This is a genomic window from Velazquezella soli, from assembly GCF_977018685.1.
In genome coordinates this window covers 3030090-3086650 of record NZ_CDRNXF010000004.1, presented here as the reverse complement: position 1 = coordinate 3086650, position 56561 = coordinate 3030090, and the positions used below count along the sequence as shown (strand labels likewise).

Here is a 56561-nt window from a genome sequence, read left to right as displayed (position 1 = left end):
CGCTCAAGGGTGGGCTGAACTTGGCGAAGAACTCACCAGCCGAACGGCCGGTCCAGTAGGTGTTGATCGGGCTGCTGGCAACGCTGACAGTGGTGCATGCAGAAAGCGCTACCGCGAGAACGGCGGTCAAGGGGAACAGGCGGCGGCTCATAATCTTCAACAAATCCTCTTGCATGTGGTGATCGCCCCAGACAATGCCTGCCAGGCAGGGCTTTTGAGATGGGCAAAGCTTTGATCTCGCACTAACAGATTTCCGCTGCCTGTCGCGACATCATCTTTCCAAACAGCTCTCAATTTTCATCCGAGCCGCTTTTTTGCAACGCCTTGTTCTCGAGGTATTTGAAGCGATGATCAGGCCTGCACGAGACCTCATATTTTTTCAAAGCACACGCTTGTGCAACGGAAAATGCCGGTTTATAGAGGCGCCACTGGTCACGGAGTGTAGCGCAGCCTGGTAGCGCACGTCGTTCGGGACGACGGGGTCGGAGGTTCAAATCCTCTCACTCCGACCAGTTTGACCCTTGTCCCGCAAGGCTCCTTCCCGAAAAAGCTCACTTCACAAGCGCGCGTTTCATCCACGCCCATCCAGCATCCCCGCCACAATCTCCGCCGACCTCTCCGCTCCATCCAGCGAAAACGGCAGTTCCTGAACGCCAGTGATCCCGCTCGCCCTTCGGATGGCCTCTGCCAGCGCTTCACCGGTCAGCGATGCCTCGTCCACCACTTGCGCAAGTCCGAGCGCTTTGAGCTTTTCGGCGCGCACAGTCTGCTCAGTCTCGCCGCCGGTCGCGAACGGGATGAGGACTGGCCGGCAGGTGGTGCGGAACAGGTCGCAGACGGTGTTGTAGCCGGCCTGCGAGACAGAGATTTGGGCATTTGCCAGAAGCGACGGGAAGTCGGGGCGGAAACGGATGACCGTCACGCGGGAGCCGGCCTCTGCCGAGATCCGGTCGAAATCCTCCGCGGGAAGATTGGGCCCGGTGATGACGCACCAGCTGCGGCCGTCGTTGAGAATGCGCTCGGCTTCCAGGGCCGCGCCGATCAGCCCCGCACCGACGGCGCCGCCGCCGGCGGAGACCAGCACGTCGAACCGGTCGGGCGAGGGGGTGGGCGTATTGGGTGCGACGAGGCCGGTATAATGGATCTTGCCCGCAAATTCCGACGCCCTGCGAAAAGTCTCCTCAAGCTTCACGAAGCCCGCATCGCCATGCACCAGCACGCCGTCGAAATGATCCCGCATCAGGGCAATCGTCTCGTCGTCGCGGCCGGATTTGCGGTTCTCCTGCAGAATGTCGCGCACGGAGGCAAGAAGCAGCGGATTTGGCTCGGCAGACCTGATCGCGTCCAGCAGCGGCAGAAGTTCGAACCGCATCTGCCGGCGACCGAAGGGAAAGGCCTCGGTGATAACCACATCAGGCTTCAGGTCGTGAAAGAGATCGAGCAGCAGGCCGGTGCGATGGGCCTGGAAAGCCTCGTCCACTGGCTCGCCGGTCGTGGCATCGCTAAGCGATGAAAATCCGCTATTGGAGGCGACCACCGGCGGCAGCTGCACATGCGCCATGCCTGCAGGCGGAAAGCCTTTCACCGGCGTGCCACCCGTCACCAGCGTCACGTCGAACCCGGCGCTCTGCAGTGCCGTGGCAACGCGGCTTGCCCGAACGATATGGCCGATACCCAGCAGGTGCTGCACATAGAACAGGACGCGCCGGCCCTTGCCGATCGAGGTACCGTTGTTCATCGGTGGGTCTCCAGGCTTGCAAAGCTCTTGGTGAACAGCCGCTTGAGGTCGGCAATGCTGGTATGGTGGTCGAAGTCGTGGCGCACCTTCGCCTCGGCGGCCTGACCCAGGCGCTGGCGAAGGTCAGGTTCGCGGATCGCTTTTTCGAGCGCTGCCGCCAGCGCCACCGGATCTTCCGGCGCAACCAGCAGTCCGTTTTCCCCATCGACGAAAAGTTCGGTAATGCCTGAAATATTGGTCGCCACCACGGCAAGGTTCTGGCTTGCGGCTTCCACCATCACGTTGGGCAGGCCGTCGCGATCGCCGTCGGCGGTAATCCGGCAGGCGAGCGAGAAAAGGTCGCTGTCGCGGTAATGCTCCAGCACCTCGCGCTGGTCGAGCGCGCCCTTCCAGGTGATGCGGGATGCGATCCCTAAGTCTTCGGAAAGTGCCTTCAGGGGGGGAAGCTCGTCGCCGCCGCCGATATGGGTAAAGCGCCAGGCAAGCTCCTGCGGCAGCAGCGCGAGTGCGCGCAGAAGCGTGTCATATCCCTTCTTCTTCACCGCCCGGCCGACGCTGACGATCCTCACCGGATCATCCGGGTCGCGCCCGTCGCGGGCAGGGCGGGTACCTGCAAAATGCGGGAACCGGTCAAGATCCAGCCCGTGATAGCTCAGATGCACGTTGTGGCGGGAGGAAAGGCTCTGCAGCCGCTCATGGCCCGCCTTGGTGCAGGTGACCGTCCAATCAGCCTCGTCGAGCTTGTCGGAGAGATCCCAGGGCTCGGACGTCCAGATATCCTTGGCATGCGCCGAAACGGTAAACGGGGTGCCGCTCATCCGGCTTGCATAGCGGGCAACGGCTGCCGGCGTGTGGATGAAATGCACATGCAGCCAGCCCGCATCGTCAGGCCATTCCGCTACCAGAACCGCAGCCTGTCCGAAACGCCGGAAGCGGTTGCGCGAGAAATCGCGCGGCAGGTCGCGCAGGAACGCCTTGAGCGCGGAGCCGAAGCCCGGCAGCGTCGCGACCTTCATGAGCGCCTTTGCCACCCGCACCGGCTCCTCGTGCAGGTATTCCGGCAGGTAGCTCACCGGCGCCCTGATCTCGTCATGCACCGGATGCCGCTTCTTGTCGGTCGGGCGGCGCATGGCCACCAGCTTCAGGGTAAAGCCTGCCCGTTCCAGCCCCAGCAGTTCCTGGGCGATAAACGTTTCCGAGAGCCGCGGATAACCTTTCAGCAGCACGACGATGGTCTTGTTGGTCATGTCAAAGCAGTTCCAGCAGAAATGCGCAGCGGGTTTGCACCCGGGCCGTTTGGCAGCGGCACTGCGTCCGGTCAGGAGAGGGCGTGTTAGCCTTGCGCAATCGCAAGGTGGCGTCCCTTGTTCTTCATCCACCCTTCGACGATCTCGCCGATATGCGGCAGGCCTTCCATCTGCAAGCCGGGTGCCGTCACCGAGGGCGGGTCGCGCTTCCACAGCGCCTTGATCGCGGCTGCAAATTTCGTGGCATCGGCACTGTCGTCGGCAGACAGCATGTCGACGAGACCGAGCTCCGCGCCGCGTGTCGCACGGATCAGCTGTTCCTCGCGCGGCTGCGTGCGCGGCACGATCAGCGCCGGCTTGTCGAATGACAGGATCTCGCAATAGGTGTTGTAGCCGCCCATGGCGATTACCGCCTTGGCGCCGGCGATCCGGTCTTCCATGCGGTTGTCGAACTCGATCACCTCAAGGCGCGGATCGTCCTTGCAGGCTTCGGTAAACACGGCGCGCTGCTCGGCCGGCATGTAGGGCCCAAGCACGATCACCGTCTTGTAGGTCAGCGCCGGATCGGCCTGATAGGCTGCAATCACGTCGCGCACCAGATCTGCGCCATCGCCGCCGCCACCGGTCGTCACCAGCAGGTAATCCTCGTCCGCATCAGTTTCCGGCACGGCACCGGAGGTCACCTTGCGCTGCAGGAAGCCGACGAAATGCATCTTCTGGCGCACCGACGCCGGCGCATCCAGCCCTTCGAGCGGATCATGAAACTCCGGCGGGCCATAGACCCACACGTCGTCATAGAGCTGGCCGATCTTGCGCAGCGTATCGTGGCGCTCCCATTCGGCCTTGAGCAGATGCGGCGCGTCCATCACGTCGCGAAGGCCGAGCACCAGACGTGTGCCCTTGGTCTTCAGATAGACCAGCGTGTCCTCCACTTCGCCGCGAAGGCCAAGCGGCTCCTTGTCGACGATGAAGATGTCGGGCTCGAAGCTTTCGGCGGTATGGCGAATGCTGGAATGGCGCATCTTCAGCGTCTCGGCCAGATCGATATGCTGGTCCATCGACGTGTAATCGCCGTTGTGCAGCTTGATCACGCTGGGGATCTTCACGAAATCCACGCGGGCGCGATAATCGAAGGCACCGGCAATCGTCGCGCCGGAAATGATCAGCACCTGCACGCCGCGATAATTCTCCACCAGCGAATGAGCGATGGTGCGGCAACGGCGCAGGTGGCCAAGCCCGAACGTGTCATGGCTGTACATGAGAATGCGGGCATTATTCAGATGTCGCGGCATGCCCGAAACTCCTACCGGCAACGATGTGTCTGACAAAGCGGCGTGCCGCAGCAGTCACTATTTATATGGATCTGCCGCATCTCTAAGACCATCACCGAGGAAATTGAAGGCAAGTATGACGAATATCACTGGCACGACCGGCAGCAGCAGCCAAGGATAAAGTGCGATAGCGCTGACGCTTCGCGCTTCTGTGAGAAGAACGCCCCAGCTTGTGATCGGCGGGCGAAGACCGAGGCCGAGGAAGCTCAGCGTGGTCTCGCCAAGGATCATGCCCGGGATCGTCAGCGTCGCGCTGGCGATCAGGTGCGACATGAAACCGGGGATGAGGTGGCGGCCGATGATGCGCGTGCTGCCGGCGCCCATCAGCTGTGCGGCAAGCACGTAATCCTCTTCGCGCAGCGACAGGAGTTTTGAGCGCACCGCGCGCGCAAGTCCTGTCCAGTCGAGCAGACCGAGGATGAAGGTGATGCCGAGATAGATGACGAGTGGGCTCCAGTCGGCCGGCATGACGGCTGCCAGCGCCAGCCATAGCGGAATGCTCGGGATCGATTGCAGCACCTCTATGATGCGCTGGGTCACCGTATCGAACCAGCCGCCCCAATAGCCCGCGATGCCACCGATGACGATGCCGAGGATAAAGCTTGTGGCGACGCCGAGCAGGCCGATCGTCAGCGAGATCCGCGCGCCGTAGAGAATGCGCGACAGCATGTCGCGGCCGAGCCGGTCGGTGCCGAGCAGGTGGAACTGGCCGCCTTCTGCGGGGCAGACCAGATGCGTGCTCATCTCCACCACGCCCCAGAACCGGTAGGGATCGCCCTGGCAGAGAAAGCGCAGCTTTTGCACATCGGCCGTGTCGTCGGAATAGTTCCGCCGCAGCGTCGTCATGTCCAGGTCCATCTTCTGGCCATAGACGAAAGGACCGACGAAGTTACCCTCGTGGAACAGATGCACCGATTGCGGCGGTGCGTAGATGAAGTCGATATTGCGGGTATGCACCTTGTAGGGCGCCAGGAACTCGACGACCACGATCATCAGATAGGCGATGAGCAGAAGGATGCCGGAAATCAGCGCCAGCCGGTGCCGCTTGAAGCGCCACCACATCAGCTGAAGCTGCGATGCCTCGTGAACCTTCAGCGCGCCGCCATCGGCATCGCGCTCGATCTCGTAAGGGTCGAACGCGCCCTCGCGGACATAATGCGGCAGCTTGCCCGCATCGCTGCTGTCGATCACCGTCATTTGGTTCTCCCGCCGCGAAGCCTGATGCGCGGGTCGAACATCGCAAGCGCAATGTCTGAAATCAGCACGCCGATAACAGTAAGGAAGCTTAGGAACATCAGGAACGAGCCGGCAAGATACATGTCCTGGCTCTGAAGGGCGCGGATCAGCATCGGGCCGGTGGTCTCGAGCGAAAGCACCACCGCGGTGATTTCAGCCCCTGAAATGATCGAGGGGAGAATCGAGCCGATATCGGAGATGAAGAAGTTGAGCGACATCCGCAGCGGATACTTGGTCAGAACCTTGAACGGATGCAGACCCTTGGCACGCGCCGTCATCACATACTGCTTGTGCAGTTCATCCAGAAGGTTGGCCCGCAGCCGCCGTACCATGCCGGCCGTCCCGGCGGTGCCGATGATCAGCACGGGGATCCAGATATGCTCGAGGATCGACTTGAACTTCGCCCAGCTCATCGATTCCGACATGTACTGCGCGTCCATCAGATGGCCGATCGACGTGCCGAAATAGATGTTGGCGAGATACATGAGAACGAGGGCCAGCACGAAATTCGGAACGGCAAGACCGATCAGGCCAAGAAGCGTCAGCCCGTAATCACCCCAGCTATACTGGTGGGTGGCCGAATAGACGCCGATCGGGAAGGCGAGAACCCAGGTGATGATGATGGTCAGGGTAGACACCAGGATCGTCAGCCACACCCGGTCGCCGACCACCTCCGTCACAGGCATGCGGTATTCGAACGAATAGCCGAAATCGCCGGTCATCATCCCGGCGACCCAGTTGAGGTAGCGGATCGGCTCCGGCTGATCGAAACCGTAACGGGCACGCAGGTCTTCGATTTCCTGAAGATCGGCCTTTTCGCCCATCGCCTTCAGCTGTTCGACATAGCTTTCGAAATAGTCGCCCGGCGGCAGCTCGATGATCGTGAAGATCAGCATCGAGATCAGGACCAGCGTCGGGATCATCACGAGGATGCGCCAGATAATGTAGCGGAACATCAGGCAGTTTCCTCGTCATACCAGAATGCATCCGGCAGATAGACGCCGAGATAGGATGTGGGGTCGAAACCGTAGAGCGCCTTCGACGGCACGTTTTGCAGCTTGGACGATTGCACGACGGGCTGCAGCGTGGCGTTGACAATGCCGATCGTAAAGACCTGGTCGGTAAACAGCGCCAGCATCTTGTGCCAGACATCCGTCCGCTGATCGAAGCCTTCCGCCTTGCGCCATTCACTGTAAAGGTCCAGCAGCGCCTTTGCCTCGGGAAGATCAGGCGCCTTGCCGTCGCTGCCGCCGGAAAGCGCATGCAGTCCCCAGATCGACCATTGCAACTGGTCATCGCTGGTCGGTGCCAGTTCCTTCGGCGCCATGTCGGCAGTTGGTACGCCGTTGTCGAGGCCGCCGCCGACCGACATGATCGCATCGCCGCCCTTCACCCGCCGGCGCAGAAGCTCACGCTGGGCCACATGCGGGTAGATCTTGATGCCGACCTGCAGCAGCTGATCGCCGATCAGTTCCAAGGCATCGGTCTCGAACGTGCTTTCGCCGGTGATCTCGATGATGATCTTTGCCAGCCTGCCATCGGGCAGGCGGCGCAGGCCCTCACTATCATCCATGGCAAGACCGATCTCGTCGAGCAGCCGGTTCGCCTGATCAGGATCAAAAGCCGCCCAGGCCTTCTGGTATTCCGGCTTGAACAGCGGGCTGTCTGGCAGGATCGAATTGGCGCTCTCGGTCGCTAGACCATAGAACACCGCCTTGTTGATCTCGCCGCGATTGATCGCAAGAGACATCGCACGCCGGAAGCGCACGTCGCGGAAGAGGTTGCGCCAGCCTTCATCCTTGCAGTTGAGGTTGGGAAACAGCGCCATGCGCGATCCTTGCGTCCGCTTCCACAGATCCACCTTCAACGGGTAGCGCTGCTCGGCATTCTTCAGGAACGTGTAATCGGCAAAATCGAGGTTGGTCACCTGCAGGTCGCTCTCGCCGGTGCCGGTCTTGGCGGCGATCAGGTCCGCGGAGGAGACGTCCAGCATCACCTTGTCGATATAGGGAAGCTGCAAGCCGTTTTCGTCGACGCGGTAGTAATAGGGGTTGCGCTCGAACACGAAGCGCTCGGCCGGCGGCGCCGTGCGGTTGCGCCAGGCATCCAGCGTCGGCAGGTTCGGGTTTTCCGGCCGCACCACGCGCGACATCTTCTGGTGCAGCGCCGCCCAGTCGTCCACGCGTTCGCGGGCGATATGCTGTGCCAGCAGCTCCTTCGTCTGGTAGCGCATATGGAACTGCTTCATGTAGGCAGCGGGGAACATCAGCCGGATCGGCGAAGGCGAGGCCTGGTCGGCGAGGAAATCGGGGTTCGGATCGTCCCAGCTGTAGCGCACGGTGCGCGCATCGATCACCTCGAACCGCGGCGGCTTGCCGTTGATCATCAGCCCGGCCGGCGGTCCGCCCTTGGCGAGCTTCTTCTCGTGAAAGACATCATCCCAGACATAGCGGAAATCATCGGCCGTGAACGGGCTTCCGTCCGACCATTTATGGCCTTCGCGTAAGCGGAAGGTGAAGATACGATCGTTCTCGACCTCGTAAGCTTCCAGAATATCGGCTTCCAGCTTCAGGTCGGAATTATATCCCACCAGCCGGGCGTAACAGTTGATCGGCATGAAGCGGATGTCGCGCTGGCCGCCGATCAGCATCCGCATCGAACCGCCGTAACGTCCGGGTTTGAGCCCGCGCTCTGCAAGGTTGAGGACGCGCGGCGTCTTCGGAAGACGCTCCTCGATGGGCGGCAGCGGCGTCTCGGTCGGGATCTGCGCCAGATAGTCGGACTGGCTAAAGGCCGCAAACACCCGCGCCGGGATTGCGGTTGCACCCGCGACCGAGCCCAACAGGGCCAGCATATGCCGTCTGGAAATCGTCATCCTGCCACAAGCTCCCGCGCATCGACATTGGTGCGGGCAAGAACCAGATGCCCGCCGCCGAGATCCACATGGGTCAGCTGGTCGCTATCCTTCTCGTCGAGGAACTGCTTGCCCCAGATCTTCATGGCCGATGCCGTCGGCGTGCCGATCGTCTCGAAATCCAGCTTGTGGTCGAGGCTCGGCAGAGGCACGGCGGCCAGCAGTTTCTTCGTATAGGGATGAACAGGCGCCCGCATGATCGTCTCGCACGGGCCGATTTCCACGATCCGCCCCGCATACATGACCGCCACCCGGTCTGCCATGTAGTTCACGACAGCCAGATTGTGCGAGATGAACAGATAGGTCAGCCCCAGTTCGGCCTTCAGATCCTTCATCAGGTTCAGCACCTGGGCCTGGATCGACACGTCGAGCGCCGAGACCGGCTCGTCGCAGATCACCAGATCCGGCCCGAGAGCCAATGCCCGGGCAATACCGATACGCTGGCGCTGGCCACCGGAAAACGAGTGCGGATAGCGCATCAGCGCGCTTTCGGGCATGCCCACCGCATGGATCAGCCGGCGCACCGCTTCCTGCCGCTTGGCGAGCGGGCCGCGGTCATGGATGTCGAGCGGTTCGCGAATGATGCTGCGGACCGGCATGCGCGGCGAAAGTGATGAGACCGGATCCTGGAACACCATCTGCAGACGGGTGCGCAGATCGTCCAGCACTTCGCCTTCGCAGTTGAGCACGTCGACCGGACCGTTTTCGCCGTTATAGACGACACTGCCATGATCGACCGACAGTCCGCGCATCAGGATCTTGCTGAGCGTGGTCTTGCCGCAGCCGCTTTCGCCCACGAGCCCGAGCGTCTCGCCGCGGCGGATCTCGAAGCTGACATCGTTGACCGCCACCGTCCGATCGGGCTTTGCCCCGAAACCGAAGCCTGCACCCTTCTTGGTGACGAAGCTCTTGGTGACGTGGTTGACCGACAACAGTACCTCGGGAAGGACCTGCTCGCTCTTGCGCCGTCCCATGAGGCCAACCGTATCAACCTTGATTTCGCGCAGCGGCTTCAGGCGCTCCTCGCGTGGCCTGTCGAAATCCGGCACCGCTGCCATCAGCCCTTTCGTATAGGGATGCTGCGGATTGCGGAAAATGTCCGAGGCCGAGCCAGCCTCCATGACCTCGCCGCGATAGACCACCACCACTTCATCGGCCATCGATGCAACGACACCGAGATCGTGGGTGATCAGGAGCATCGCCATGCCGAGCTTGGCCTGCAGCTCCTGCAGCAGCTTGAGGATCTGCGCCTGGATCGTCACATCGAGCGCCGTCGTCGGCTCGTCGGCGATCAGAAGCGCCGGGCGACAGACCAGAGCCATCGCGATCATCGCACGCTGGCGCATGCCGCCGGAAAGCTCGAACGGATACATGTCGAACACGCGGGCAGGATTGTCGAAACCGACGAGAGACAGCGTCTCCTCACTCGCCTCGCGCCGCTCGGCAGGCGACATCGCCGTATGGATTTTCAGGCTTTCCTCGATCTGGTTGCCGACCGTGTGGATCGGCGAGAACGAGGTCATCGGTTCCTGAAAGATCATGCCGATGCGGCTGCCGCGGATCGCGCGGATCTGCCGCCCGTCGCGGGGCAGCGCAATCAGATCGACGGACTGGCCGGTCGCTGGATCGTCGAACACCGCGCGCCCGGAAATCTTGGCGACGTCGGTCTCGATCCCCATGATCGCGCGGCCGAGAGCCGACTTGCCGGAACCGCTTTCGCCCACCAGTGCCGTGACCTGGCCCGGGCGTATCCGCATGCTGAGATTCCGGACCGCCTGGATCGCGCCGCCCCAGACCGGGAACGACACGTTCAATCCTTCGATGCGGAGAACTTCCTTCGGTGGGTTCATCAATGAAGTCCGGCTCCCGGAGAATGGAGCAGAGAGGTAAGATTGATCGATTGCAAAACACGGTAGCGCACGCTCGTGCACCTGTCCATTGCAGCAACCCCGCTGCCGATCGTCCCTATCATGCGCCCCCCTGCATGTCGGTTGACATCTGCGCCAATAAGCCTGACCTCTTGGCGGAGATCGAGAAATTCGAGTGTTAAACGCATATCCCCTAGGAGCGTTGCGTGACAGCGAGGTGAAATTACACGTGCCAGCCGAAAAGTCTGACCAGAAAACCTATAAGCGCAAAATCACCGATGCCCGCGCCCTGATCGAGGCCGGAAGACTGGAGGAGGCGCAGGCCGCTCTAACAGCACTTTCCGCCGACGAAACGGTGATGACGACGGATGTTCTGGGCGAGCGCACGGCTCTCGGAATGCCGCGCAAGCTTCACTCCGCATGGCTGAAGCTTGCCAAGGCGGAGGGCGACGCAATCGGCCGCGTCGGTCTGCAGCACGGCCTCGTCCCCGATCCCGCCGTGATGGCGCCGTTCATCACCTTCGATGCAGATGAGAAACGGCTGATGGCAGAGCTTGGGCGAGAGCCGGTGCCGCGCATCATTCACCAGATCTGGATCGGCTCGCTGCCGCTGCCACCAGCCGTCGCGCGCTGGGAAAGCCATGCAAAGGCGACCGGCTTCGAATACCGGCTGTGGCGCGAGGCGGATCTCGAACAGCTTGGTATTGCAAGCCATCCGGCCTATCTCGCGATGCTCGCAGACGGCGATTACCCCGGTGCCGTCGATGTCGCCCGCTATGACATTCTGCTGGAGCATGGCGGCATCTATCTCGACTGCGACTGGTATCCGACCCGCGAGGATATCGGTTTTGGCGATCTTCTGCCGTTGATCGGCCTCGGCGCCATTGCCGAGGACGTGGCGCGCGATGTCGGAGCGGGGAGCCTTCTTCTTGCCAATTCCTTCATCGCCACACCGCCCGGCCATCCCGCCTTTGCAAAGATGCTCGAGGTGTTTCCGGACGTGATGGCGGCGCTGCCGCAGGCGCCCGCCTGGTGGTCCACAGGTCCGCTGATCATGACCATGTTGTTTCGGCAGACCAATGTGTTCCTCGCCCCCTTCGGCCTCGTCGCCGCCTCGCTAAAGCGCGGCGCACCGATTGCAGAAGTCGAGAAAGCCTGCGCGGACGCGGTTGCGTCCGGAGAGGGCCTGCTGGTCGCCTGGAAGAGCTGGTAGGCTCGAAGCGCTCGATCAAAGCCCAAGCAACTCGCGCGCCGAGCGCCAGCGGCAGGCGGGATGATCCGCGGTCACGCCAAACAGCAGGTCGAGAAAGTGCCAGGCATTGTCGTCATGCACGAGATGATGGCCGAGCACGCCGATCACGGGTGCCCGTTCCGGTGTCTCGATCAGCGCGATCGTTTCCGCGATGAGATCGGAAGCAGGGCGTCCGCCGCGCGTGCCGTGCCAGTCCATGATATCCACATGGCTGTTCAGCATCGCAACCGGCGCCGTCTTTTCGGCCCCGAAGGTGGAAAGCGCCTTGAAACCGAGTTCCGGCAGCACCTCGACCAGCTCCAGTGAGATCCGGTTCCACGGCGGCACCAGCATCGGCACGAAGCGGGGAGCGTGCAGCGCCGCCAGCTTGTCGAACCCGTCCTTCAGCTCGGACACGATATCGGGCAGGGGGCGATGGCTTCCCAGTTCCTGCTTCTTTTCTCCCGCACCCGCATAGCTGCGATGCGACCAGCCATGCACCGCGACGTCGAGATGCGGCTGGGTGTCGAGATAGGCCGCGAGATCTTCGCCCGTCTTCTCGGGGATGACAGCAAGCGTCGCCGGCACCGAAAACGCATCGGTCAGGGTCGCAAGCTTCGCCAGCTGTTCCGTCGGCTCAACAGCGTCATCGTCACGCAGCCAGAAATCGATCCGTCGTCCGTCGTCTGCAAGCTTGTCGAGCGCCAGCCTCAGATCGTTCTCAGTCATCGCCCGTCCTTTGCGCCTAACTCGGTTATGATCTCGTCAAGCCTGTCGGCCGCAGCCGTGATCGATCGTTGCGACACGACGAAATCGCGCGCTCGTTGGCCGAGCCGCAGCCGTTCCGGTTCGTCGTCCAGCAATCGCTCGATGGCCGCCGCATAGGCCGCTGCATCTCCCGGCGGCGTCAGAATGCCGCCGATCCCGTCCGTCACCACTTCAGGCACGCCGGCACCGTTTTCCGCCACGACAGGCACGCCGGATGCCTGCGCCTCCAGATAGGAAAGCCCATACGCTTCCGAAACCCCCGGCCATGTCAGCATCGCTGCGGTCGTTAGCAGCGCTGCAACCTCGTCGGCGCTTTTCAAGCCCATCCACTCCACCCGCCCGGCAAGCGCGCCGCCAAAGAGAGCCTCCACCTCAGCCCGCATCGGCCCGTCGCCGATCGCCGTGAGGTGCCAGTCGTCACGATGGGCAATCTGCTTCAACGCCTCGGCAAGCGCTGCATAACAGGCAAACTTGTTGCCCGGCCGCATCATGCCGACAGCCACCAGCCGCCCCGGTTCGGGCGATGGCGCGCGGGCCAGATAGGGCGTCGGATCGATGAACGGAAACAGCCGCGAAAGCTTCGCATCCGGCACCACCTCTGCAAGCCCGCGTCCGTCGCGACCGGTGAAACAGATATTGGTCGCAGCCAGCGCGACCGCATCCACCACCATCTCCTGCGCCGCCACCCACTGCCCCAAATTGCGCCGATGCGAATAGGAGGCTTCCGCCGTCACATAGGGAATGCCAAAACGGCGGCAGAGGGTAGGGCCGATCAGGTCCGGTGCCTTGTAATAGAGATGGTAGGTAAACCACAGGTCCGGAAGTCTCTCGCCTGCGGCCAGTCGTCTTTCCCACTCAGTCGAAATCCGCTCGACCTCGCGCGCCGCCTGCGCATCGCGTTCTCCGGTCGGCGAGGTCTGCTCCGGCAGAAACGCGCGGAACTCCGAAATCAGATCGACCCGGTGCCCCCTGACACCAAGGATCTCGATCAGCTGGCGTGCCATCAGCCGGTCGCCTGAGGGGACGGTATGGTTCGGCGATTTCAGTGGCGCGTAGAAGGCGATGTCCATGCTGTGGGATAGCATCCGTCACGCCAGCGTGAAAAGCCCGATCTCTTGACAGAGCCAGTCGTTGGGCTCACCTGATGGCTTCCCAGTTTGAATGCCTCCGGAGTGCCATCCTTGAACCAGCAATCGCCACAGGCGACGGATCTTTTGTCCGCCATCGAAGACAAGCGCGCAATGATCGGCGTCATCGGCCTCGGCTATGTCGGCCTGCCGCTCGCCATGACGGTTGCCCGCGCCGGCTTCAAGGTCACCGGTTTCGACATCGATCCCGCCAAGATGACCGCGATCGAGGCGGGAAAAAGCTATATCGAGGCCGTGCCCGACGACGTACTTTCCGCCGAGCGCGATGCCGGCCGGTTTGCAGCGACGACCGATTTCGCACGCCTTGCCGAATGCGACGTGATCGCCATCTGCGTGCCGACGCCGCTCACCCGTCACCGCGAACCTGACCTGTCCTATGTCGCAAAAACCTGCGAGCAGATCGCCGGCACCCTGCGCAAGGGCCAGCTCGTCGTTCTCGAATCCACCACCTATCCCGGCACGACCGAAGAGGTGATGAAGCCGATCCTCGAAAAGACCGGGCTGGTTGCGGGCGAGGATTTCTTCCTCGGCTATTCGCCGGAACGCGAAGACCCCGGCAACCGCGATTTCCAGACCTCGACCATCCCCAAGGTCGTTGCCGGCGATGGCGAGGCGGCGTCTGCCATGGTGTCAGCCTTTTACGGCGCCGTCGTCGAAACCATCGTTCCGGTCTCCGGCACCCGCACCGCGGAAGCGGTCAAGCTCACGGAAAACGTCTTTCGCGCCGTCAATATCGCGCTCGTGAACGAGTTGAAGATCGTCTACGAGCGGATGGGCATCGACGTCTGGGAAGTCATCGCCGCCGCCAAGACCAAGCCGTTCGGCTACATGCCCTTCTATCCGGGCCCGGGCCTTGGCGGTCACTGCATCCCGATCGACCCGTTCTACCTCACCTGGAAATCGCGCGAATACGACCAGCCGACGCGCTTCATCGAACTTGCCGGCGAGATCAACACGGCAATGCCGCGCTATGTCGTCGACCGGCTGGCCGAAGCGCTCGACCGCATGCTCGGCAAGGCGCTCAGCCGTTCGCGGGTTCTCATCCTCGGCCTGGCCTACAAGAAGAACGTGCCGGATATCCGCGAAAGCCCGTCGCTTAGGCTGATGGAACTGCTTCTGGAACGCGGTGCCGACGTGGCCTATCACGATCCTTACGTTTCCGAAGTGCCGCGCACCCGCGAATACGGTCACCTGATGGGTCGCAAGTCGGTCCCGCTCGATCAGCTCGCGGATTTCGATGCCGTCGTTATCGCCACGGACCACGACAGTTTCGACTACCAGGCGATTGCCGATGGTGCGCCGCTGGTCGTTGATACCCGCAATGCGATGGCCAATCGCGGCATCACGTCGCAAACCATCGTCAAGGCGTAACCGTGCCCTATCTCAACGCTTGATCGCCGGAAAAGGGAAAGCAATGAGCAGACTGGACAGCTTCATCAACCGGATGACCGCGCAGCGCGACATCCTCAATCACATCAAGAACGATCTCGGCCTGCCGGCTTCGGGCGATGTCTACGAGGTCGGCATCGGCAACGGCCGCACCTATAGCCATCTGCGCGAGCTGTTCGCCGACCGCCGCATCCTCGCCTTCGACCGCTCCAACGGCGCCCACCGCACTGAAGCACCGTCCGAAGACGACGTCGTGCTGGGAGAGATCAAGGATACCGGCCAGGCTTATGTCGGCAAGAACGCTGCCCTCGTGCATGCGGATATCGGCACCGGCTATCCGGATGCGGATGCGAGAACCTTGCAGTGGTTGCCGCAAATGGCGGCTGGCATGCTCGCGTCAGGCGCCTATGCCGTCAGCGGCCTGCCGCTCGACCACCCCGATCTTGAAGAACTGCCGCGCCTGCCCAGTGTGGAAGAGGGCCGCTATTTCTATTATCGCAAGCGATAAACAGGCCGTGAAACGGGCGTGAGGACCAGCGCCACGCCCGTGTTCCGCCACAAATTCAGGTCAGAAAAAATCTATCGTCAGCATCGCTGACCGAGTGTCCAACGCGCGCAAATTGCATCGTTTGCGCGCTCAAAGACCAGCGGATGAGCCGAGGGAAAGGCTGTGGATAACCTGTGGATAACGGCCGATGACGGGCAATCAGGCGTGCTGACGGTCCCGGCGCATGTCGTCCATGCGGGCACCACGGATCGTTTCGGCGAGCGTCCGGCTGATTTCCATGCTCATGCGCGGATTGTCGGAGATCACCTTGAAGAAGGCATCCTTGGTAATGCGCAGAACATCGACCTCAGTCACGGCACGTGCTGTCACGGCCTGCGAGCAATTGGAGAGAAGGCACATCTCGCCGATAATGGAATTGCACCCGGCCTCACCGATCTTGGTCTCGGAATTCGCCGAACCGCTGATCATGTCGACCTTTCCGCACAGGATCACGTAGGCAGCATCGCTGCTGTCGCCCTGTGAGAAAATATCCTGCCCCGGTTCGTAGAGAACGCGGTCGGAGGTAAAGGCAAGCAGCTTAAGTTTGCACGGATCGACCCGGCAAAAATAAGGAACTTTCTTCAGCAACTGCACTTCATCGTTGAGCAACATGGTTTCCACCATTTGGTCATCTTGTTGGCGGCTGCGATATTATGCCACCAACGATTTAAAAATACCACTCTTTGTATCCAGAGCCTCAAAAGAGTCGTCTTCGGCCACGGATCCCTTGTCGAATACGATAACACGATGAAACAATCGTGACAGGGCAGTATTCGACAAAACCCACGCCACAGAAGGATTATTGTCCTGCTGAGCGAGGAAGTGAAGCACATTCTTAACAATTTCTTCCTGAGCCCTCCGATCGAGGCCCGGAAGGGGCTTGTTGAAGATGTAATAATTGGAGCGCCGCACCAGCGCTCGGGCAAGGCTCAGCTTGTGGCGCTGGACCAGTGTCAGTCGCCGGCCGCTGGCGCCCATGTCGTAGTCCAGCCCGATGCCGATAAAGCTTTCATAGAGACCCATTTCGCGCAGCAGCTTGCCTGCCACGTTGCGGATCTTGGTCGGCGCGTCGGCGTTGCGTTGCGACAGCTTGCCGAACAGGATGTTTTCGCGAAGCGTCGCCGAGCCCATGTATTTGTGCGGATCGTAGCGCTCGATCCGGCTGCGCAGCGATGCCGGCAGGTTCGCATAGAAGATGTCGCGCGTGGCAACGATCTGGTTCATGATCTCGGCGGTCAGGACGCCGAAGCGGTAGCGTGGCTCGATATAGTAGAGGCTGAGCTTGACCACCGCGCGCCGGTCGTCCTCGCTGGGCTTGAAGTCCCGGCGGCTGCGCTTGCGCTTCAAAAGCTGCTCGTAGAACGCGATATCGTCGGTGGTGATATGCTCGAGCTGCTGGAACAGCGGATGTTCCGGTGGTAGGCCCTGGAAGATTTCCGACAGGTTTTCGGCGATCGAAAGTCCCATGTCGTAGAACAGGTCGAACAGATTGGCCGTCTTCAACACTTCGAAGACGTACTCTCCCTCGGCCAGTTCCATATCCAGTTCCGCCGACTGGCGCGTCGCCGCAAACAGCAGGTTTTCGCGCACCGTCGCTTCGGTGTTGTAGGCGCTGAAATCAAAATAGGAGACGAGATTGCCAAGCCCCTGACTGGCGAGTTCCTCGCGCAGGGCAAACCGCATCTCGACGACACGACCGGTCAGTTCCTCGTGTTCGGCTGGGTCGAGATAGGAATGCAAGGCCAGTTCCATCACGTCGGCTGTCAGCTGCACCGCATCGAGGGCCCTCAAGACCGACTGCTTGACATCGTCTTCGCCGCCTTCCGATACGGAGGTGGATCGACGGTCGATCCAGTCGACGGACGGATCGTGCGTCGTGTTTCCGGCGCGTTCGGCTTCGCTCATCTTCCAGCGCCGCCGAAGCTTCTTGTGTTTGGGTTCGTCTGCGGACTTCTCCTGCACGGCCGGCGCGTGCTTGAGCCCGTAGAGAAGATTGTCCTTGAGCGTCCCGTGGAAAAAGTAGCTGTCGGCCGACGCATAGGAGACCTGACGCCCGGTCACCGCTTCCGGCAGTTCCAGAAGGTCGACCTCGCCCAGCATCACGCGGCCCGAGGCCGGCCAGGTAATGCGGCCGAACGCTTCCGCCGTCGCTTCGGCGCCGATGCCGGCATTGTCGATCATCGCCACCAGCTCGCCGGGCTCGATCTTCAGCGTCACGTTTTCGGCGATATGGGCGCCGCTGCCATCGACGATGGTGAGGTTCAGAGCGGCAAGCGGAGACGGCGTATGGTCCGGCACATCGTGGGCGAGCGCATGCAGCGTCGGCGCGATCAGCACGCCCGGCTCGAACTGTTCGCGCACCTGTTCGTATTTTACCTGCACGTCCTGGCGCGCCTGGTCCCAGTCGATCAGTTCCTTGAGCGGGCCGGGCAGGTCCTTGTAGGCGTTGATGACGGCCACCAGCTGGCCGACGTCGAGCGTGCCGCGCAAGGCAAAATAACCGCCGATCGAATAGAAGAGAAACGGCGTCAGCTGCGACAGGAAATTGTTGACGAACTTGACGATGAATTTCCACCGGTAGAGGTCGTAGCGGATCTGGAAGATCTGCCCCAGCCGGTCGGAAATATCGGCACGCTCGTAATTGCTGGTGTCGTAGCTGTGGATCGTATCCATGCCCTCGACGATCTCGCCCACCTTGCCCGCCAGATGCCGGGCGGTGATCTGCCGCTGACGGCCGAGATCGATCAGACGGCGGCGCATCTTCGGAATGATGCCGACCTGGATCGCCACCATGAAGGCCGCGATCAGCCCAAGCCACAGGTTCTGCAAAAGAATGAAGGTGAGGGCGGCGATCGCCTGTCCACCCAGCATGGCCGGCTGCACGAAAGCGTCACCGGTAAAGCCGCCGAAAGGCTCGACCTCGTCCTTGACCATGCTGGAGACTTCCGCACCGCGGATCTGCCGCATCGTGCTTGGCGGAAACCGCAGAAGACGGTCCACCAGCTCGTAGCGGATACGGCGCAGCAGCCGTTCGCCCAGGCGTCCCTTGTAGGTGTTGATGTAGAACTTGAACAACCCGTTGACGATGACGAGCAGCAGGAAAACGCCCGAAAGCGCCATCAGCGTCGCCAGCCGGTTGAGCTCGAAGCCTTCGAAACCGAAGGACCACTGCGTCAAAGGAATGGTGAACTGGAACGCGAGAAAGGGCCGGGTTGCGGCCGCCATCTCGAACCCTTCGCCCTGGATCGGCCCGTTGATGATCTGCTTGGGAAGGTCGAACGCAAGGAAGTACGGAATCATCGAAATCAGAACGATCGCGAGAACCCATAACTGCTGCGGTCGCGTATGATTCCAGATATAACGAAGTAGATGTTTTTCCATCGGCAACGGATCTCAGTTCCCGAGGCTGGATTGCACAGCGCGCCTCCCGGAAGGGTGAAGGGAGGCATGATATAGGTGGATCCGCCGCTTGTGCAAACGTCTCGTGCACGATGCTGCTTGATTAGGCGATTGGTTCGCCGCCAAGTGTGGCAAACCTGCCGGGATGGCTAAGGGCCGGGTTCTGCACCCCGGCCCATCAGTGTTTGAAAATTCCTGTTTTAAATCAACGGTCTTTGTCGCCCGATGTCAGGATTTCGGCAGCTTCCGCGCCGCTCACCCTGCGGATCTCCACGTCGTCGCGGCGGGTGGCAAACGCGTCGGTTGCCATCAGCAGTTCGGCAAGATCGGCCGGCAGGGAGAGAATCACGCGGTCGCCCTGCACTGGCTCGCCGCGGCGGATGCCGCCAAGTTCGCCGCGCTTGGCTGTGATCATGCCGCCGGCGACCGTGTTCAGCGTATCCGGGTCGATCAGGATGAAGGCACCGGTCGAGCGGTTCTGCTCGTAGGTGTCGAACACCGCCTGCTCTTCGAACGACAGGCGCACCTTGCCAATCGCGTTCATGTCGAGGCCGGACGCATGCGGAGCCCAGCTGCCCGACTGCAGGTCGAGCTGCGAGATCGGCTCCACCGCCACGCGCTGGCGGCGCGAACCGCTTTTCAGCCAGTAGCGCTTGCCGGGCTCGATGCCGCCAGGCTGCAACGCCACCATCTGCGCCTCGAAGCTGACGCCGGTCATCGGCTGGCCGTCGAGCGAAGCGATCACGTCGCCGCGCGCGACATCCACCTGTCGGTCGAGCACCAGCGTGATCGCGTCGCCGGCGACAGCTGCGTTGCGCACGAGGTCGAAGGTGACGATCTGCTTGACGTTGGCGATCGTGCCAGACGGCAGGATGACGACGCTGTCGCCCGGCTTGATCGAGCCGCCCGCAACCGTGCCCTGATAGCCGCGAAAGCTTTCGCCGGGACGCGAGACGCGCTGGACGGGCAGACGGAAGCCACCGGTCTGCGTGGAGCGGGTCGTCGCCAGTTCCAGCGCCTCGACCAGCGTCGGGCCTTCATACCACGGCATCGTGGACGTTGCGGGATAGACGACGTTTTCGCCCTTCAGCGCCGACATCGGGATCGCGGTGATCTGGCGAACGCCGAGCGACAGCGCGAATTCGCGGAATTCATGGCTGATGCGGTCGAAGATCTCGCGGTCGTAATTCACGAGGTCGAACTTGTTGACCGCCAGAACGAACTGCCGGATGCCCATCAAGGATGCGATCGTCGCATGCCGGCGGGTCTGTTCCAGAAGCCCGACGCGGGCATCGGCAAGCAGGATGGCGAGATCGGCCGTCGAGGCGCCGGTTGCCATGTTGCGGGTATACTGCTCGTGGCCGGGCGTGTCGGCCACGATGAACGAACGCTTCTCGGTCGAGAAATAGCGATAGGCGACGTCGATCGTGATGCCCTGTTCGCGCTCGGCCTGGAGACCGTCGAGAAGCAGCGCGAAATCCGGCAGGCCGAGATCGTTCTGGCCGCCGCTATCGCGGGCAAGCGTCACCGCCTGGTCTTCCTTGACGGCCTTGGTGTCCCAGAGCAGCCGGCCGATCAGGGTCGACTTGCCGTCATCGACGGAACCGCAGGTGATCAGCCGCAGCGGCCGCACGTCACGGGTGATCTTGGCAGCGGATTCGGCGAAGGGCAGAATGGTGGCCGAAGCGGCGGTGGATGTTGCTGTCACGCTCATCTCAGAAATATCCTTCACGCTTCTTCTTTTCCATCGAACCCGACTGATCGCGGTCGATGGCGCGGCCCTGGCGTTCGGAAACGGTGGCAATTTCCAGTTCGGCGATGACCTCTTCGAGGTTCGACGCCGTCGAGCGGATCGCGCCGGTCAGCGGGAAGCAGCCGAGCGTGCGAAACCGGATCGAGCCATGCTTTATCTCTTCGCCGGGAAGCAGTTCCAGCCGCTCGTCTTCGGCAAGAATCATCATTCCTTCGCGCTCCACGTAAGGGCGCTCGGCAGCGTAGTAGAGCGGCACCAGCGGAATGCTTTCCGCCTGGATGTAGCGCCAGATATCCACTTCGGTCCAGTTCGACAGCGGGAAGGCGCGCACGCTTTCGCCCTTGCGGATCATGCCGTTATAGACGTTCCACAGTTCCGGCCGCTGGTTGCGCGGATCCCACTTATGGTCAGGCGTGCGGAACGAATAGATCCGCTCCTTGGCCCGGCTTGCTTCCTCGTCGCGCCGTGCGCCGCCGAAGGCCGCGTCGTAACCGCCGGCATCCAGCGCCTGCCTCAGCGCTTCGGTCTTCATCACGTCGGTGTAGAAGGACGAACCATGGGTGAACGGGGTGATGTTTTCTTGCCTGCCGCGGACATTGCTGTGCACCACGAGGTCGAGATCGTAGTCCTCTGCGACCTTGTCGCGGAACGCGATCATTTCCTTGAACTTCCACGTCGTATCCACATGCAGAAGCGGGAAGGGCACGCGACCCGGGAAGAAGGCCTTGCGGGCGAGATGCAGCAGGACGGAGGAATCCTTGCCGATCGAATAGAGCATGACCGGGTTTTCGAATTCGGCCGCCACCTCCCGGAAGATGTGGATCGCTTCGTTTTCGAGTGCCTTCAGATGAGGATCGAGCGGCGGGCGGGAAACGGGCGGGTTCTTGATTTCCGTTTCCTGTACTGACAGGGGCATTTCAGTCTCCGGTATTCTTAAAGACACAACATAGATGGCAAGGGCGGCAGGCGCTGCGATCCGGACGGATCATCGGATGGCGCTTGCCCCTTGGATGACCGAGGAGCGGGCCGCGGGGTCTTCGGAGGCCTGCGCGTCAGACGCGTGACTTTCCGAAACATGCAGACCGCATTCGCGCTTTTCGTCGTTTTCCCACCACCAGCGGCCGGCCCGTTCGGGCTCGCCCGGCTTGATGGCGCGGGTACAGGGCTCGCAACCGATCGACGGATAGCCGCGGGCGTGCATGGGATTGATCGGAATATGCTCGGCCGCGACATGCGCGTTGATGCGGTCGATGTCCCAGTCCGCCAGCGGATTGATCTTGATCAGGTTGCGCTCGGCGTCGAATTCGGCAAACGGCGTCGTCGCCCTGTTGCCGGACTGTCCGCGGCGAAGCCCGGTGATCCAGATCTGGGCGCCGGACAGCGCTTGCGCGAGCGGCACCAGCTTCCTCACACGACAGCAGGCGTGGCGGGCTTCGACGCTGTCATAGAAACCATTGATGCCGTAGGTCTCGACAAATGCATCGACATCGTCCTTATCAGGGTAGAACCTGATGATCTCGAGGTCGTAGCGCGCTTCGGTCTCGGCGATCAGGTCGACGGTTTCGCGAAACAGCCGGCCGGTCTCCAGCGTCGATACCTCGATCGGCAGACGATGCGTGCCGATCGCAGCTGTTATCACCTGATCCTCGATCCCGAGCGACGTGGTGAACACGGCGCGGCCGAGCCCTGCCACAAGCGACAGACGGCCGGCAAGGTCGAGGCCTGCAAGGCGAGTATCGAGATTTGCTGCAAGTGCCTGATGGTCAAGCCTTGCCACGTCCTGAAAGGTCATCGGTCATCTTCCGTAAGCAATGGCAAGATTATTGTCGGACCCGTTGCGGAAAGACAGGAAAAGCCGTTTCAACCTTCGGACTGCGGGAGCAAATATCTCTCCAAAGCTCCGCCTACACAGAAAACCCGACGCCTTAACCAAATGTGAGCCTTTTTTGCCCGCCAATGCGGCCATTGGTTTGTAATTTCTTGCCATTTGCGCTATCCCAGGACCAGGTTTTGCATTGCGGCATCGCCGCGTGCCGGCCTGCTCCTCGCGAATGCCGGTTGCGGCTTCATCGTGGATGCCCAGAGGAAAAATAAGCGGCGACGTGAGACCGATTTCGGCCTTGCGGCGGCGCTGCTGTTAGTGGTCGCGGTATGATATCCCAGAAGGCGAAATATGCGTTGAGAGCCCTGACGGCCTTGGCGCAGGCGGATCCTGAAGAACCGATGCTGATCTCCGAGATCGCGGTTCAGCAGAGCATTCCGAAGAAGTTTCTGGAGCAGATCCTGCTCGACCTCAAACGTTCGGGGATCGTCGTGTCGCGGCGCGGCAAGCAGGGCGGCTATCTTCTCCTGCGGCCCGCCGACGCCATCACCTTCGGCGAAGTGCTGCGTCTGGTCGATGGCCCGATTGCCCCTCTGCCTTGCCTCTCCCAGACCGCCTACCGCAAATGCGATGATTGCGACGGCGAACACCTCTGCGAAATCCGCCACGTCTTCGCCCGCGTTGCTGACGCCACCCGCGACGTGCTGTTCAGCACTACCATCGCCGATGCGGTGGACGGGGCAGGGGTCGAAGTGGCCGCAGCGGACACTGACGCTGCCGACGCCGGACAGGTGCGCGAACTGCTGTCGGCGTAATATCAGGCCGGCGCGCATCGAGCATTTAAGGTGTCGCGTCCATTGGTCATCGAGGACATGCACGCATCTCGCTGCCTGTTCGAGGCATTCTCTCCCGTCCAAAACCCGGCCCACCTCCCGGATTGCCTTACCCCTTCCTCCGCTTTTCCCAGCACTGCCGTTTCGCCTCCAGGCCTCGTGGGAACGCGCCGTTGTCGCCGCAAGCCACCAAAGGGAAACAGTTTTGCCTTGGTTTCGCCGTCGATTGACTAAGACGACCCGTTGGGTAGAGTTTGAGGCAGATCACAGGGGAGACACTCATGCTGAGTTTTACCGATGGAATATCGAAGCGGCTTCTGGCACTGGCGCTCGGCGTGACGCTTGCCGCCGGCAGCGTGGCACCGGCTTTTTCAGCCACCCAGCTCCTCAACGTGTCCTATGACCCGACGCGCGAGCTCTACAAGGATTTCAACGCCGCCTTTGCCAAGCACTGGAAGGCAGAAGGTGGCGATGATGTCGCCATTCGCCAGTCGCATGGCGGTTCCGGCGCGCAGGCCCGCTCCGTCATCGATGGTCTCGGGGCCGATGTCGTGACGCTGGCGCTGGAAAGCGATATCAACGCCATCCAGAAGGCCGGCAAGATCAAGGAAAACTGGCGGTCGCGCCTGCCGAACAATTCCTCGCCCTACACGTCGACGATCGTCTTTTTGGTGCGCAAGGGCAATCCAAAGGGCATCAAGAACTGGGGAGATCTGGTCAAGGGCGACGTTTCGATCGTCACCCCGAACCCGAAGACCTCGGGCGGCGCCCGCTGGAACTATCTGGCGGCCTGGGCCTGGGCTAACGAAGAATTCAAGGGCGACCAGGACAAGATCAAGGCCTATATCGCCGATCTCTACAAGCGCGCTCCCGTCCTCGATACCGGCGCCCGCGGCTCCACGGTGACGTTTGCACAGCGCCAGATCGGCGATGTGCTGCTTGCCTGGGAAAACGAGGCCTATCTCGCCGGCGAGGAATTCGGCAAGGACGCATTCGACATCGTCGTACCACCGATCTCGATCCTCGCAGAGCCGCCGGTTGCGGTGGTCGACGCGACGGTCGATGAGAAGGGCACCCGCAAGGTCGCCGAAGCCTATCTTCAGTATCTCTATTCCGACGAAGGCCAGAACATCGCGGCCAAGCACTTCTATCGTCCGTCCAGGCGCGATGTGGTAAAGCCTGAATTGCTGAAACAGCTGCCGGATATCAAGCTCGTCACCATCGACGATCCGATCTTCGGCGGTTGGAAAAAGGCGCAGCCGGAGCATTTCGGCGATGGCGGCATCTTCGACCAGATCTACAAGCCGGGCAAATAAGTCGGAACCGACATGACCTCATCCACCGCTGCCACGTCGGCACGGTGGCGGGTAAAACAGCCGAGCATCATCCCAGGTTTCGGGTTGACGCTCGGCTTTTCGCTCGCCTACCTGTCGCTTATCATCCTCATTCCGATCGCAGGCCTGCTCTGGCGCACGGCCGAGCTCGGCTGGTCCGGCTTTTTCGCCATCCTTTCGGATCAAAGAACGATCCGCGCTCTCACCGTGTCCTTTGGCACGGCCTTTGCGGCCGCGCTCATCAACGTCGTATTCGGCACGCTGCTCGCCTGGGTGCTGACCCGCTACCGGTTTCCCGGTCGCCGGTTGATTGATGCCATGGTGGACCTGCCGTTCGCGCTGCCGACGGCGGTCGCCGGCATCGCGTTCGCCTCGCTCTATGCGCCGAATGGCTGGATCGGTTCGCTGTTCATGCCGTTCCGCATCGCCTTCACGCCCTACGGCATCGTCATCGCGCTGATCTTCATCGGTCTTCCCTTCGTCGTGCGCACCGTGCAGCCGATCATGGAAGAGATCGACCGCGAAGTCGAGGAGGCGGCAGCAACGCTCGGCGCCAACCGGTTCCAGACCATATTCCAGGTCCTGCTGCCCGGCTTGGCACCCGCCATCCTCACCGGCTTCGCACTCGCATTTGCTCGCGGTGTCGGCGAATACGGCTCGGTCATCTTCATCGCCGGCAACATTCCATACGTCTCGGAAATCGCGCCGCTCCTGATCGTCATCCGGCTGGAAGAGTTCAACTACGCCGGCGCCACCGCAATCGCCACGATCATGCTGCTGATCTCGTTTGCCATGCTGCTGGTCATCAACCTCATCCAGGCCTGGAGCCGCAGGAGGTATGGTTATGTGTGATGTTTTCAGAGCTGCCTTGAAGAAGAACCCCTCCCAACCCTCCCCACAAGGGGGAGGGCTTAACCCAGCCTCACCCTCTGATGCAGGAACGCAGCGCTTGCCACGTCGGCTCTCCCTCCCCGTGGGCGGTCCGAAGGACGGGGCGAGACCCGTGGCTCGATCCCGGTCGCCCGGCAGGGCAGAGAGGGTCTTGTCTCATGTCTAAGTCCGCCCGCATCCCACGTTTCCGCAGCCCCGCCGATGAAAGCCTCACCACCAAGCTCGTCCTGGTTGGCGTATCCCTCATCTTCCTCGGCTTCTTCCTGTTCCTGCCGCTCGTCTCGGTCTTCGTCGAGGCGTTTCGCGATGGCTGGGGTGCTTACGAGGAAGCGCTGGTCGAACCCGATGCCTGGGCCGCGATCGGGTTGACGCTCACGGTCGCCGCCATCGCCGTGCCGCTCAACCTCGTCTTCGGGCTTGCGGCAGCATGGGCCATCGCCAAGTTCGAATTCAAGGGCAAGGCCTTTCTGATCACCCTGATCGACCTGCCGTTCTCGATCTCGCCGGTCATCTCGGGTCTCGTCTATGTGCTGCTGTTCGGCAGTGCCAGCGTGCTTGGACCCTGGCTGAAGAGCTATGGCATCGAGATCCTGTTTGCCGTGCCCGGCATCGTGCTTGCCACCGTGTTCGTCACCTTTCCCTTCATCGCCCGCGAACTGATCCCGCTGATGCAGGACCAGGGTACCGGCGACGAGGAGGCGGCGCTGTCTCTCGGGGCAACCGGCTGGCAGACCTTCTGGTATGTGACGCTGCCCAATATAAAGTGGGGCCTGCTTTACGGCGTGCTTCTCTGCAATGCCCGCGCCATGGGCGAATTCGGCGCCGTCTCGGTCGTATCCGGCCGCATCCGCGGGCTCACCAACACGATGCCGCTGCATGTGGAGATACTCTATAATGAGTACAACATGGTTGCAGCCTTCGCGGTGGCCTCGCTACTCGCACTTCTGGCGCTCGTCACGCTCGCTCTCAAAACCCTTCTCGAACTTCGGTTCGGTGCCGGCTCAGCCGGCGGCAGACATTAAAAGGCTCCCGCTCTATGGAAGTTAGCATCAACAATATCCGCAAGGAATTCGACCGCTTCGCCGCGCTGAACGACGTGTCGCTGAAAATCGCGTCCGGCGAACTGATCGCATTGCTTGGTCCGTCCGGTTCCGGCAAGACGACGCTCCTGCGGCTGATCGCAGGGCTGGATTTTCCCACCGACGGCCAGATCTTCTTCGGCGCGGAAGATGCCTCGCATCATTCCGTGCAGGATCGCAATGTCGGCTTCGTGTTCCAGCATTACGCCCTGTTCCGGCATATGACGGTGGCCGAGAACATCGGCTTCGGCCTGAAGGTTCGCCCCTCCGCCAGCCGCCCGTCCAAGACCGAGATCCGCAAGCGCGTCTCTGACCTCCTCGATATGGTCCAGCTTTCGGGGCTCGAAAAGCGCTATCCGAACCAGCTTTCCGGCGGCCAGCGCCAGCGTGTGGCACTGGCCCGCGCCATGGCGATCGAGCCGCGCATCCTGCTGCTCGACGAACCCTTCGGCGCGCTCGATGCAAAAGTCCGCAAGGAACTGCGCCGCTGGCTGCGCGAGTTTCACGATCGCACCGGCCACACCACCGTCTTCGTCACCCACGACCAGGAAGAAGCGCTGGAGCTCGCCGACCGCGTCGTCGTCATGAGCCAGGGCAAGATCGAACAGGTCGGCTCGGCAGACGACGTCTATGACCGGCCGGGGTCGCCCTTCGTGTTCTCCTTCATCGGCGAATCCTCGCATCTTCCGGTCGAGGTAAAGGACGGCACCGTGCTGTTCCAGGGCGAGCCGATCGGCGTTTCCGGAGAGGCGAACAGTTCCGGCGACCTCTACTTCCGTCCTGAGGACGTGGAGCTGACGCAGGAGCGGGACGCGCTGTTCGGCAAGGTCACCGCCTCACGCCGTCTCGCCGGCACCCGCATTGCCGAGATCGATATCTCCAACCCCGGGGGAAGTAACGACCATCAGCCCTTCCATGTGGAGATCGAGGTGCCTCTGCACGCCCCGATCGAACTCGGCTCCGAAGCAAGGTTCCGTCCGACCCGCTGGAAGATATTCGGCCGATGACATTGTGGCTGGTACCGACCGCGTACCAGCCTTCCAGTCGCCCGCGACGAAGCGTAAGGCACGAGTTTCGACCTTAAATTGATCCCTATCAATTCCGGCGGCATCGGAAGCTGATATGCAGCCTGCGCGCGTAAGCTTCGGTAAATCAAAGTGCTCTATGAAGCTCGCAGTTCGATAGTCCGACAGGTCTCCTATGGCAGATATTGCGCATGAAACGATGGCCCCCGCCGTTGCGGAGGGCGAAGCGGTCTCCGCTGTGGGTCAGTTCGGCAAATTTCTTGCCGAGCGACTGCTGGACGTCCTCGGCAATCGCGGCCTTGCCTTCTATTTCGCGCTGATCGCCTTCACCGTGGCGCTGTCACTCTACGTGTTTCTGGAGGAGAACCTGCTTGCCGTGGCGTGGCGTCTGATTGTCGGTGATGTCGCGACACGCGTCTCGGCCGGCTTCGTCACCGTCGCCTTCGTCGGCTCGCTCGCCGCCAGCCGGCACTTGCGCATTCCGCGGCCTGTCTCCCGTATTCCATGCGGCGAAGACCTGCAGAGAGCGCTCGATATCCTGGCGCTCCAGCCCAATGCCAGCGCCGGCCTCGTGCGGCTCGGCGACAAGAAGGTGCTGTTTTCCGATTGCGGCAATGCCTTCGTCATGTATGCCCGCTCCGGCCGGTCCTGGGCGGCGCTGTTTGATCCGGTCGGCTGCCGCAAGGCCTGGCCGGGCCTGATCGTCAAGTTCATGAACGCCGCGCGCCGCGATGGCTGCCGCGCCGTGTTCTACCAGGTCTCGCCCGAGTTTCTGCCCTGCGCAGTCGAGGCGGGTCTGAAACCCTACAAGCTCGGCGAACAGGCGGTGGTTCATCTCATCGATTTCGATCTGAAGGGCGGCGCCTGGCTGAAACTGCGCCGCTCGATCAACCGTGCCGAACGCGACGGGCTGGAATTCTCGTTGCTGCCGGCCGAAGCGGTGCCCGGAGTGATGGACGAGCTTATCGGCGTTTCCCGCGCCTGGCTTGCTGCCCATAACGCCGCCGAAAAAGGTTTCTCGCTCGGCACGTTCCAGCCGGCCTACGTGGCCGCCGGACCGGTCGCCGTCATCCGTCTCGAGGGTCGCATCGTTGCTTTCGCCAATATCCATGCGACGAGTTCCAGCGGCGATGCCTTTATCGATCTCATGCGGCATGTGCCCAACACCCATCGCGGCATGATGGATCTGCTCTTCGTGCGCATCATGGAGCACTTCAAGTCGGAAGGCTATCGCACGCTCAATCTCGGCATGGCGCCGCTCTCAGGTCTTGCCACGCATCGCCGCGCGCCGCTCTGGAACCATATCGGCAACCGCATCTTCGAAAACGGCGAGCGCTTTTACAATTTCCGCGGCGTTCAGGCTTTCAAGTCGAAATTCGATCCGGAATGGCAGCCGCGCTATCTCGCCGTCTCCGGCCGCGGCATGCCGCTCGTTGCCCTGTTCGATGTGACCAAGCTGATCGCCGGCGGCCTAAGGGGCATCCTTCGCCGATGAAGCTTCTGCCAGCAATCGTTGCCGGCATCACCGTGGTCGCCGCCGCGGTGAATGCGTTTGAGTGGTGGGCCGGCCCCGGCATTCGAAGCCTGCCGACCGACCGCATCGCCTATCCCGACGCAAAGGCATCCGGCATCGTTCTCCTCCTGTCCGGCACCGAAGGCTGGTCGGACCGCGAACAGACGGTCTCCGACGCACTGGTTGCCGGCGGCGCCGTGGTCGTCGGCGTTGATCTTCCCGACTACTACGAGGCGCTCGCGCGCGAAGAGGACCGGACCTGCCTCTATCTCGTCTCCGATATCGAGGAACTGAGCCGCCAGATCCACCGCGACCAGGAGATCGCCGCCTACCTGCCGCCGGTCATCGCCGGCATCGGCGGTGGTGGCGCCCTGGCGCTCGCGATTGCCGCCCAGACGCCGGCCTCGACCATCGCGGAAACGATCGCCATCGATCCTCAGGCCTTCATTCCCGTCGAAAAGATCCTCTGCACGCCGGCCCCCAAGACGGTGGTCGACGGCGGCGTTGCATACGGCCTCACGCCGGGCCCGCTGCCGGAACCTGTGCGCATCCTGCTGACGCCGCAGGCAGATCCGGCAGGGGAAGCCCATGCGGACGCTCTGAAGCAGAGCCATCCGGCAATCGAGATCACCGCCTGGGACGAAACCCCGGAAACCCTGCTGCTGCAAACCGTTTCCACCACGCTCACCCGCCTTCGCCAGACATCCTCGCCGCTCGGCCTGCCGATCGTGCCGACCTCGGCCGTGCCGCTGCATGATACGCTGGCGGTCATCTATTCCGGCGATGGCGGCTGGCGCGATATCGACCAGAAGCTCGCCGCCTATCTCGTGGAAGACGGCATCCCGGTCGTCGGCGTCGATGCGCTGCGCTATTTCTGGACCGAGAAATCACCCCAGGAGACGGCCACCGCTCTCTCCCGCATCATCACCACCTACCGCCAGCGCTGGAACGTCAAAAACGTCGTTCTGATCGGCTATTCCTTCGGCGCCAACATCCTGCCCGCCACCTATCGACTGCTGCCGGACACAGACAGACAGGCCGTCTCGTTGCTCTCGCTTCTGGCCCTCTCGCATCAGGCCGATTTCGAGATCGCCGTCACCGGCTGGCTCGGTTGGGCAGGGGCCGCCAAGCAGGGCGATCCGGTCGATGACATCGCCGAGATCGAGCCGCACAAGATCCAGTGCATCTACGGCACCGAGGAGGAAGACACCGCCTGTCCTGCTGTCGAGGACATCCCCGGCACGCTCATCCATTCACGCCCCGGCGGCCACCATTTCGATGGCGACTACCGCGCCCTCAACCGGCTGATCGTGGACCGCATAAGGGCTTTGTCTTCGCCCGCGATGTGATCCGGATCCACTTGCCAGAATACGCTTCCAGGCGCATCATGCATTGCAATTGCAACGCATGAGGTGATGCTAATGAAAACCGCAACCATCCCGTCGCTGCGCGTTGATCCCGAACTCCGCGCGGCTGCCGAAAGCGTGCTGAAGGAAGGTGAAACGCTATCCGCATTTGTCGAGGACTCTCTGAAGAAACAGATCGACTACCGAAAGACCCAGGCGGAGTTTATCGCCAGGGGGCTGGCAGCGCGCGAAGAAGGCAAAAGAACCGGCTTCTACTATACGTCTGACGATGTGCTTGGTCTGATGAAAAGACAGCTTGAAGGGGCGCGCTCTGCGAAAGCAAAATGAGCCATACGCTCCGTTACTCTAGGCAGTTTTTTGAAGACCTGGAAAGGCATCACGGCTATCTGGCAAGGATCGATCTGCGATTGGCAGAGCGTGCCTACGAGGCTATGGCCAAGGCAATCCGAGTACTTGAGGATTTTCCGTTTGTTGGACGAAGGGTAATTGAGGGTGATGCCCTCGCGCGTGAACTTCTGGTCCCTTTCGGGTCCTCAGGCTACGTCATTTTGTATGACATAGAGGACGATCAAACCGTCACCGTTCTCGCCATCCGCCACCAGCGCGAGGACGACTACCACTGACACCGCACGACCTTAGCGGTCGCTCATCGTCGCTCTCGGATTGACCCAGGGCTCCTGATTGCTGCGGGGCAGGGGCTGCTTGCCGAGAATATGATCCGCGGCCTTCTCGCCGGTCATGATCGATGGGCCGTTGAGATTGCCATAGGTGACATGCGGGAAGATCGAACTGTCCGCCACCCGCAGCCCCTCGACGCCGATCACCCGGCATTCCGGATCGACCACGGCCATGGGGTCATCGGCCCGGCCCATCCGGCAGGTGCCGCAGGGGTGATAGGCGCTTTCCAGATGCTCGCGCAGGAAGGCATCGATCTCCTCGTCGCTCTCAACCTGTTCGCCCGGCTGGATCTCCGGCCCGCGATAATCGTCGAACGCCTTTTGGCTGAAGATCTCGCGCGTCAACCGCACGCAGTGGCGGAACTTGATCCAGTCTTCCTCGTGGCTCATGTAGTTGAAGCGGATGACAGGATCGTCCTTCGGATCGGACGAGCGCAGCGTCACCGCGCCGCGCGATTTCGACAGGTTGTAGCCCACATGCACCTGGAACCCGTGGCTCTTCGCCGCCGCCTTGCCGTCGTATGAAATCGCAACAGGCAGAAAATGATACTGGATATCCGGCTGCTTCAGTCCCGGTTCCGAGCGGAGGAACGCGCAGGCCTCGAACTGGTTGGAGGCGCCCAGGCCACCCTTGGTCATCAGCCACTGGGCACCCGCCACGCCCTGCCAGAACCAGGGCAGCCAGGAATAGAGCGAGACAGGCTTGGTGGAGATCTGCTGGAAGTAGAACTCCATGTGATCCTGCAGGTTGGCACCGACGCCCGGCCGGTCGGCCACGACCTCGATCTCCATCTCCCTCAGATGCGCCGCCGGCCCGATGCCAGACAGCATCAAGAGTTTCGGCGAGTTGAACGACGAGGCGGCAATGATCACCTCGCGGTTTGCCTTGACCACTTCCGGCACGCCCCGCCGCAGAACTTCGACGCCGATCGCACGGCCGTTCTCGATCACGACCTTCTGCGCGAGGCCATAGACGACTTCGACATTCTTCCGCTTCATCGCCGGCCGCAGATAGGCGTTGGCGGCGGACCAGCGGCGACCGTCATGGATCGTCTGCTCCATCAGCCCGAAGCCTTCCTGCTTCGAGCCGTTGTAATCGTCGGTGGTCTCGAAACCGGCCTCCGCACCCGCCCGGATAAAGGCGTGGAACAGCGGATTGGTCATCGGCCCGCGCTGCACATGCATCGGCCCGTCCGTGCCGCGCCATCCCGCTTCGCCACCGTGGGCCGTTTCCATCCGCTTGAAATAGGGCAGCACATCCGCATAAGACCAGCCGGTCGCGCCGAGATCCTCCCAGCGGTTGTAGTCTTCCGCGTGGCCGCGCACATAAACGAGACCATTGATCGAGGACGAACCGCCCAGCACCTTGCCCCGCGGCGCGGTGATCCGTCGGTTGCCGAGGTTCGGTTCGGGCTCCGAATAATATCCCCAGTTGTAGCGCTTCATGCTCATCGGCCACGCCAGCGCCGCCGGCATCTGGATAAACGGCCCATAATCCGTGCCCCCAGCCTCGATCACGATGACAGAATGCTTCCCGTCCTCGGACAGCCGATAGGCCATGGCCGAACCCGCCGAACCCGAGCCGATGATGACGAAATCTGCACTTTTCATATCCGAGCTCTCATCTTGAGCAGAAGCCCATGGCGATACTTACCCTCCCTTTGAGGGGGAGGGTCGGCGCATTGCGCCGGGGTGGGGTTAATTGGGTGGGGTAGAAAGATCACCCCCACCCGCAGCTTTGCTGCGATCTCCCCCTCAAGGGGGAGGTGAAGTTCAATACGGCGCCTCGACCTTGCCCATTCCCACATAGACCGTCTTCAGTTCCGAATAGTGCTCCAGCGCCGCGAGCGAGTTTTCGCGGCCGAAGCCGGATTGCTTTGACCCGCCGAAGGGGATTTCCACCGGGCAGAGATTGTAGGTGTTGATCCACAGCGTGCCGGCTTCGAGAAGATCCACGACGCGATGGCCGCGTGTCAGATCAGCGGTAAAGACCCCAGCGGACAAGCCGAATTCGGTGGCGTTGGCGCGCGCGATCACCTCTTCCTCGTTATCGAAGTCGAGCACGCACATGACGGGTCCGAAGATCTCTTCACGGGCGATGGTCATGTCGTCGGTGACATCGGCAAACACCGTCGGCTGAATATAATAGCCTTCGCCGGAGACATTGTTGGGAATGCCGCCGCCGGTGATGAGCGTTGCCCCTTCCGACTTGCCCTTTTCGATATAGGACATCACCTTCTGGCGCTGATCGTAGGAGACCATCGGGCCGACCTGGGTTGCCTCGTCCATCGGGTCGCCGATCACCATCTTTTCGGTGCGTGCCTTCAGCCGCGACAGGAATTCTTCACGGATTGCCTTCTGCACGAACACGCGGGTGCCGTTGGAGCAGACCTGTCCGGTCGAATAGAAATTGCCGAGCATCGCCCCGCCGATGGCACTGTCGATATCGGCATCGTCGAACACGATCAGCGGTGACTTGCCGCCGAGTTCCATCGTCACATGCTTGAGATTGCCGGCAGCGCTCGCTGCCACCTTGCGGCCTGTCGGCACCGACCCGGTCAGCGAAACCTTGGCAACGTCAGGATGTTCGACCAGAAGCGGCCCGGTCGTGCGGTCGCCCTGGATAACGTTGAAGAGGCCCTTGGGCAGGCCGGCCTCGATCAGGATCTCGGCGATCTTGAGCGCGCCGAGCGGCGTGTTTTCGGACGGCTTGAACACCATCGCATTGCCGGCGGCGAGCGCCGGTGCGCCCTTCCAGCAGGCGATCTGCTGCGGATAGTTCCAGGCGCCGATGCCGACGCAGACGCCGAGTGGCACCCGCTTCGTATAGGCAAAATCGCCGCCGAGCGGAATATACTGGCCGTTCATGCCGGCTGCGATCACACCGCCGAAGAATTCGAAACTGTCGGCGCCCGATGTCGGGTCGGCGACGATCGTCTCCTGAATCGGCTTGCCGGTATCGAGCGTTTCCAGCTCGGAAAGCTCGCGGTTGCGGGTCCGCATGATCTCGGCTCCGCGCTTCAGGATCCGGCCGCGTGCGGTCGGGCTCATTGCCGCCCATTCCGGCTGGGCGCGCTTGGCGGCCGCAATCGCCTTTTCAACGATCGCAGGCGTTGCCGCATGCAGCCTTGCGATCACTTCGCCCGTCGCTGGGTAAAGGCTTTCGATGACGCTGCCGTCGGTATCCTCGACATATTCGCCGTCGATGAAATGGCTGGCGACTGGTTGTGCTTTCATGGGTCTTCTCCGTTCCTTGGCGCCTATTCCCCGCGAGGATAGCGCTTGGACTCTTCCAGATTGTCGAGGTTCATGTGGTTGCGCATGTAGCGCTCCGAGGCTTTCTGCAAGGGCTGGTGGTCCCAGGGGTAATAGGCACCGTTGCGCAGCGCTTCATAGACCACCCAGCGCCGCGCCTGGCTTTCGCGCACGGCCGCGTCGAATTTCGCCATGTCCCACTTTTGCGCCCGCTTGGCGCGAAACCCGTCCATGACAGCGGCATGCGCCGGGTCATGCGCCAGATTTGTGAGCTCGTTCGGATCGGCGTCGAGATCGTAGAGCTGTTCGGGATCGAGCTCGCAGTGAACGTATTTCCACTTGCCCTCGCGAATGCCCACCAGCGGCGCATGCGAGGCTTCGGCGGCATATTCCATCAGCACCGGCGCGGTGCGGGTGCCGCCATCGATCACCGGCTTCAGGCTTTCGCCGTCGGTCCAGGGCATGATCTCGTCCATCGAGATGCCGGCAAGATCGCAAAGCGTCGGCGTGATGTCGAGATTGGAAACCGGCGCGGAGTTTAGCGACGGCGTGATCTGAGGACCGGCGATCATCAGCGGCACTCTCGACGACCCCTCGAAGAAGTTCATCTTGAACCACAATCCGCGCTCGCCTAGCATGTCGCCATGGTCGGAGCAGAACAGGATGAACGTGTTGTCGAGCATCCGCGTACGCGTCAGCGTGTCGACCAGCTCACCGACCTTTTCGTCGATATAGGAAATGTTGGCGAAATAGCCTTGACGGGCCCGCCGCACATGCTCGTCGGTGATCTCGAAAGCCGGATAGTCGCAGGACTTGAGGATGCGGGCCGAATGCGGATCCTGCTCTGCGAGCATGCCGATCTCGGGCATCAGGTGCTCGCAGTCGTTATAGAGATCCCAGAACTTCCGGCGTGCCACGTAAGGGTCGTGCGGATGCGTGAACGACACCGTCAAAGCCCAGGGCCGGCGGTCCGCATCGTCGTTGTCGCGGCTGAGATGGTAGAGCTTCTGGTTGGCGAGGAAGGCAACCTCGTCGTCATATTCCATCTGGTTGGAAATCTCGGCAACGCCGGCACCAGTGACCGATCCCATGTTGTGATACCACCAGTCGATCCGCTCGCCCGGCTTGCGGTAGTCCGGCGTCCAGCCGAAATCGGCCGGGTAGATGTCGGTGGTCAGCCGTTCCTCGAACCCGTGCATCTGGTCCGGCCCGACGAAATGCATCTTGCCCGACAGCGCCGTGTAATAGCCGGCGCGGCGCAGGTGATGCGCATAGGTCGGGATTGAGGAGACATATTCGGCGGCATTGTCATAGACCCCGGTTCTGCTCGGCAGCTGCCCCGCCATGAACGAGGCGCGGGCCGGCGCGCAAAGGGGAGACGAGGTGTAGTTGTTCTGGAAGCGGGCCGAGCGTGCGGCCAGCGCCTTCAGATGCGGCACATGCAGCCAGTCCGCCGGCCCATCCGGAAACAGCGTGCCGTTCATCTGGTCGACCATGATGATGAGAATGTTCGGACGGGACATGACCGGGCTACTTTTCTTGGAGATGAGGAAGACCGCCAGAATGAGTTATTTTCGATTGGCTGCGCAATCAAGCAGGGATTGCGAACAGCGCTGTCTCAAAAGCGCAAGGCCGGGGACTGTGGGGTAAATCCCTGTGGAAGCTTAAACTTGGCTCGTGGCGTTGACGCGGGACCGCAACTGCCCAAGCCAGACGATGTAATATTTACAACTCATTGTATTAGAAACATAAATTACTGTCATGGAAGTTTCATCGAACTGTCATTTGCGGGAAAGGTATTTTTGACCAATGGAGGCAAAGGTGGCGCCCGTGAATAAGGCGCCGGGCGGATCTCGCCCACGCAGTAAATGGGGTGAATTGCATGTCGTCTGCGGCCGTTCTGGAACCGGGCGTTTTCCGTCGCTATGCCAGCGATCAGCTTTTGCCTCTGGCCAAGCTCGTCATCGAGAACGCCTTCCAGCCGATCGTGGAGGTCGCCACCGGGTCCGTGTTCGGCTATGAATCGCTGCTGCGCGGCCATGACCGTCTCGGCTTTGCCTCGCCGCTCGAACTGATCGACCAGGCCCATGACGGCGGCCAGCTTCTGGCGCTCGAACAGATGGTCGCCCACCGGGCCCTTGCCAAATTCGCTGGCCTTCCGGATTTCTCCAGCCAGACGCTGTTTCTCAATCTCGATGTCCGGATGATCCGCGACGGCCAGCTTTTCCTCGAAAAGATCGTCCAGCATCTGCGCCAGGAAGGCGTCGCGCCGTCCTCGGTCTGCTTCGAGCTGTCCGAGCGGTTCGACAACACCTCGGTGCCGGAATTTGCCGAGTTGATGAGCGAGATGCGCAAGGCAGGCTTCAAGCTGGCGATTGACGATTTCGGCGTCGGCCATGGTGAGATGAAGCTGCTCTGCGACTACCCGGTCGACTACCTGAAGATCGACCGGCACTTCATTTCGGATATCGATGTCAATCCGCGCAAACGGCATCTCGTCAAGAACATCGTCAACATTGCCCATGTGCTCGGCATCCGCGTGATTGCCGAAGGCATCGAGACCGAGGCCGAATTTCTGGCCTGCCGTGAATACGGCGTCGATCTGGTACAGGGCTATTTCATCGCAAGACCCACCAGCTTCGTCACGGAGTTGCAGCCGGCCTATCCGCATCTGGCCGCAATCGGTCTGTCGCGCCGATCCAGCCAGTCGCTCGACGAAATCCTCATCCGCAAGCAGATCGAAAAGCTGCCGACGGTGTTCGAGAACGAAAGCATCGACAGTGTCTTTGAACTGTTTCGCCGCAATCCGCGCCAGGCATTCTTTCCGGTGCTGAACGCCAATGGCGAACCGCGCGGCGTCATCAACGAATATCACCTCAAGGAATTCATCTATCAGCCCTTCGGCCGCGATCTCCTGAAGAACAAGGTCTACGAGCGCACCATCGCCCATTTCGTCGAGCGCGCCCCGATCATCGGGCTGGATGCCGAAGCGGAAGAGCTGATGAGCCTGTTTGCCAACATGGAAAACAGCGCCTGCGTCATCCTCACCGAAAACATGCGCTATGCGGGCGTCGTCTCGGCGGCATCGCTGATCAAGGTGGTCAACGAAAAGCAGCTGAAGATCGCCCAGGACCAGAACCCGCTGACGGGTCTTCCCGGCAACCGGGCCATCCGCGACTTCATGTACCAGGCCGGCCGCGATGACGACGAGCAGCGCTTCTTCTGCTACTGCGACTTCGACAATTTCAAGCCGTTCAACGATCATTACGGCTTCCAGATGGGCGACCACGCCATTTCGCTGTTTGCGGCGCTGATGAAGCGCTACTTCTTCTCCGACGAACATTTTCTCGGCCATGTCGGCGGCGACGATTTCTTTATCGGCATCCGCGATTGGAGCCGCGACGAACTGGAGGAAATCCTCGAGCGCCTGCTGTCGGATTTCCACGATGACGCCGTCGCGCTCTATTCGGAAGAGGAGAGGGCGGCAGGCCGGATCCGTGGCCATGATCGCACCGGCGTGGAGCGCGATTTCCCATTGCTGCGCTGCTCGATCGGCGTCGTGCATCTGCCGCAGGGCCTGATCCTCGACGATATCGCCCGCATCGGAACGGAGATCGCAACGGTCAAGGTGGCCGCCAAGGAAAGCGACCGCGGCCTCGTTTTTGCAAGCTACGGCGACGTCAGATAGCAGGCCGGACCGGCGCAAACGGGCGCATCGTTTCCCGGGCCTGCCTTTCCAACAAGGGGGCACTGTCCTAAGTCAGTCGTCAGATACTGACAGGAGTAGACCCATGTCCATGCCGTCCCAGATGCGTTTCGTCGACCTGCCGTCCTTCGGCGCGCCCGATGTAATGACCCATGCCACCGGCCCGTGCCCGTCGGCCCGACCAGGCGAAATTCTGATCAAGGTGGAGGCCGCCGGCGTCAACCGACCCGATGTCGCCCAGCGCCAGGGCAACTACCCCGCGCCGAAGGATGCAAGCCCGATCCTTGGCCTCGAAGTCGCGGGTGAAGTGGTGGCGCTCGGCGAGGGCGTGACCGAATTTGCAATCGGCGACAAGGTCTGCGGCCTGTCGAACGGCGGCGGATATGCGGAATATTGCGTCGTGCCGGCAGGCCAGGCGCTGCCATGGCCGAAAGGCTATGATGCGGTGAAGGCCGCAGCCGTGCCGGAAACTTTTTTCACCGTCTGGGCCAACCTCTTCCAGATGGCGGGCCTGACCGAAGGCGAGAGCGTGCTGATCCATGGCGGCTCGAGTGGCATCGGCACGACCGCGATCCAGCTCGCCAAGGCATTCGGCGCGACGGCCTATGCGACTGTCGGCTCCAAGGAGAAATGCGAGGCCTGCGAAAAGCTGGGTGCGACCAAGGCGATCAATTACAAGACCGAAGACTTTGCCGAGGTGATCAAGGCCGAGACCGACGGCAAGGGCGTCGATGTGGTGCTCGACATGATCGGCGCATCCTACTTCGAAAAGAACCTGTCGGTCCTTGCCAAGGACGGCTGCCTGTCGATCATCGCGTTTCTCGGCGGCAACATGGCGGAAAAGGTCAATCTGTCGCCGATCATGGTCAAGCGCCTGACGGTGACCGGATCGACCATGCGGCCCCGCACCGCTGACGAAAAGCGGGCGATCCGCGACGAACTGCTGAGCGAGGTCTGGCCGCTTCTCGAAGCCGGCAAGGTCTCACCCGTCATCCATTCCGTGGTGCCGTTTGACGACGTGGTCGAGGCGCACCGGCTGATGGAAACCAGCAGCCATATCGGCAAGATCGTGATGAAGCTGGGGTGAGGAAACGTGGGGGCAGGGGTGGCCTTGGGCATCGCCCGGAAGGCACCCCGCCGCCGGCTGCGCGAATAGTTGTCGAACCGCCGCCGATCCGCAACTCAATAATATCTTCGATTGTTTACATAACTTGCCTTGCAAGCGCCGCAGATCGCACCTACCTTCTGATCATCATCAACGTAATGAAAGGAAGGTGGTCCAATGTCTAATGAGATTTCGGTCTGTGTAGCGGGCAATGGAAAGTTGTTGGTCTTGACGGGGCAGCCCTCGGCCTGAATGACATCTTCCTTCGGACTGCATGATTGCAGCCCGGGTTCGTTCAACCGGACCAAACTCATGGAAGGGCCGCTCAAGCGGCCCTTTTCCATGTCTGCCGGTCGCAAATTTCGATGGTCTTCCATCCTGCCTGGCAATGATGACCAATTCCCTGACATCGACCCTAGAAAGACATGCATGGCGCGCATGGGTGGCCTGACGCTTCAGTGCTTCTGCTTCATCCTTGGGCAGCGTATAAAGAGGTCATCGAAGCAAGAGAAAGCGCCAGCATCTGGCAGCTGAAGCTTCGAAAGCCTCAGGAAAGGGGATCATCATGAACGTAGCACGCACCATCAACAACTGGCGCAAGTATCGTCATACGGTCACCGAACTGGACCGTATGACCTCGCGCGAACTCCACGACCTCGGTATCGACCGTAGCGATATCCGTCGCGTCGCACGCACTGCCGTCGGCTTCTGATCGGTTTCTGATCGTATAATCCGAATGTTTGCAAACGCTCGCAAATCTGCGGGCGTTTTGCGTTTCATGCATGGCTCCCATGCATCGCGGCACTGGTCTCTCGGCTAGATGCCGATCCGTCCGAGCGCCGGTACCTTGATGCCCGGCCGGGCGAGATCGAGGCCCGCGACGAGACCGAGGAAATGGACCTCGATGCCGCTCCGCACACCCACCGAAAAGCCTAACAGTCCGCGCAGCGTCACATGCAGGTCGCGGCTGTCCTCGTCCAGATGCACGAATTCCCCATCCGGCAGATAGTCGCGGCCCACCGCATGCGGCGGAAGCACCGCGCCGATCTCCGGCACGGTGCGCAGCACATAGGCCACGAACGTATTGGAATTCGGCCCCGGCCAGATCGTGTAGCCGCCGGGCTCGGCATAGGGGTAGGCGGCAATCGCGCCCTCGATCTTGGGGATCAGCAGTTCCGCCTTCGATCCGGTCACCGATGCCACCAGCTGCGGCGGGTTGGAATACCAGAAGGCATCCGGATCACGGTGGTTGCGGCGGATCGGGTTGCCCCAGCCCACCTTGTCATAGCGGGTATAGGTGGCCGCACCCTTTGCCTTGGTAACGATCCAGGCATGGCTTGCCACCGAACCTTTCAGCCCGCCCGTCATCGCCGAGAAAATATAGATCGCCGCATCGTTGCTTTCGTTCGCCTTGGGCAGGATGCCGGCCGACGACCAGCGCGCGGCGCTCCAGCCGGACGGGTGTTCGCGCATCGCCCAAAGGCCGGCGGAAGCGAAGGTGGGAAGAAGGTAGACGACGAAGATAAGGAGCAGCAATCGCTTTACCGATTTCATAAACATTCCCGTGCAACAAATCGCCGAAACGGCTATCAACGCCGCCGAAATGGCGTTTAAGCCGAATGAGCAATAGAAGCCGGCAAATTCAGGACTGACCGATGCAAAATCCCGTGACCGTTGAAGTGACCCGCGGCTCTCTCGTCGAAAGCCGCCATCGCGGCCTCGGCGTCGTCGTGGATGGCGAAGGCAAGACGCTGTTTTCCTTCGGTGATGCCGAAGCCGGCGTGTTTCCGCGGTCCTCCTGCAAGGCCATGCAGGCGCTGCCGCTTATCGAAAGCGGTGCAGCCGATGCCTACGGGTTCGGAGCTAAGGAACTGGCGTTTTCCTGCGCCTCTCATTCCGGCGAGGACTCGCATGTGGCAATGGCCGCCTCGATGCTGGCCAAGGCTGGCAAGAGTGTCGACGACATGGAATGCGGCGCCCACTGGGCATCCGAACAGGCCTCGCTCATCCACCAGGCCCGCACCATCGAATATCCGACGGCCCTGCATAACAACTGCTCCGGAAAACATTCCGGCTTCGTCTGCACCTGCGTCCATTCCGGCACGCAGCTGAAGGGCTATGTCGACTACGATCATCCGCTGCAGAAGGAAATCCGCGACGTGATGGGTAGCCTCACGGGCGCGGTTCTCGCCGAAGACAATTGCGGCATCGACGGTTGCTCGATCCCGACCTATGCCGTGCCGCTCAAGGGCCTTGCCCATGGCTTTGCGAAAATGCTGACCGGCAGCGGCCTTTCCAATGAACGCGCCAGGGCTTCGCGCCGCCTCATCGATGCCTGCATGGCCGAGCCCTTCTACGTCGCCGGCACCGGGCGCGCCTGCACGAAGCTGATGGAAGTGGCGCCGGGCAAGATCTTTGCCAAGACCGGTGCCGAAGGCGTCTTCGTGGCCGCACTCCCGGATCACGGCATTGCCATGGCGGTCAAATGCGAGGACGGTACGACCCGCGCCGCCGAAGCCATGATCTTCGCTCTGATCGCCCGCTATTTCGAAAAGGGCGGTGAAACGGAAGCCAAGCTGATGGCGATGGCCAACCGCACGATGAAGAACTGGAACGGCCTCACCGTCGGCGAAGTCCGCGTCACCGACGCGCTGTTTGCCTGATACCAAGATAAGGACAAGGGATCGATGCTGACACTCTACATCACGCCCGGCACCTGCTCACGCGCCAGCCATATCGCGCTGGCCGAGTCGGGCCTCGATTATCAGGTCTCGCTGATCCGCTTTGCCGAGGGCGAGCAGCGATCACCAGCCTATCTGAAGGTCAACCCGAAGGGCCGGGTGCCGGCACTGGTAACGGACAAGGGCGTGCTGACGGAAACCGTCGCACTGCTTCCCTACATTGCCCAGCTCGTGCCGGAAAAGAGCCTTGCGCCGCTGGACGATCCCTTCCTGTTTGCCAAGATGCAGGCCTTCAACGCCTACCTGTCCTCAACCGTCCACATCAACCATGCCCATGGCCGCCGTGGCGCGCGCTGGGCCGATGATGCCGCCTCGCATGCGGACATGCTCGCCAAAGTGCCGCAGACCATGCGCGACAGCTTCGCTCTGATCGAGAACGATCTTGTCGAAGGCCAATTCGTGCTCGGCGAAACCTTTTCCGTGGCCGACGCCTATCTCTTCGTCATGACTGGCTGGCTGGAAAGCGACCATGTCGACATGGCCGAATTCCCGAAGGTCGCCGCCCATTACCGGCGCATCGAGATGCGTCCGGCGGTGCAAAGGGTGCTGGCGGAAGAAGCGGCAGCAAAGCCCGCCGCCTGATCGTCAGGCCGCAGACTGCTGGCAAACTCTGAAGAAGCTCATTTGGCGAGAGCGATACCCCAGTCTCCGTCATCCTCGCCCTTGTGGCGAGGATCCAGCGACCCGACGTCTGTCGGGTCAAAGACTCCTTCAGCTCAAGGACTTGAGCTGACTGGATCCCCGCCACAAGGGCGAGGATTAGGGGAGTTTGGAGCAGCCGGCTCAATGTCCCAAGCGACCCCAGAGCGTTGTTCGGCAATACCTCTGTCAGCACTCTGAAGCAGCAGCGAAACCCGCCACCTGACCGTCAGGCCGGCTCGGCGTTGCGCTTTGCCCACATCGCCTGATAGGCGGGCCGGGCGACGCAGCCGTCATACCAGGCTTTCAGCGCCGGGCGGCCGTCGAACAGGGCGGCATGGCTGCGCGCGTAACGCACGATTTCCGTCACGTTGATATCGGCCACCGTAAATCGCTTGCCCACCATGAACCCGTCTTCGGAAAGATGCTTTTCAAGCACGTCGAACGGCCGCGAAAGCGTGCGTGCAGCTGCCTCGATCGCCGCCTTGCCTTCGTCGGTGGACGCACTGGACGACTGGATCGTCAGGGCCGCGGTCTCGACGCTCGTGGCCGCAAACAGCGACCACTGCACCATCTGCGCCTCTTCCTCGATCGTCTTTGGAGCAATCTCGCCGCCATGCTTGCGGGCAAGGTAGAGCGTGATGGCAAGCGACTCGTGCAGCACAAACCCGTCATCGTCCATCGAGGGGATCGAGCCCATCGGATTGACGCTCAAAAACTCCGGCGACCGCGTATTGACAGGCGCGCCGTCAACCGAAGCATCATCCAGCCGATAGGCCTGGATGACAGGAATATGCTCGAACGGCAATCCCAGCTCCTCGATCAGCCAAAGTGGCCGCGTCGCGCGCGAACGATAGACGCCATAGATTTTCAGCATGCGTATCTCCCATTGTGTTTCGCGGGCGACGCTAGAGTGCTTCGCCGCAGAACGGAAGATGCAGGTCCCTCAATTCGACCGGTTGGACGTCCGCTTCAGTTTTCGCTATCTTGAGTACCACCCTGATCATCTTGAGGCCACCCCATGTCCGCCACCCGTTCGCTCAGCATCACCCTGCCGGTCGAGATCGCCGACATGGTCGAAGCCAAGGTCGCCTCCGGCGAATACGCCTCGGAAAGCGACGTGATCGCCGAGGGCCTGCGCCCGATGGCAGCGCATGACGCCGCGATCGAGAGATGGCTGAGGGACGAGGTCGTGCCGACGCTTCAGGAAATGGATGCGCACCCGGAACGGGGATTAACCGGCGACGAGGTGGATCGATATCTGGACGAGCTGGCGGCAAAACTTACCGAGCAGATGACGAAGGAATGAAGTACAGGGTCGTCTTCGATCCTGCGGCGAGAGATGATCTTGCCGATATCCTGACATATCTGGCACCTCGCATGGGTGTAGACCCCGCATTGGCCTATGTTCGCCGCATCGAAGACTACTGCCTTAATTTTTTTTCGACATTTCCACACCGCGGCATGCGGCGCGATGACGTTTACTCTGGGCTGCGGCTCGTCGGTTATCGGTACAAGGCAACGATCGCCTTCCGCGTCAAGGACGACGTCGTGCAGATTGCCCGCGTCTTCCACAACGGCCGCAACATCGATTTCGGCCCCAGCCCCGAAGCTGCCGACCCCGAAACCTAACCCACCCGGTTCCCCATAACCGTCAGATGCGGAAACGCCGCCGCCGCATCGCCCGACCCGCCCAACTCTTCCGTCGCCGCCTGCGTCCAGCGATAGCCGATCACGCCGCCATCGTTCACGTCCTGGAAGACGTTGCCGGTGATCACAGTCGAACCGGCGCCCTCGGCTACACTGACGGCGCAACCCACGTTGGCGCCGCGCACGATATTGTTGGCGGCGACGACGTTGCGCAGGTAGGGGCCGAAGCCGAGGGCCAGGCCCCAGAGGGCGGCGTTTTCCACCACGTTGCCTGTGATCGCCGTGTCGGCCTCGGCGCTGATGCCGACGCCGAAGATTGCGCCGTCGAGTTTGTAGGGGCCGGTTGCCGAAAGGTTGCGGACGATATTACCTGAAATGGTCGAAAGCCTGCCGCCTTCGTTGAAATTGACGACGGAAATGCCGTTTGCCGCGCCATCCACCGTATTCCCGGAGATGACCGCACCCTCGAACGAGAATTCCGCATAGATCGCCGTCTCGCCGGAGCCGAAACACTGGTTGCCGGAAATCTGCGCGTTGGAGGAGCTGTTGGCGCGGATCGCCGAAAAAGCAGAGTCGGTGATGTGGTTGCCGCTCACCATCACGTTGGCGGCGCGAAACAGGTTGATCGCGTTGCCATATTGCCCGGTGCCGCCATTCCTGGCGCCGATCCGGAAGATGCGGTTAGCCGTAACCATGCTGCCATCGACGCCCTTTTTCCAGCGATGGATAAGGATGCCGCCATTGCCGCAATCGAACACGCTGTTGCCGGTCACCGACAGGCCGGTGCTTTCCACCGCATAGAGCGCATAGTCGGCAGCGCCTGATATCTTGGAGCGCTCGATGCGCCCGCCGCATCGCTCCAGCTGGATCGCGGTTTTGCGCGCGCCGAGGATCTCGCAATTATCGATGGAGATATCGGGAATGCGGGAGAAATGGATAAGGGCAGGGGTCTGATCGTCAAGCCAGCGATTGCCGCCGTCGATCACCAGGTTGGAAAGCTCGATCCGCCTTGCCGCGGTTGCACGGATAAAAGATCCGTCGCCGGAATAGACGAGCCTGGAAGCACCTGATACGCCGACCAGCCTTGTATTGTCGGGAAGATCGAGGCTCGAGACGCGGTAGTCGCCGGGCGGCAGATAGACCGGCTTGTTCTGCCGCGCCGCCTGTTCGATCAGCGCCAGCAGCTTGCGGGTCGAAACATCACCGCCATCAGGCGACACGCCATGGTCGCGCGCATCGATCGAGCCGCGCAGGTCAACGGTCGAAACGCTGGCGGGCGCTGCAAGCGCCGGCAGCGGCAGTGCCGCAACCGCAGCACCCGTCAGGCTCCAGCCCAGCATTTTGCGTCTCGAAATCATCCAGCCGTCTCCATCATCCCTTTCGAACACGCATTTATCGTGCCAGCGGAAGTGTGTGGTTTCGGGACGGGTGCCGGAGCGGTCAGGTTGTAGAGGGACGGCCTGCGCCGCCGGGATAGACCGCTTCGAAGCCGGAAATGAACTTCTCGAACAGATGCGAAAATGCCGAAAGCTCTTCCTCCGGCCAGTCGCCCAGCACATTCACCAGCAGCGAACGCTTGACCGCCTGTAGCTCGGTCAGCAACGCATCGCCGAGTTCGGTCCTGACCAGCAGCGAGCGCCGCCCGTCCTCCTGCGAAGCATCACGCCTGAGAACACCGCGCGACACGAGATCGGTCACCAGACGGCTGCCGCGCGACGGGTCGATCCGCATCGTCTCGGCAATCGCGCCGACGGTGATTTCGCCCTCGATCCGGCCCATGACGTCAAGCACGTCGAGATGCGCCGTTTCCAGCCCCGGAACCGTGTTGGCAATCGCGGTGCGCGCAATCATCCGGCGGCCCATCAGGTGCCGCATCCGGGTCAGGTTGTCGCTGACACGCGAAAGCCCCTCCGCAAATGCGGCTGTTTCGGTCGAAGGCTGAGGGTCTGCTGCAGAAATCATGGTCGTCATCGCTGCAACTTATCAGCAGGTGCCGGGTTGTTTCAACGAAATTGTTGCTTGGTGCATCTGCCTGCCGTTGACAATTATATGCTGAAGTCACATAAATTCGCCGACCTCTCAGGAAGTATGCCATGGATATGTCACGCCCGGCCCAGACCCCGCTTGTTGCCGACAAACGACAGCGTCTGTTCGTTTTCTGGTTCCTGATGGCAGCGCTGTTCATGGCGGCGCTCGACAATCACATCGTCTCCACAGCACTTCCCACCATCGTCGGCGAGTTCGGCCAGATGGAAAGTTTCGGCTGGGTGTCCTCGGCCTTTCTCCTGGCCATGAGCTCGGTCATGCCGATCTACGGCAAGCTGGGCGATCTGTTCGGCCGCAAATATGTGATGCTGTTTGCCATCGTTCTCTTCACGCTCGGCTCGGTTCTGTGCGGCTTCGCCTGGTCGATGAATTCGCTGATTGCGGCGCGCGTCTTCCAGGGGCTTGGCGGCGGCGGCATCATGGTTTCGATCTTCTCGATCAATGCCGATCTCTTCGAACCGCGCGAGCGGGCAAAGTACCAGAGCTATTCGAGCCTTATGATCATGGCGGCCGGCAGCATCGGCCCTGTTCTCGGCGGCACGCTCAGCGATCTGTTCGGCTGGCGCTCGATCTTCCTGATCAACCTGCCGCTCGGGGTCATCGTCGTGACAGGCCTCGCCCTGCTGCTTCCCTATCGCCGCCCGCAGCGCAAGCCGAAGATCGATTATGCCGGCGCCGTCGTTCTGGCACTGACGATCGCAAGCCTCGTCACCTTTGCCGATAGCCACCAGCTGTTCGGCTCGCTGATGGCATTCGAATCGCTGGTCCTTCTCGGCTTCGGCATGGCCTGCGCCGGCCTCTGGGTCTTCGTCGAAAGCCGCGTCCCCGAACCGATCGTGCCCTTGAAACTATTCAGGGACAGCACCTTCTCGCTGTTTCTCATCATCACGCTCTGCTCCGGCGCCGTCGGCATCGGCATGGTCAACTATTACGCGCTCTTCCTGCAGACGACGACGGGCCTGTCGCCATCGCAGGCCGGCCTGTTCTTCATCGGCCTCACCGGCGGCATCGTCGTCGGCTCCATGTCGGCGGGAAGGTTGATTTCCATCACCGGCCGCTACAAGCCGTTCGCCGTGTTGGGCCTGGTCATGAGCATCGGCGCTCTTCTGCTTCTGTCGCAGGTGACGTCTGCTACGCCGCTCTGGCTCGTCGCCATTCTGCTGATGCTCCAGGGTCTTGCCGTCGGCTTCGGCCAGCAGGCTCCGATCATCGGCGTCCAGAATTCCGCCCCGCGGGAAGATATGGGAGCTGCCACCGGTGCCGTGACGCTGATGCGCATGGGCGGCGCGTCGATCGCCATCTCGCTCTACGGCGCCATCATCGGCTCCTCCGTCAAGGGCAGCGGCGTTGTCATTCCAGGCGTTGCCGATATCGGCGCACTGACCCCGAAAGTGCTCGACCAGCTGCCGCAAGCCTCGCGTGAGGCGGTGGCATCCGTTTACTTCTCCGCCTTCACGCCGCTCTTCTTCGCCGCCGCCGTGATCGCCGCCATCGGCCTGATCGCCGCTCTTTTCCTCAAGCCCAAACGCCTGCCGACTGCGCAAGTCCAGGCCGCCGCACAACAAAACAAGCTGCCCACCCCGTAAGGCTCTTCCAAGCGGGCTTTCCTCGCCTATCTCTCGTCCTATGAAACCCGAGGCACTGCTTCATCCCACACCGGCCGGCCTGTTCTGCCCCGTCGGCGGCTTCCATGTGGATCCGGTGCGCCCTGTCGAGCGGGCGCTGATCACCCATGGCCATTCCGACCATGCCCGCGCCGGCCACACCCATGTGCTCGCCACCCGCCAGACACTCGACATCATGAAGATCCGCTACGGCGACGACTTCTGCACCTCCGAACAGGAGGCTGCATGGGGCGAGGTGATCGATGTCGGCGGCGTCAATGTCAGCTTCCATCCAGCCGGCCATGTTCTCGGCTCGGCGCAGATCGCACTCGAGCACAAGGATCTGCGCATCGTCGTCTCAGGCGATTACAAGCGCGGCGTCGACCCAACCTGCGCGCCCTTCGTGCCTGTTTCCTGCGATGTCTTCATCACCGAAGCAACCTTCGGCCTGCCGGTCTTCCATCATCCCCACCCGCGCGAGGAAATCGGCAAGCTGTTGACCTCGCTCAAGCAGTTTCCCGACCGCAGCCACATGGTCGGCGCCTACGCTTTGGGAAAGGCGCAGCGGGTGATCCGCCTGATCCGCGACAGCGGCTATGACGAACCGATCTATATCCACGGCGCGCTCGCAAAACTCTGCGACTATTACGAAAGCCAGGGCATCGCGCTCGGCGAAATCCGCCCCGCGACGATCGACAAGAGCAGCCCCGACCTGTTCAAGGGCGCCGTCGTCGTCGGCCCGCCCTCGGCCTTCCAGGATCGCTGGGCCCGCCGCTTCAACGAACCCCTGATTGCCTTTGCGTCGGGCTGGATGATGGTGCGCCAACGCGCCAAACAAAGCGGCGTCGAGCTGCCGCTGGTGATCTCGGATCACTGCGACTGGCCCGAACTCCTGGAAACCATCAACGAGGTCGCCCCCTCCGAAGTCTGGGTCACCCACGGCCGCGAAGAAGCGCTGGTACGCTGGTGCGAACTGAAGGGCATTCCAGCGCGGCCGCTGCACCTGGTCGGCTACGAAGACGAGGGGGACTGATGATGCATTTGCTGCTGAAAAAAGACCCCTCCCAACCCTCCCCACAAGGGGGAGGGCTAAACCCGGGCGCGGCCCTGTCGCACAATCGAGGCAATGCCGTGCCGCCAGTCTTCTCCCCCCTTGCGGGGGAGATGGCCGGCAGGCCAGTGGGGGATCGATGATGCGTGTGCCGCTGAAAAGAGACCCCTCCCAACCCTCCCCACAAGGGGGAGGGCTAAAGCCCGTCGCACCGCTGTCGCACAATCTGGGTGGTGCCGTGCCGCAAGTCTTCTCCCCCCTTGCGGGGGAGATGGCCGGCAGGCCAGAGGGGGATCGATGATGCGTGGATTGTTGAAAAAAGACCCCTCCCAACCCTCCCCACAAGGGGGAGGGCTAGAGCCCGCCGCGCCCCTGTCGCACAACAGGGCCAGTGCCGTGCCGCAAGTCTTCTCCCCCCTTGTGGGGGAGATGGCCGGCAGGCCAGAGGGGGTTTTTCGAAGAGTGCTGCGCCCATGAAACCCTTCGCCACACTTCTCGACCGCCTTGTCCTCACCCCGTCGCGCAATGGCAAGATCACGCTGCTGGTCGATTACTTCCGCACCACGCCCGATCCCGATCGCGGCTATGGCCTTGCGGCGCTGGCGAGCGCGCTCGATCTCAAAAGCGTCAAGCCCGCCATGCTGCGCGAGCTGGTGCTGGAGCGCATGGATGCGGTTCTGTTTCAGTATTCCTACGACTATGTCGGCGATCTCGCCGAAACCATTGCGCTCGTCTGGGATGGCCTCGAAAAGGACGACACGACCGACGCCGAGCAGCCGCTTCTGTCCGAAGTCGTCGCCCGGATGAATTCGCTCGGCCGCACCGAAGTGCGCTCAGCCGTCCGCGATCTGCTCGATCATCTCGATCCCTCCGGCCGTTTCGCCTTCCTGAAGCTTGTCACCGGTTCGCTGCGCATCGGCGTCTCGGCGCGGCTTGCAAAGCAGGCGCTGTCGGAAATGTCGGGCAAGGACGTGACCGAGATCGAGACGCTGTGGCACGGGCTGGAGCCGCCCTATGTGTCGCTGTTTGCCTGGCTGGAAGGCCATGCCGACAAGCCGGTTCTGGCGACGCCCGCGATCTTCCATTCGGTCATGCTCGCCAATCCGGTCGAAAGCGGCGATCTCGAAAAGCTCGATCCCGCCGATTATGCCGCCGAGTGGAAATGGGATGGCATCCGCGTCCAGATGTCGGCCCATGGCGGCACGAAGAAACTCTATTCCCGCTCCGGCGATGATATCACCGGTGCCTTTCCCGATATCGTCGAGCAGATCAATTTCGATGGCGTCATCGACGGCGAGCTTCTCGTCGGCGGCACGATGCGATCCAACAATCCCACCCGCACCTTTTCCGACCTGCAGCAGCGCCTCAACCGCAAGACTGTGAACGCGAAGATGCTGGAGGATTACCCCGCCTTCGTACGCGCCTACGATATCCTGTTCGACGGCGAGGCGGATGTGCGTGCAAAAGGATTCCTCGAGCGCCGCGAACGCCTGTCCGAGGTGATCGGCCACGCCCCGCATGACCGGTTCGACCTGTCCGATCTCGTGCCTTTCACCACCTGGGATGAGCTCGAAGCCCTGCGCCGCGATCCGCCGGACCCGGTCATCGAAGGCGTCATGATCAAGCGCCGCGACAGCGTCTACCAGGCCGGCCGGCTGAAAGGCCCGTGGTTCAAGTGGAAACGCGATCCCTATAATGTCGATGCGGTCATGCTCTATGCCCAGCGCGGCCATGGCAAGCGCTCCAGCTACTACTCAGATTTCACCTTCGGCGTGTGGACGGATGGCCCGGATGGCGATCATCTCGTGCCCGTCGGCAAGGCCTATTTCGGCTTTACCGATGCGGAACTGGAAGTGCTGGACAAGTTCGTGCGCGACAACACGGTCGAGCGTTTCGGCCCGGTAAGGGCGGTGCGCGCCGACAAGGATTTCGGCTTCGTGCTGGAAGTCGCGTTCGAGGGCATCAACCGCTCGACGCGGCACAAATCCGGCGTCGCCATGCGCTTTCCCCGCATCGCAAGGCTGCGGATGGACAAGCTGCCGCGCGATGCCGACCGGCTGGAAACGCTGACCGCGATGATCGTTGCCAAAACGGCGGACGCGAAGATGTGACCGCCGGCCCGCTTGCGTTTAGAACCGTCGGGGTTACGCTTAATCCCGATATCTGAGACTACTCATATCCTTATAGACGGTCGTTCTATGTCAATCACCCGCCGCATGCTGATGACCGGTCTGGCACTCGGTGCACTTGGTTCCCTTGCTGCACCCCAGGCCCTGGCCGCGCCCTTTCCCGTCCCCGAAACCCTGCCGCTGGAAAAGGAAGATTATGCCGAAGCCAGGCGTCGCTTCCGCACGCATCTTCTGAAGCACGGTCCGGCGCCCGAAGCCTCGCCACCGCTTGGGACCCCGCCGGGTGCGCAAAAGGTCCTCTATCACGGCGGTCCGGATGGCTCGCTCGAACTGATCGCCTGGCTTTCCCATTACGAAGCCTCGGGCAAGTCGAAGCCGGCGGTGCTTTTCCTGCACGGCGGCAATGCCACCGGTGATGGCCACTGGGAGCTGATGAAAGCTTACTGGGAAGCGGGCTTCGTGGTCCTGCATCCGTCCTTTCGCGGCGAAAACGGCCAGGCCGGCAATTTCTCCGGTTTCTACGACGAAACCTCCGATGCGCTGGCAGCCGCCACCTATCTGGAAAACCTGCCCGGCATCGATCGCAGCCGGCTTTTTATCGCCGGCCACAGCAATGGCGGCACGCTGTCGCTTCTTTCAGGCATGACGCGCCGGTTCAGAGCCGCAGTGCCGATTTCCGCCGGCGTCAATTCCTGGCGCTTCTTTACCCGATACTCGAACGAAGTCCCCTTCGATGCGGCCGATCCGAAAGAGTTCGTGATGCGGTCATCCGCCTGTTTCGGGCCGAGCCTCAAATGCCCGACACTGCTTTTGCGCGGCTCGGAAGAACGCCCTTTCGATGCCGACCACCAGCTGCTGATCGATCGTGCCCGCTCTGCCGGCGTTGCGATCGACAAGAAGCTTCTGCCCGGCAATCACAGCGGCGTCGTGCCCGGTGCAGTGGTCGAAAGCATCCGCTTCTTCAATCAGTTCACCTGATCCGCCTTATCCAGTCGCCACCGCTCCAGCCTCGCGAAAGCGCTGCCTGACAGATTGCCGCCGACGTCATCAATGCCGAAGCGGGTCTGCCATGCAAAACAAAGCCTTATCGCTCAGCCGGACCTCCGGTCTTGCGGCCGTTCTTGTGGCGACGACGGCGCTCAGCGGTTGCCAGGTGCCGTTCGTCACCGATACGACCCGCATGGACCCGGCCGTGTTTGCCCGCGAAACCACGCCGGTCTTCTATCAGCCGGCCTATAACGAGCCGGTCCAGCCGCAGCCTCTTCCCCAGAAGGAGGCTATTCCGCAAAAGCGTCAGCTTTATCAGACGCAGTTCCACCAGACCTACGGCATGCCGGTCTCCAACCCCGTGCACCGGGTGATGTACGAGGTGATCCGCGACGACGGCCACACGCTGCCGGCCATTCCCTATTCGCGCATCGACAACCGTTTTCTGCGCCAGGATGTGTCCTACCAGACCAATGAAGCACCCGGCACGCTGGTGGTCGATACCCGTGCCAACTTCCTCTATCTCGTGCAGCCCGGCGGCAAGGCGATCCGCTACGGCGTCGGTCTCGGCAAGGCGGGCTTTGCCTGGTCCGGCCGCGGCGTCATCCAGCGCAAGGCGAAATGGCCGCGCTGGACGCCATCAGGGGAAATGGTCTCGCGCCAGCCGGAACTGCGCCAGTTCGCAGCAGCAGCCGGCGGCGCCGATCCCGGCCTGAACAACCCGCTCGGTGCCCGCGCGCTCTATATCTACAAGGACGGCAAGGACACGCTCTATCGCGTTCACGGCACGCCGGACTGGCAGTCCGTCGGCAGGGCAACCTCGTCCGGCTGCGTCCGCATGCTCAACCAGGACGTCATCGACCTGTTCGACCGCGTCCCGAACGGCACTCCGATCGTCGTACTCTGACCGTTGACGCGTGGCAAAACTGCCCACGGCAAGCGTGCATGTCGCGCGTCAATCCCCTTGGCCTCTTATCTGCCCTCACACACAGTGAAGTGATCACGCTGTTGCGCAGGGGACACAGGCTGTGTCGCATCCCTGTGATGGTGTGTGTCAACCTCGTGAATGGTCGATGAAGCTGGCCGCGTTATGTGATAGTGGAGCAAAACATCAGGCAGGGAACCAATCGGTTCGATTGCCGTTAAAATTTGCTTTTGCAGTGACGCGTTCCTCTAGGGTGACTTTCCGAACATGATTTCCAACTCTTCTTTCTCCCGACGGGGCTTCCTGTCCATGCTGGGTGTCGGCGCTGCCTCGACGCTCGCGAGCTGCGCTTCCACTGCGCCGGGCCCTTCCGGCAACATCGTCACCTACCGTGACGGCGTCGCCCTCCGCAACGACGGCCTTCCGCCGGTTGGCGGCGATCCCGAAGCCGCGATGATGTACGGCGCCGTCGAAGATGGTGGCTATCTCATCCCGGCCATCCCCTATGAGCGGATCAATCCGCGCTACTATCGCCAGCGCGTTGTCGATCCGACAGGCGAACGCCCGGGCACGATCGTCGTCGATACCCCGTCGCGCTTCCTCTATCTGGTCGAGCCCGGCGGTTCGGCCATGCGCTACGGCGTCGGCATCGGTCGCGATGGCTTTGCCTGGAGCGGCGAAGGTGTCATCCAGTGGCGTCAGAAATGGCCGAAATGGACCCCGCCGGACGAAATGGTCGCGCGCCAGCCGCAACTGGTCAAGTATTCGATCGCAAACGGCGGCATGCCTCCGGGCCTCACAAACCCGCTCGGCGCCCGCGCGCTTTACATCTTCCAGAACGGCCAGGACACGCTCTACCGCCTGCACGGTTCGCCGGAATGGAACTCGATCGGCAAAGCCGTCTCCTCAGGCTGCGTCCGCCTGATGAACCAGGACATCATCGACCTCTATGAGCGCGTCCCCAACAAGGCCCGCGTCGTCGTCTGGCAGTAAGCAGCCACCACAACGTTCGATCAAAAAGGCCGCAGCGGTGCGGCCTTTTTTGTTTTGGTTGCATTTTAGCGGAGCACCTCCTATAGTCGAAGGCGTCACTTAGGGCTGGGGGGCCGGAATGGACATTCTGCGCGGTGCTGCCGCACCTTATCTATTGACACTTCTTGTCTCGGTCTTTTCCTGGCTGTTTCTCGAGATCCGTAAAGATCTGTCTGAAATAGCCATCCTGAGTTATGAAGCTCGGGTCTTCGAAGAAGACGGCGGCATCATTGAAGTATTGACGCTCACCAACCTTTCAAACAAGACGACGCTAAACGGTGGCACCGTCGATATGATTTGCCCTAATCTTTCTGTTTGCTTCGCTAAGAGCTCACGGACGGGAGACGAGATAGCACGTGACAGGCCGGGCTCACCGTGGAGTATAAGGCTGGATCCCTCGTCGTCAGACCGCCTAGTCTCATTTGATCTGACACTGCCGCCAAACGCGTCTGCATCTCTTGAGATGTCTCTCGCTAGCCGGGCGGATCGACCTGTGTTTGGTTTCGGCTACAAGCATGACTCGCCGCAGAAAACCCCTGTCCTCTTCGCGAATGAGAACAGGCTCTATGCGTTCTTGGTGCAGTGGTACGCAACAGTCACAATGGTCGTACTCATCAGCGCTGCACTTGCTCTCCTACTCTGGATCGGGCGCATGGTGTTTGGCGGTAAGAAGAGGCCGTTAGAAGACCAGCCGCGCCCCGGCCTTAGCGTCGTGCTGCCGGACGGCAAGCCCGCGACGTTCGAATTACTTCTCAAGCCAAAGGAGAGGAATGCGCCATGACCCGTTGGATTGAGGCGTCTATTTGCGTCATTGCCTACGTGATCAGCTTGCCAGTTGCGGACGCGGCTGAAGTAAAGTTCAAAGTCTCCGCAGAGGGAGCCACGCCTTCCAGCTTCAAAGCCTACATCTACAAGGGAGGCCCTGGCGAGCCAAAAACCTTTGTCACGATGGTTGGAAATGATGAGCTTGTCAGTGTGTCGGAAAGCACCTGTACGCCATCGACGATTTACTCGGCGCGACCGGCATTGGCAGCTCTGTATCAGTCCAACCCCACAGATATGCATCAATGCAAAGACGGCGCCGAAATCTCCTTCAGGTTTACCATGCGGAGGGTAACAAGCACTAACTATATGTTATACTTGAATCCTGGCGAGGAGAACGTGCCTAACGTTAGTCCAGCCCTTCAGTCAGCGATTTCGGAAGTTAAGAGTGCCTATTCTTCAGGAGATGTTGGCAAGGTCGTCAAGCTTTCGTCGGAACTAAGCACGGCGTTTGCGACGTCCGGAGATACGGCTAAGGCCGCCGCCTTCCGCGACCTGACAATCGCGACAAGAAGTGACTTTGTGTATTCGTTGAGCCCGGATACCGCGCCTCCTGACGACCAGGATCTGGGCCAAGGTCTTATTAAATGGCAGGGCAGGCTGGAGCTTTCCCCGGTCGCAAAAAGCAAGCTTCTTGAATTCCAAACCAGCTGCGGCGCAGAGACTGACAAAGGCCGTATCGGATGGAAGACGATGTCATGCATGCCGGGTGGTGACGCTGTCCAGTTGCGTGCGTATGTTCCAGGATCTGCTGTAGGCGGTTGACGCAGCGCTATTCCCCTGACAGGTCCAGCCGGTCCCTTCGCGTCGACATCTTCGCGCGGGGCGGTTTCCCCGTCACAGCTGCAGCCGAGCGCCTGACTAATGGCCGCCATCACTTTCGCCGACTGCGCCTTCATGTCGAGACAATCCTCCGGTGCATTGACCTGCCGCTCGTCGTCGCGGTTTCGCTTCCAGGCAACAGGGTCGGATTGCGCCAGCCGCTCCCTGAGCGGCTTAACCGTCTACGCTTCGCCTTCCCCGGGGTTCATGATCACCAGATATTCTGGATAGGTAAGCCGAGCGGCTGCAACATCAGACTTTCACGTCCCTTCAGAGGCATGTCGATGCCATGAACCGCAAAGTACGCTGCGTATCCAGCCGCGGAATCGAATCCGCATCCTTCGTCGCCATCTTTTCTGGGGGGCTTGATGGTGACGTCACGGCCTGATGCCCTATCTCCTGCCTAGCGACCATGTCGCTGGACTGATGCCGGTTCAAGTTTCGTGCCATCGAATGTGCGCGCGATGAGCCGGCAATACCTATCACCAAGGGAGTTACTCCATGCCCATTCTCTACACGACCAAGGGTTCCGCAACCGGTGGCCGCTCCGGCCACGGTGCTTCCGACAACGGCGTGCTCGACGTCACGCTGACGGTTCCGAAGGAACTCGGCGGCGATGGCGCCACCGGCACCAATCCGGAACAGCTGTTTGCGGTCGGCTATTCCGCCTGCTTCCTCGGCGCGCTGAAAGCCGTCGCTGCCAAGGAAAAGGTGAAGATCCCTGACGAGGCCAAGGTCACCGCAACGGTCGGCATCGGCCCGCGCGAAGATGGCGGCGGCTTCGGCATCGAAGTCTCGCTGTCGGTCAACGCCCCCGGCATCGAACGCGCCCAGCTCGAAGACCTGGTCGCCAAGGCCCATATCGTCTGCCCTTACAGCCACGCGATGCGCACTTCGACCGAAGTCCAGGTTACCGTCGAGTAACACGACGCGACTT

The 56561-nt window shown here is 61.6% G+C and carries 50 protein-coding genes and 1 tRNA gene (1 of these 51 only partly in view); 29 read left to right on the top strand and 22 right to left on the bottom strand.

Annotation, left to right across the window (positions count from 1 at the left end; all coding sequences use genetic code 11):
- On the bottom strand, nucleotides 1-151 hold the 5' end (the start) of the coding sequence (locus AC0JZ8_RS18670; RefSeq protein WP_062453565.1) for a hypothetical protein. 209 nt of this gene lie to the left of the window's left edge; the window shows 151 of its 360 coding nt (coding positions 1-151); it begins with the start codon at nucleotides 149-151; the stop codon falls past the left edge of the window.
- A gap of 284 nt (nucleotides 152-435) precedes the next feature.
- Between AC0JZ8_RS18670 and AC0JZ8_RS18665 the strand changes: the two genes are divergently transcribed.
- A tRNA-Pro gene (locus AC0JZ8_RS18665) sits at nucleotides 436-512 on the top strand.
- A 59-nt stretch (nucleotides 513-571) separates the two neighbouring features.
- Here AC0JZ8_RS18665 and AC0JZ8_RS18660 read toward each other — a convergent pair.
- From AC0JZ8_RS18660 to AC0JZ8_RS18630, 7 genes are all read right to left on the bottom strand, one after another.
- Nucleotides 572-1738 carry a glycosyltransferase family protein gene (locus AC0JZ8_RS18660; RefSeq protein WP_471893166.1) on the bottom strand — a complete coding sequence of 389 codons (1167 nt, stop codon included), beginning with the start codon at nucleotides 1736-1738 and terminating at the stop codon, nucleotides 572-574.
- On the bottom strand, nucleotides 1735-2985 hold the full coding sequence (locus tag AC0JZ8_RS18655; protein ID WP_471893165.1) for a glycosyltransferase: 1251 nt from the start codon (nucleotides 2983-2985) through the stop codon (nucleotides 1735-1737). Before AC0JZ8_RS18655 ends, AC0JZ8_RS18660 begins: the two co-directional genes overlap by 4 nt.
- Before the next feature lie 86 nt (nucleotides 2986-3071).
- A complete protein-coding gene (locus AC0JZ8_RS18650; protein ID WP_113109645.1) occupies nucleotides 3072-4277 on the bottom strand; it encodes a glycosyltransferase family protein in 1206 nt (401 codons plus the stop codon).
- A 57-nt stretch (nucleotides 4278-4334) separates the two neighbouring features.
- Nucleotides 4335-5513: an ABC transporter permease gene (locus AC0JZ8_RS18645; protein ID WP_113109646.1), complete on the bottom strand. Its 1179-nt coding sequence runs from the start codon at nucleotides 5511-5513 to the stop codon at nucleotides 4335-4337.
- Nucleotides 5510-6508 (bottom strand): ABC transporter permease, encoded by a 999-nt coding sequence (locus AC0JZ8_RS18640; protein WP_174195794.1) that lies wholly within the window; start codon nucleotides 6506-6508, stop codon nucleotides 5510-5512. The genes AC0JZ8_RS18645 and AC0JZ8_RS18640 overlap by 4 nt, the downstream gene beginning before the upstream one ends.
- Nucleotides 6508-8427 carry an ABC transporter substrate-binding protein gene (locus AC0JZ8_RS18635; protein WP_471893164.1) on the bottom strand — a complete coding sequence of 640 codons (1920 nt, stop codon included), beginning with the start codon at nucleotides 8425-8427 and terminating at the stop codon, nucleotides 6508-6510. The genes AC0JZ8_RS18640 and AC0JZ8_RS18635 overlap by 1 nt, the downstream gene beginning before the upstream one ends.
- Entirely contained in the window at nucleotides 8424-10316 is a 1893-nt protein-coding gene (locus tag AC0JZ8_RS18630; protein WP_113166762.1) for an ABC transporter ATP-binding protein, read from the bottom strand. Before AC0JZ8_RS18630 ends, AC0JZ8_RS18635 begins: the two co-directional genes overlap by 4 nt.
- A gap of 247 nt (nucleotides 10317-10563) precedes the next feature.
- Between AC0JZ8_RS18630 and AC0JZ8_RS18625 the strand changes: the two genes are divergently transcribed.
- The gene (locus AC0JZ8_RS18625) at nucleotides 10564-11547 is read left to right on the top strand and encodes a glycosyltransferase family 32 protein (protein WP_471893163.1); all 984 of its coding nucleotides are present in this window, start codon (nucleotides 10564-10566) and stop codon (nucleotides 11545-11547) included.
- A gap of 15 nt (nucleotides 11548-11562) precedes the next feature.
- Here the strand turns inward: AC0JZ8_RS18625 and AC0JZ8_RS18620 are convergent, their stop codons facing one another.
- Both AC0JZ8_RS18620 and AC0JZ8_RS18615 read right to left on the bottom strand, forming a co-directional pair.
- A complete protein-coding gene (locus tag AC0JZ8_RS18620) occupies nucleotides 11563-12294 on the bottom strand; it encodes a polysaccharide deacetylase family protein (protein WP_471893162.1) in 732 nt (243 codons plus the stop codon).
- A complete protein-coding gene (locus AC0JZ8_RS18615; RefSeq protein WP_471893161.1) occupies nucleotides 12291-13418 on the bottom strand; it encodes a glycosyltransferase family 4 protein in 1128 nt (375 codons plus the stop codon). Before AC0JZ8_RS18615 ends, AC0JZ8_RS18620 begins: the two co-directional genes overlap by 4 nt.
- A gap of 156 nt (nucleotides 13419-13574) precedes the next feature.
- Here AC0JZ8_RS18615 and AC0JZ8_RS18610 point away from each other — a divergent pair, with 156 nt between their 5' ends.
- Together AC0JZ8_RS18610 and AC0JZ8_RS18605 are read left to right on the top strand one after the other, a co-directional pair.
- Complete coding sequence (locus AC0JZ8_RS18610; protein WP_113166778.1) at nucleotides 13575-14852, top strand: nucleotide sugar dehydrogenase; 1278 nt, start codon at nucleotides 13575-13577, stop codon at nucleotides 14850-14852.
- A gap of 43 nt (nucleotides 14853-14895) precedes the next feature.
- The gene (locus tag AC0JZ8_RS18605; protein ID WP_062453553.1) at nucleotides 14896-15378 is read left to right on the top strand and encodes a class I SAM-dependent methyltransferase; all 483 of its coding nucleotides are present in this window, start codon (nucleotides 14896-14898) and stop codon (nucleotides 15376-15378) included.
- 198 nt (nucleotides 15379-15576) lie between these two features.
- On the opposite strand, the gene AC0JZ8_RS18600 is transcribed toward AC0JZ8_RS18605, so the two are convergent.
- The 5 genes from AC0JZ8_RS18600 to AC0JZ8_RS18580 all read right to left on the bottom strand — a co-directional run bounded on the left by AC0JZ8_RS18600 (nucleotide 15577) and on the right by AC0JZ8_RS18580 (nucleotide 22361).
- The gene (locus AC0JZ8_RS18600; protein WP_062454806.1) at nucleotides 15577-16029 is read right to left on the bottom strand and encodes a cyclic nucleotide-binding domain-containing protein; all 453 of its coding nucleotides are present in this window, start codon (nucleotides 16027-16029) and stop codon (nucleotides 15577-15579) included.
- Between the two features lie 39 nt (nucleotides 16030-16068).
- A complete protein-coding gene (locus tag AC0JZ8_RS18595) occupies nucleotides 16069-18798 on the bottom strand; it encodes an ABC transporter transmembrane domain-containing protein (protein WP_062453552.1) in 2730 nt (909 codons plus the stop codon).
- A 223-nt stretch (nucleotides 18799-19021) separates the two neighbouring features.
- Nucleotides 19022-20530, bottom strand: a complete 1509-nt coding sequence (gene cysN, locus AC0JZ8_RS18590; RefSeq protein WP_471893160.1) for a sulfate adenylyltransferase subunit CysN — start codon at nucleotides 20528-20530, stop codon at nucleotides 19022-19024.
- Nucleotide 20531: 1 nt separating this feature from the next.
- On the bottom strand, nucleotides 20532-21485 hold the full coding sequence (cysD, locus tag AC0JZ8_RS18585; protein WP_471893159.1) for a sulfate adenylyltransferase subunit CysD: 954 nt from the start codon (nucleotides 21483-21485) through the stop codon (nucleotides 20532-20534).
- A 69-nt stretch (nucleotides 21486-21554) separates the two neighbouring features.
- Nucleotides 21555-22361: a phosphoadenylyl-sulfate reductase gene (locus AC0JZ8_RS18580; RefSeq protein WP_471893158.1), complete on the bottom strand. Its 807-nt coding sequence runs from the start codon at nucleotides 22359-22361 to the stop codon at nucleotides 21555-21557.
- Between the two features lie 359 nt (nucleotides 22362-22720).
- Here AC0JZ8_RS18580 and AC0JZ8_RS18575 point away from each other — a divergent pair, with 359 nt between their 5' ends.
- The 9 genes from AC0JZ8_RS18575 (at nucleotide 22721) to AC0JZ8_RS18535 (ending at nucleotide 31056) form a co-directional block, all read left to right on the top strand.
- The gene (locus AC0JZ8_RS18575; RefSeq protein ID WP_471893157.1) at nucleotides 22721-23206 is read left to right on the top strand and encodes an RrF2 family transcriptional regulator; all 486 of its coding nucleotides are present in this window, start codon (nucleotides 22721-22723) and stop codon (nucleotides 23204-23206) included.
- Nucleotides 23207-23505: 299 nt separating this feature from the next.
- Nucleotides 23506-24540 (top strand): sulfate ABC transporter substrate-binding protein, encoded by a 1035-nt coding sequence (locus AC0JZ8_RS18570; RefSeq protein ID WP_062453546.1) that lies wholly within the window; start codon nucleotides 23506-23508, stop codon nucleotides 24538-24540.
- Between the two features lie 12 nt (nucleotides 24541-24552).
- Nucleotides 24553-25410 carry a sulfate ABC transporter permease subunit CysT gene (gene cysT, locus AC0JZ8_RS18565; protein ID WP_062453545.1) on the top strand — a complete coding sequence of 286 codons (858 nt, stop codon included), beginning with the start codon at nucleotides 24553-24555 and terminating at the stop codon, nucleotides 25408-25410.
- 80 nt (nucleotides 25411-25490) lie between these two features.
- On the top strand, nucleotides 25491-26471 hold the full coding sequence (gene cysW, locus AC0JZ8_RS18560; RefSeq protein WP_471893156.1) for a sulfate ABC transporter permease subunit CysW: 981 nt from the start codon (nucleotides 25491-25493) through the stop codon (nucleotides 26469-26471).
- Nucleotides 26472-26485: 14 nt separating this feature from the next.
- Nucleotides 26486-27535, top strand: coding sequence for a sulfate/molybdate ABC transporter ATP-binding protein (locus tag AC0JZ8_RS18555; RefSeq protein ID WP_471893155.1), 1050 nt, complete (start codon nucleotides 26486-26488; stop codon nucleotides 27533-27535).
- A gap of 193 nt (nucleotides 27536-27728) precedes the next feature.
- Nucleotides 27729-29048, top strand: a complete 1320-nt coding sequence (locus AC0JZ8_RS18550) for a phosphatidylglycerol lysyltransferase domain-containing protein (RefSeq protein ID WP_471893154.1) — start codon at nucleotides 27729-27731, stop codon at nucleotides 29046-29048.
- Complete coding sequence (locus AC0JZ8_RS18545) at nucleotides 29045-30415, top strand: virulence factor family protein (RefSeq protein WP_471893153.1); 1371 nt, start codon at nucleotides 29045-29047, stop codon at nucleotides 30413-30415. Before AC0JZ8_RS18550 ends, AC0JZ8_RS18545 begins: the two co-directional genes overlap by 4 nt.
- A gap of 72 nt (nucleotides 30416-30487) precedes the next feature.
- The gene (locus tag AC0JZ8_RS18540) at nucleotides 30488-30760 is read left to right on the top strand and encodes a YlcI/YnfO family protein (RefSeq protein WP_113109658.1); all 273 of its coding nucleotides are present in this window, start codon (nucleotides 30488-30490) and stop codon (nucleotides 30758-30760) included.
- Complete coding sequence (locus AC0JZ8_RS18535; RefSeq protein ID WP_471893152.1) at nucleotides 30757-31056, top strand: type II toxin-antitoxin system RelE/ParE family toxin; 300 nt, start codon at nucleotides 30757-30759, stop codon at nucleotides 31054-31056. The genes AC0JZ8_RS18540 and AC0JZ8_RS18535 overlap by 4 nt, the downstream gene beginning before the upstream one ends.
- A 12-nt stretch (nucleotides 31057-31068) precedes the next feature.
- Here AC0JZ8_RS18535 and betA read toward each other — a convergent pair whose 3' ends face one another.
- The 3 genes from betA to betC all read right to left on the bottom strand — a co-directional run bounded on the left by betA (nucleotide 31069) and on the right by betC (nucleotide 35888).
- Entirely contained in the window at nucleotides 31069-32721 is a 1653-nt protein-coding gene (betA, locus tag AC0JZ8_RS18530; protein ID WP_471893151.1) for a choline dehydrogenase, read from the bottom strand.
- 162 nt (nucleotides 32722-32883) lie between these two features.
- Nucleotides 32884-34347, bottom strand: coding sequence for a betaine-aldehyde dehydrogenase (betB, locus tag AC0JZ8_RS18525; protein ID WP_471893150.1), 1464 nt, complete (start codon nucleotides 34345-34347; stop codon nucleotides 32884-32886).
- Between the two features lie 23 nt (nucleotides 34348-34370).
- Nucleotides 34371-35888, bottom strand: a complete 1518-nt coding sequence (gene betC, locus AC0JZ8_RS18520; protein WP_471893149.1) for a choline-sulfatase — start codon at nucleotides 35886-35888, stop codon at nucleotides 34371-34373.
- Nucleotides 35889-36247: 359 nt separating this feature from the next.
- Here betC and AC0JZ8_RS18515 point away from each other — a divergent pair, with 359 nt between their 5' ends.
- From AC0JZ8_RS18515 to AC0JZ8_RS18505, 3 genes are all read left to right on the top strand, one after another.
- Nucleotides 36248-38053: a GGDEF domain-containing protein gene (locus AC0JZ8_RS18515; RefSeq protein ID WP_471893148.1), complete on the top strand. Its 1806-nt coding sequence runs from the start codon at nucleotides 36248-36250 to the stop codon at nucleotides 38051-38053.
- Nucleotides 38054-38156: 103 nt separating this feature from the next.
- Entirely contained in the window at nucleotides 38157-39158 is a 1002-nt protein-coding gene (locus tag AC0JZ8_RS18510; RefSeq protein WP_471893147.1) for an NAD(P)H-quinone oxidoreductase, read from the top strand.
- A gap of 583 nt (nucleotides 39159-39741) precedes the next feature.
- Nucleotides 39742-39888, top strand: a complete 147-nt coding sequence (locus AC0JZ8_RS18505; RefSeq protein ID WP_471893146.1) for a DUF1127 domain-containing protein — start codon at nucleotides 39742-39744, stop codon at nucleotides 39886-39888.
- Nucleotides 39889-39992: 104 nt separating this feature from the next.
- Here the strand turns inward: AC0JZ8_RS18505 and AC0JZ8_RS18500 are convergent, their stop codons facing one another.
- Entirely contained in the window at nucleotides 39993-40730 is a 738-nt protein-coding gene (locus AC0JZ8_RS18500) for a DUF3750 domain-containing protein (RefSeq protein WP_113112188.1), read from the bottom strand.
- A 101-nt stretch (nucleotides 40731-40831) separates the two neighbouring features.
- Here AC0JZ8_RS18500 and AC0JZ8_RS18495 point away from each other — a divergent pair, with 101 nt between their 5' ends.
- Nucleotides 40832-41839 (top strand): asparaginase, encoded by a 1008-nt coding sequence (locus tag AC0JZ8_RS18495; protein ID WP_471893145.1) that lies wholly within the window; start codon nucleotides 40832-40834, stop codon nucleotides 41837-41839.
- A gap of 24 nt (nucleotides 41840-41863) precedes the next feature.
- Nucleotides 41864-42499, top strand: a complete 636-nt coding sequence (locus tag AC0JZ8_RS18490) for a glutathione S-transferase family protein (protein ID WP_471893144.1) — start codon at nucleotides 41864-41866, stop codon at nucleotides 42497-42499.
- Nucleotides 42500-42785: 286 nt separating this feature from the next.
- Here AC0JZ8_RS18490 and AC0JZ8_RS18485 read toward each other — a convergent pair whose 3' ends face one another.
- Nucleotides 42786-43433, bottom strand: a complete 648-nt coding sequence (locus AC0JZ8_RS18485) for a glutathione S-transferase family protein (protein WP_113167487.1) — start codon at nucleotides 43431-43433, stop codon at nucleotides 42786-42788.
- A 144-nt stretch (nucleotides 43434-43577) separates the two neighbouring features.
- Between AC0JZ8_RS18485 and AC0JZ8_RS18480 the strand changes: the two genes are divergently transcribed.
- Together AC0JZ8_RS18480 and AC0JZ8_RS18475 are read left to right on the top strand one after the other, a co-directional pair.
- Entirely contained in the window at nucleotides 43578-43865 is a 288-nt protein-coding gene (locus AC0JZ8_RS18480) for a ribbon-helix-helix domain-containing protein (protein WP_209900165.1), read from the top strand.
- Nucleotides 43862-44188, top strand: coding sequence for a type II toxin-antitoxin system RelE/ParE family toxin (locus AC0JZ8_RS18475; RefSeq protein WP_471893143.1), 327 nt, complete (start codon nucleotides 43862-43864; stop codon nucleotides 44186-44188). The genes AC0JZ8_RS18480 and AC0JZ8_RS18475 overlap by 4 nt, the downstream gene beginning before the upstream one ends.
- Here the strand turns inward: AC0JZ8_RS18475 and AC0JZ8_RS18470 are convergent.
- Nucleotides 44185-45564, bottom strand: a complete 1380-nt coding sequence (locus AC0JZ8_RS18470) for a TIGR03808 family TAT-translocated repetitive protein (RefSeq protein ID WP_471893142.1) — start codon at nucleotides 45562-45564, stop codon at nucleotides 44185-44187. The two genes, AC0JZ8_RS18475 and AC0JZ8_RS18470, sit on opposite strands and share 4 nt — an antisense overlap.
- An 82-nt stretch (nucleotides 45565-45646) precedes the next feature.
- Entirely contained in the window at nucleotides 45647-46168 is a 522-nt protein-coding gene (locus AC0JZ8_RS18465) for a MarR family winged helix-turn-helix transcriptional regulator (RefSeq protein WP_471893396.1), read from the bottom strand.
- Nucleotides 46169-46299: 131 nt separating this feature from the next.
- Here AC0JZ8_RS18465 and AC0JZ8_RS18460 point away from each other — a divergent pair, with 131 nt between their 5' ends.
- The 9 genes from AC0JZ8_RS18460 to AC0JZ8_RS18420 all read left to right on the top strand — a co-directional run bounded on the left by AC0JZ8_RS18460 (nucleotide 46300) and on the right by AC0JZ8_RS18420 (nucleotide 56548).
- On the top strand, nucleotides 46300-47838 hold the full coding sequence (locus tag AC0JZ8_RS18460) for an MDR family MFS transporter (RefSeq protein ID WP_471893141.1): 1539 nt from the start codon (nucleotides 46300-46302) through the stop codon (nucleotides 47836-47838).
- 40 nt (nucleotides 47839-47878) lie between these two features.
- A complete protein-coding gene (locus AC0JZ8_RS18455) occupies nucleotides 47879-48889 on the top strand; it encodes a ligase-associated DNA damage response exonuclease (protein ID WP_062579571.1) in 1011 nt (336 codons plus the stop codon).
- Between the two features lie 491 nt (nucleotides 48890-49380).
- Entirely contained in the window at nucleotides 49381-51018 is a 1638-nt protein-coding gene (locus AC0JZ8_RS18450) for a cisplatin damage response ATP-dependent DNA ligase (RefSeq protein WP_471893140.1), read from the top strand.
- An 87-nt stretch (nucleotides 51019-51105) separates the two neighbouring features.
- Nucleotides 51106-52014: an alpha/beta hydrolase family protein gene (locus AC0JZ8_RS18445; protein WP_092661597.1), complete on the top strand. Its 909-nt coding sequence runs from the start codon at nucleotides 51106-51108 to the stop codon at nucleotides 52012-52014.
- Between the two features lie 91 nt (nucleotides 52015-52105).
- Nucleotides 52106-52930, top strand: a complete 825-nt coding sequence (locus AC0JZ8_RS18440; protein WP_113167479.1) for a L,D-transpeptidase — start codon at nucleotides 52106-52108, stop codon at nucleotides 52928-52930.
- A 285-nt stretch (nucleotides 52931-53215) separates the two neighbouring features.
- Nucleotides 53216-53941 (top strand): L,D-transpeptidase, encoded by a 726-nt coding sequence (locus AC0JZ8_RS18435; RefSeq protein WP_092661600.1) that lies wholly within the window; start codon nucleotides 53216-53218, stop codon nucleotides 53939-53941.
- 118 nt (nucleotides 53942-54059) lie between these two features.
- Nucleotides 54060-54761 carry a hypothetical protein gene (locus tag AC0JZ8_RS18430; RefSeq protein WP_471893139.1) on the top strand — a complete coding sequence of 234 codons (702 nt, stop codon included), beginning with the start codon at nucleotides 54060-54062 and terminating at the stop codon, nucleotides 54759-54761.
- Nucleotides 54758-55567 (top strand): hypothetical protein, encoded by an 810-nt coding sequence (locus tag AC0JZ8_RS18425; RefSeq protein WP_471893138.1) that lies wholly within the window; start codon nucleotides 54758-54760, stop codon nucleotides 55565-55567. Before AC0JZ8_RS18430 ends, AC0JZ8_RS18425 begins: the two co-directional genes overlap by 4 nt.
- Before the next feature lie 558 nt (nucleotides 55568-56125).
- On the top strand, nucleotides 56126-56548 hold the full coding sequence (locus AC0JZ8_RS18420) for an organic hydroperoxide resistance protein (protein ID WP_062453520.1): 423 nt from the start codon (nucleotides 56126-56128) through the stop codon (nucleotides 56546-56548).
- Nucleotides 56549-56561: the final 13 nt, after the last annotated feature.

Bases quoted from the DNA above. Each gene is read 5' to 3' on its own strand.
- AC0JZ8_RS18660 (WP_471893166.1), bottom strand. From the start codon at position 1,738: ATGAACAACGGTACCTCGATCGGCAAGGGCCGGCGCGTCCTGTTCTAT.
- AC0JZ8_RS18655 (WP_471893165.1), bottom strand. From the start codon at position 2,985: ATGACCAACAAGACCATCGTCGTGCTGCTGAAAGGTTATCCGCGGCTC.
- AC0JZ8_RS18650 (WP_113109645.1), bottom strand. From the start codon at position 4,277: ATGCCGCGACATCTGAATAATGCCCGCATTCTCATGTACAGCCATGAC.
- AC0JZ8_RS18645 (WP_113109646.1), bottom strand. From the start codon at position 5,513: ATGACGGTGATCGACAGCAGCGATGCGGGCAAGCTGCCGCATTATGTC.
- AC0JZ8_RS18640 (WP_174195794.1), bottom strand. From the start codon at position 6,508: ATGTTCCGCTACATTATCTGGCGCATCCTCGTGATGATCCCGACGCTG.
- AC0JZ8_RS18635 (WP_471893164.1), bottom strand. From the start codon at position 8,427: ATGACGATTTCCAGACGGCATATGCTGGCCCTGTTGGGCTCGGTCGCG.
- AC0JZ8_RS18630 (WP_113166762.1), bottom strand. From the start codon at position 10,316: ATGAACCCACCGAAGGAAGTTCTCCGCATCGAAGGATTGAACGTGTCG.
- AC0JZ8_RS18620 (WP_471893162.1), bottom strand. From the start codon at position 12,294: ATGACTGAGAACGATCTGAGGCTGGCGCTCGACAAGCTTGCAGACGAC.
- AC0JZ8_RS18615 (WP_471893161.1), bottom strand. From the start codon at position 13,418: ATGCTATCCCACAGCATGGACATCGCCTTCTACGCGCCACTGAAATCG.
- AC0JZ8_RS18610 (WP_113166778.1), top strand. From the start codon at position 13,575: ATGATCGGCGTCATCGGCCTCGGCTATGTCGGCCTGCCGCTCGCCATG.
- AC0JZ8_RS18605 (WP_062453553.1), top strand. From the start codon at position 14,896: ATGAGCAGACTGGACAGCTTCATCAACCGGATGACCGCGCAGCGCGAC.
- AC0JZ8_RS18600 (WP_062454806.1), bottom strand. From the start codon at position 16,029: ATGTTGCTCAACGATGAAGTGCAGTTGCTGAAGAAAGTTCCTTATTTT.
- AC0JZ8_RS18595 (WP_062453552.1), bottom strand. From the start codon at position 18,798: ATGGAAAAACATCTACTTCGTTATATCTGGAATCATACGCGACCGCAG.
- cysN (WP_471893160.1), bottom strand. From the start codon at position 20,530: ATGAGCGTGACAGCAACATCCACCGCCGCTTCGGCCACCATTCTGCCC.
- cysD (WP_471893159.1), bottom strand. From the start codon at position 21,485: ATGCCCCTGTCAGTACAGGAAACGGAAATCAAGAACCCGCCCGTTTCC.
- AC0JZ8_RS18580 (WP_471893158.1), bottom strand. From the start codon at position 22,361: ATGACCTTTCAGGACGTGGCAAGGCTTGACCATCAGGCACTTGCAGCA.
- AC0JZ8_RS18575 (WP_471893157.1), top strand. From the start codon at position 22,721: ATGATATCCCAGAAGGCGAAATATGCGTTGAGAGCCCTGACGGCCTTG.
- AC0JZ8_RS18570 (WP_062453546.1), top strand. From the start codon at position 23,506: ATGCTGAGTTTTACCGATGGAATATCGAAGCGGCTTCTGGCACTGGCG.
- cysT (WP_062453545.1), top strand. From the start codon at position 24,553: ATGACCTCATCCACCGCTGCCACGTCGGCACGGTGGCGGGTAAAACAG.
- cysW (WP_471893156.1), top strand. From the start codon at position 25,491: ATGCAGGAACGCAGCGCTTGCCACGTCGGCTCTCCCTCCCCGTGGGCG.
- AC0JZ8_RS18555 (WP_471893155.1), top strand. From the start codon at position 26,486: ATGGAAGTTAGCATCAACAATATCCGCAAGGAATTCGACCGCTTCGCC.
- AC0JZ8_RS18550 (WP_471893154.1), top strand. From the start codon at position 27,729: ATGGCAGATATTGCGCATGAAACGATGGCCCCCGCCGTTGCGGAGGGC.
- AC0JZ8_RS18545 (WP_471893153.1), top strand. From the start codon at position 29,045: ATGAAGCTTCTGCCAGCAATCGTTGCCGGCATCACCGTGGTCGCCGCC.
- AC0JZ8_RS18540 (WP_113109658.1), top strand. From the start codon at position 30,488: ATGAAAACCGCAACCATCCCGTCGCTGCGCGTTGATCCCGAACTCCGC.
- AC0JZ8_RS18535 (WP_471893152.1), top strand. From the start codon at position 30,757: ATGAGCCATACGCTCCGTTACTCTAGGCAGTTTTTTGAAGACCTGGAA.
- betA (WP_471893151.1), bottom strand. From the start codon at position 32,721: ATGAAAAGTGCAGATTTCGTCATCATCGGCTCGGGTTCGGCGGGTTCG.
- betB (WP_471893150.1), bottom strand. From the start codon at position 34,347: ATGAAAGCACAACCAGTCGCCAGCCATTTCATCGACGGCGAATATGTC.
- betC (WP_471893149.1), bottom strand. From the start codon at position 35,888: ATGTCCCGTCCGAACATTCTCATCATCATGGTCGACCAGATGAACGGC.
- AC0JZ8_RS18515 (WP_471893148.1), top strand. From the start codon at position 36,248: ATGTCGTCTGCGGCCGTTCTGGAACCGGGCGTTTTCCGTCGCTATGCC.
- AC0JZ8_RS18510 (WP_471893147.1), top strand. From the start codon at position 38,157: ATGTCCATGCCGTCCCAGATGCGTTTCGTCGACCTGCCGTCCTTCGGC.
- AC0JZ8_RS18505 (WP_471893146.1), top strand. From the start codon at position 39,742: ATGAACGTAGCACGCACCATCAACAACTGGCGCAAGTATCGTCATACG.
- AC0JZ8_RS18500 (WP_113112188.1), bottom strand. From the start codon at position 40,730: ATGAAATCGGTAAAGCGATTGCTGCTCCTTATCTTCGTCGTCTACCTT.
- AC0JZ8_RS18495 (WP_471893145.1), top strand. From the start codon at position 40,832: ATGCAAAATCCCGTGACCGTTGAAGTGACCCGCGGCTCTCTCGTCGAA.
- AC0JZ8_RS18490 (WP_471893144.1), top strand. From the start codon at position 41,864: ATGCTGACACTCTACATCACGCCCGGCACCTGCTCACGCGCCAGCCAT.
- AC0JZ8_RS18485 (WP_113167487.1), bottom strand. From the start codon at position 43,433: ATGCTGAAAATCTATGGCGTCTATCGTTCGCGCGCGACGCGGCCACTT.
- AC0JZ8_RS18480 (WP_209900165.1), top strand. From the start codon at position 43,578: ATGTCCGCCACCCGTTCGCTCAGCATCACCCTGCCGGTCGAGATCGCC.
- AC0JZ8_RS18475 (WP_471893143.1), top strand. From the start codon at position 43,862: ATGAAGTACAGGGTCGTCTTCGATCCTGCGGCGAGAGATGATCTTGCC.
- AC0JZ8_RS18470 (WP_471893142.1), bottom strand. From the start codon at position 45,564: ATGATTTCGAGACGCAAAATGCTGGGCTGGAGCCTGACGGGTGCTGCG.
- AC0JZ8_RS18465 (WP_471893396.1), bottom strand. From the start codon at position 46,168: ATGATTTCTGCAGCAGACCCTCAGCCTTCGACCGAAACAGCCGCATTT.
- AC0JZ8_RS18460 (WP_471893141.1), top strand. From the start codon at position 46,300: ATGGATATGTCACGCCCGGCCCAGACCCCGCTTGTTGCCGACAAACGA.
- AC0JZ8_RS18455 (WP_062579571.1), top strand. From the start codon at position 47,879: ATGAAACCCGAGGCACTGCTTCATCCCACACCGGCCGGCCTGTTCTGC.
- AC0JZ8_RS18450 (WP_471893140.1), top strand. From the start codon at position 49,381: ATGAAACCCTTCGCCACACTTCTCGACCGCCTTGTCCTCACCCCGTCG.
- AC0JZ8_RS18445 (WP_092661597.1), top strand. From the start codon at position 51,106: ATGTCAATCACCCGCCGCATGCTGATGACCGGTCTGGCACTCGGTGCA.
- AC0JZ8_RS18440 (WP_113167479.1), top strand. From the start codon at position 52,106: ATGCAAAACAAAGCCTTATCGCTCAGCCGGACCTCCGGTCTTGCGGCC.
- AC0JZ8_RS18435 (WP_092661600.1), top strand. From the start codon at position 53,216: ATGATTTCCAACTCTTCTTTCTCCCGACGGGGCTTCCTGTCCATGCTG.
- AC0JZ8_RS18430 (WP_471893139.1), top strand. From the start codon at position 54,060: ATGGACATTCTGCGCGGTGCTGCCGCACCTTATCTATTGACACTTCTT.
- AC0JZ8_RS18425 (WP_471893138.1), top strand. From the start codon at position 54,758: ATGACCCGTTGGATTGAGGCGTCTATTTGCGTCATTGCCTACGTGATC.
- AC0JZ8_RS18420 (WP_062453520.1), top strand. From the start codon at position 56,126: ATGCCCATTCTCTACACGACCAAGGGTTCCGCAACCGGTGGCCGCTCC.